We start from the raw sequence: 43,916 nt of genomic DNA, 5'->3' as shown, positions 1-43,916 counted from the left end.
TTGGGGAATTTAAAAATGGATAGGTGGAAAAGAAACTCTATTTCCACTGTATTGTCTAGGTTGTTGAAAAAACATTTTTTCTTTTTTGCTTTTCCTCCTTCTTTTCCTCAATCTAAAGGGACTTTATAGGTTGTTTTCCTCAGTCAGAAAATTAATTGACTTTTAGAATCCTATGGCTTTTGCTATTTCATCAGAATTAGGTTCTAAATTATTTTTAAAAGATGCATCATTATTATTAATTGCACAATCAGGATCTTTTAAACCATTACCTGTTAAAACACAAACAATTGTAGAATTTGGAGGAATTTCTTCTTTCAATTTTATTAATCCAGCTATAGATGCTGCACTTGCTGGTTCACAAAAAATACCTTCTTCTTTACCTAAAAGTTTATAAGCATCTATAATTTCTTTATCAGTAACAGCAGTAAATTTACCTTTACTTTTACCTTTTACAATAAATGCTTTTTCTTTATTAACAGGGTTTCCGATTCTTATTGCTGTTGCTATTGTTTCTGGATTTTCAATTGTTTTATTAAAAACTAAAGGTGCAGAGCCAATAGCTTGAAAACCCATCATTTTAGGTAACTTTTTACTTTTCCCAGCTTTATAATATTCTTCAAACCCCATCCAATATGCTGTAATATTTCCTGCATTTCCCATTGGAATACATAACCAGTCTGGTGCTTCACCAATTGAGTCTATAATTTCAAAAGCTGCAGTTTTTTGCCCTTGAATACGATAAGGATTAACGGAATTTACTAAAGTTATTGGGTATCTATTTGATAACTCTTGGACAATATTTAATGCTTTATCAAAGTTTCCTTTAATTGCTAAAACTTCAGCACCATAAACAAGTGCTTGAGCAAGCTTTCCTTGTGCTACATACCCATCTGGGATCAAAACAAAACTTTTCATTCCTCCTCTTTTTGCATAAGCTGCTGCAGAAGCAGATGTGTTTCCAGTGCTAGCGCAAATCACTGCTTCACAATTATCTTCTTTAGCTTTACTTATTGCCATTGTCATCCCTCTATCTTTAAAAGATCCAGTTGGGTTTAAACCGTCATACTTGACAAAAATCTTGACATTTTTACCAATTAATTCATTAATTGATTTCAAAGGTATTAATGGAGTTGCTCCCTCTTGAAGCGTGATTATAGGAGTTTTATCAGTGACTGGAAGCCATTTTTTATATGCTTTGATTAATCCTGGCCAATGTTTGTATTCATGGCTTCTGTCGAAAATCCTTGGGAGTCTTTTTAAAATGGACAAAATAGGTAAACTCTCACTTTTTTTAATTTAATCCTTTAAGGTCAATTTTTTAATTTTTCAAGCGGAGAATCTGCATAAAATTTCATTAAAGCTGACATAGTCTCCACTTTATTTAGAACTTTATAAAGCTCGGTTACATTTATTGTAAGGACGTCACTTGGATAAGCTTTTAAAAATCGAAGCAAACTAATTTTTTCATCACCTAAGTCTAAAGCTTTTATCGTTGCAGATCTGATTGCTAATATACTGATTGATTCATCGGGAATAGTGTAGGGATTAACTACTTTTGCAATTCTCAATAAAATAGCATTTCCAATTTTACTGTTTAAAAGTTTACTAGTTAGAACAATAGGAGCCTTATATTCCCTTGTTAAAACATTAATTGCTTTTTCTTTTTCTTTTTTCTTGATCACTTTTGAAAGAATACCTTTTCTAATACCAGTTTTAGTAAAATGCTCTAATTCTTTTATTGTTATACTTCTACTAAACATACCTTTTACAAAATTTACTTTTTCAGCAGCATTTGCTTTTGGTAAGCATTGAGTAAACAATAATAAACTTGTACAAGTTAAGTATATAAATTTCATTTTGATATATCTATTTTTCATTTATTGATTAACTCCTGCAGCTAATTTAATCATTCTGACCATGCTTTTTTCAGTTATTCCTTTTGCAATTTTAATTCCCATTTTTCTTGTATCTTTTTCTTTTAGTATCCTTGGAACTTTCTTTATAATTATTTCTCTATTAAAACCTGGTAAGCTTTCTAATATACTAACTAATTTTTTGATAGGCTCTATTTCTATCATGAAATCACTTTGATTACTATTTATAGAATTTGATCTGATTTGTATAGGAAGTTTTTTATTTATGCTTTGAACAGTATTCCATGTAATAGCATCAAACTTATTAATAATAGCCTCTACAAGTTCATTCCTTAAGACTCCCCCCTTCTCAGAAAATAGAAAATCTAAAACTTTATCTAATAAGTTTTCAATATCTATATCAGCTTGTTTTGAAGCACTAGAAATTAATTCATCTAATCTGTTCCATCTGAAAGTATTTCCATCAAAAAGCATTTCTTTTAAACTTTTTCTAAGTTGAGGATCTGGATCTTCCATAAGTCTACGAGCAAAGTATGGGTATGCTGCTCCAAGTATCTTAAAATCACCATCAACACTTAATGCTATTCCTTCAAGCGTAATTAATGATCTAATGATTAATGCGTAATAAGGCGGCAGTTGAAAAGGAAATTTATACATAACACCTGACAAGTCATCTGTAACACTTTTGAAATCCATTTTATTTACACCCATTTCTAATGCATTACTAAATACACTTTCAAATGCTGGCACTATTGGCTCTAAATCTACTTCTTCAGATAAGAATCCAAGCTCTACAAAATCTTTAGATAATTTGTCAAAATTCTTATTTACTAAATGTACAACAGCTTGTATAAGGCCTGTTCTAGATTTTCTAGTGACATCGCTCATCATACCAAAATCTAGATAACATAATCGCCCATCTTCTAAGGCTAGTAAATTACCTGGGTGAGGGTCAGCATGAAAGAAACCATGCTCTAAAAGCTGCTGAAGACTACAGTTAACTCCTATTTCAATCATTCTATCAGGATCTATTCCTAGTTTTTTAACAGCCGCTAGTTCCGTTAGTTTCACCCCATCTATCCATTCCATTGTTAAGATTCTTTTACTTGTTATCTCTTTGTATATTTTTGGTACAGCAATATTTCTATTATGAGAATGTAATTTTCTAAATTTTAGTGCATTTTCTGCTTCATTGATGTAATCCATTTCTTCAAATACTCTTCTTCCTAGCTCATCAATTAATGCAACTAAATCACTTCTAATTAATTTAATATTGTTTTTTAGCCATATAGCTATACTTCTTACTATGTATAAATCTAAAGTTATTTGCTCTCTTAAGCCTGGTCTTTGAACTTTAACAGCTACTTTATCTCCATTTAGTAAAGTACCTTTATGTACTTGCCCCAACGAAGCTGCAGAAATAGGTTCTTTTTCAATATTAGAAAAAATTTCTTCTTTTTTAATTCCTAGGTCTTCTTCAATACATGCCATAGCCAAATTTGATTCAAAACCAGGTAGTTGGTCCTGAAGCTGTGCTAGTTCTTCTAAAACTACTCGCGGAACAATATCCGGTCTTGTTGAGAGGGCTTGCCCTGCTTTAATAAAAGCTGGCCCTAGGTCTACCAATAGATCAGTAAATTCTTTTGCTCTTTTTCGAGCTTTTTCTTCATTTTTTAATAGTCCTATTAGTTTTTCCCAGCCAACACCTAATAAAAACAAGCTGATAGGTATCAAAGTTTCCCATAATCTTTTGATTAATCTAAATGGGTGTTTTTTATAAATTGCAGAAATTGCTTCTGGATCGTACTGTTGCAGTCCTTCTGCTTCTATGAAATCTGTTAGTTCTTTGTTCATTACATCAATGACTTCCTTAGACCCTTCTAATTCATTGAGGGCTTAGCTACCGTTGACTTGGTTACTTTAATTGCTGTGCTAGCTAAATTGCGCATTAAGAACATTGGTTTGATAGATAGTTTAGAACTTAGCTTTCAAAAGGGCTTTACTGTTTTTACAGGTGAGACAGGAGCCGGCAAATCAATTCTTTTAGATGCTATTGATTTGTTGCTTGGTGGTAACCCAGTAACAAATTCTTCTCGTATCCTTTCAGTTGACTCAGATTTTTGTTCAATTGAAGGTTTTTTTAAACCAAATTCATTGGTAAACAGTTGGCTCAAGAAAAATAATTTTAATTTTGAGAAAAATGAACTTTCTATTTCTCGGGAATGGAAGCTTACTGATGGCAAGTGGAAAAGCAGATTTCAATTAAACTGCCAAGTCGTCAGTCGTCAGTATATTTTAGGGTTACGGCCATTTTTAGCTGATCTCACTGCGCAAGGTAGTGCTAATAAATTGAGCTCTTTAACTAATCAACTCAAATGGATTGATAAATTAGGGGCTAATGAAATAGATAATGCATTATCTAAGGTAAAGCTTCATTGGAATGAATGGAAGTTACTATCAGATAAGCTAACTAGAGCAAGAAGTGAATATGAAAACATACAAAATAATTATCGAAAGATGCAGAATACTTTAGAAGAGCTTGAAATGGCTGGAATAAATGACCCTTCTGAAGATTTAAATCTCAAACAAGAAGAAGATAGACTCGTTCATGGAGTTAGGCTTCAAGAGAGTCTTTGTTTACTCTTTAATTCGTTAAAGGAATCTATGGATAACTCTCCTACTGCATTAGATTCTCTTTCTCTTTCTGTTCGTGAATTAAAATGCATTACTGAATTAGATAATTCTTTACGCCCTCAATTGGATCAAGTTCTAGATTTATATACTAACTTACAGGTGCTTATTAATGATCTTGATCAATATTATTCATTGCTTGAAAGTGATCCAAATCAATTAAATAAAATACAAGAGAGAAGGGTGTTTTTAAAAGACTTAAAATCTAAGTATAATCGAGATTTGCAACAATTAATTCTTTATAGAGAGCAATTAAGGGAATCTTTAAATAATGAAGCACCTGATATAGCATTGGAACTTTTAGAACAACATGAAAAAAATGCCAGAATTCAAAGAGATAAAAGTAATGCTGACTTATCTCAGCTGCGGAGAAAAGTAGCTAATAATTTTGAAATAACTTTAATAGAACATATGCAGCTTTTAGGTTTATCAACTGCGTCTTTTCAAGTGCAAATTAACTCTACTCTCCCATCAGATAATGGATCAGATCAGGTTAATTTTTTATTTTCTGCTAATCCGGGACAACCTTTGAGCCCTTTAGTTGAAATCGCTTCCGGAGGTGAAATTTCTCGCTTTCTTTTGGCTTTAAAAGCTATCCTTGCTCAGGTTGATGGATCAAGCATTCTAATTTTTGATGAAATTGATACTGGTGTTAGTGGTCGTGTAAGTTCAGCTGTGGCAAACCTTTTAAAGGAAATATCTCTTTGCCGTCAAGTTTTTTGTGTTACTCATCAACCATTAATTGCTGCAGTGGCTGATCATCATTTTTCGATATCTAAAGTTCTAATAAATGGATCTAATCGTTCTAAAGTACATCAGCTAAAGGCTTTTCAAGAACGTCAAGCGGAGCTAGCTGAACTTGCTGGGGGTGATTTTGCTGAGGCAAGTATTTACGCTGCAAGTTTATTAGAGAAAAAAGCTGCCTGAACGCACTTATCTCTCTAGAATTCTATGATCTGTTTTTTGGGGCATGAGTCCTTCATTGGATAAAAATAAAAGAAAATCTTTAACCATTGAATCGCATGAAGATGTAATACGAATTCGTGGTGCGCGTCAACATAATCTAAAGAACATTGATTTAACGATTCCAAGGAATAGTTTTATTGTTTTTACAGGTGTAAGCGGTAGTGGTAAAAGCTCCTTGGCCTTTGACACTATTTTTGCTGAGGGCCAACGCCGTTATGTTGAAAGTCTTTCTGCTTATGCACGTCAATTTTTAGGTCAAGTTGATAAACCTGATGTAGATGCCATAGAAGGCTTATCTCCAGCAATTTCAATCGATCAAAAATCAACCAGTCATAACCCACGTTCAACTGTTGGGACAGTTACTGAAATACAGGATTATTTACGTTTGTTGTTTGGTAGAGCAGGAGAGCCTCATTGCCCTGAATGTCATAGACCTATTAAGCCTCAAACCATAGATGAAATGGTTGATCAAATACTTTCTTTGCCTGAAGGCACTCGATATCAACTACTTTCTCCCGTTGTAAGAGGCAAAAAAGGCACTCATGCCAAATTATTGTCGGGATTAGCTTCAGAAGGCTTTGCTCGGGTACGAATTAATAAAGAGGTACGAGAATTGTCAGATAATATTGAACTTGATAAAAATCATTCTCATTCAATAGAAGTTGTTGTAGATCGTTTAATTGCCAGAGAAGGTATTCAAGAACGTTTAACAGACTCTTTACGAACGGCATTGAAGCGGGGAGAAGGTTTGGCTTTAATTGAGGTGGTGCCTAAAAAGAATGAGGAGCTACCCAAAAATTTAGAACGAGAAAGACTTTTTTCGGAAAATTTTGCGTGCCCTATTCATGGAGCTGTTATTGAAGAACTCTCTCCTCGATTATTTTCTTTTAATAGTCCTTATGGCGCATGCCCAGAATGTCATGGGATAGGGCATTTGAAAAAGTTTACTCTTGATCGAGTAGTACCTGACCCTTCTCTGCCTGTATATGCTGCAGTTGCTCCGTGGAGTGATAAGGATAACTCTTATTATTTTTCTTTGCTGTATTCAGTTGGTGAAGCATTTGGTTTTGAAATTAAAACGCCATGGAAAGAATTAACCCAAGAGCAGCAAGATGTTTTGCTTAATGGTTCTGAAAAACCAATTTTGATACAAGCTGATAGTAGATATAAGCAAAAAGGGGGGTTTAAACGTCCTTTTGAAGGCATTCTTCCTATTTTGGAAAGGCAATTAAGTGATGCAAATGGAGAATCAGTTCGACAGAAATTAGAAAAATATTTAGAGTTAGTACCTTGTTCTACTTGCTCGGGTAAAAGACTTCGACCAGAGGCTTTAGCTGTCAAGATAGGACCATATGCAATTAATGAATTTACAGAAACGAGCGTTTCGCAAACTCTTGAACGTATTGAACAATTAATGGGTGTAGGAGAGTCAACTGCAGCTTCTACTCCTTTGTTAACTCCTCGGCAAATTCAAATTGCAGATTTGGTTTTAAGAGAAATTCGCTTACGATTGAAGTTTCTTCTTGATGTTGGCCTTGATTATCTTTCTTTAGATAGACCTGCGATGACTTTATCTGGAGGAGAGGCTCAAAGGATTCGCTTAGCAACTCAGATTGGAGCTGGTTTGACAGGTGTTCTTTATGTATTGGATGAGCCGAGTATTGGATTGCATCAAAGAGATAATGATCGGCTATTGACTACTCTTCAGAGATTACGTGATTTGGGTAATACACTTATTGTTGTGGAGCATGATGAAGACACTATTCGTGCTGCTGATTATTTGGTTGATATTGGTCCTGGAGCTGGTGTTCATGGAGGTGAGATAATAGCTGAGGGATCAATAGATAACTTATTAGCTGCAAGTAAATCTTTGACTGGTGCATATTTAAGTGGCCGTTCGGCAATACCGACACCTAAAGAACGTCGAAAAAGTGGTAAGAAACATCTTCGTTTAATTAATTGTGACCGTAATAATTTACAGAATATATCAGTAGATTTTCCTTTAGGTCGTTTGGTAGCTGTTACAGGAGTGAGTGGAAGTGGTAAAAGCACTTTGGTTAATGAATTGTTGCATCCTGCTATTAATCATGAATTAGGTTTGAAAGTTCCTTTTCCGAAAGGTATGAAGGAGATCCGTGGAATTAATGCTATTGATAAAGTAATTGTGATTGATCAATCACCTATTGGTAGAACACCGCGATCTAATCCTGCTACCTATACAGGTGCTTTTGATCCAATTAGGCAAATTTTTGCAGCTGCCGTGGAGGCTAAAGCTAGAGGATATCAAGTTGGTCAATTTAGCTTTAATGTTAAAGGGGGTCGATGTGAAGCTTGCCGAGGTCAAGGTGTAAATGTAATTGAAATGAATTTTTTGCCAGATGTTTATGTTCAGTGTGATGTTTGTAAGGGTGCTCGATTTAATAGAGAAACTTTGCAAGTCAAGTATAAAGGCTACACAATTGCCGATGTATTAGAGATGACTGTAGAGCAATCAGTAGATGTATTCTCTGCAATTCCTCAAGCTGCTGATAGGTTAAGAACCTTAGTCGATGTTGGCCTTGGTTATATAAAGTTAGGCCAACCGGCACCAACACTTTCAGGAGGTGAAGCACAGCGAGTCAAACTTGCCACAGAATTATCTCGTAGGGCAACAGGCAAAACTGTGTATTTGATAGATGAGCCAACTACAGGACTTAGTTTTTATGACGTTCATAAATTAATGGATGTGATTCAACGGCTAGTAGATAAAGGGAATTCCATTATTGTTATTGAACATAATCTTGATGTTATTAGATGCTCGGATTGGATTATTGATTTGGGCCCTGATGGTGGTGATCGTGGAGGCAATGTCATTGCTACTGGGACTCCCGAAGAAGTGGCTGAACACTCAGATAGTTATACCGGCAGCTATTTGAAGAATGTTTTAGCAAAACATCCCCCTTAGGTTTTTAAGGGTCATGGATAAGTATTAGCTTTGCATTTCTCCACAAATATTTTTTTAATTATTTTTTGCCTTTTAAAAGCCCCAATTAGACTAGGTTTTTTATATTTCTTCAGGATTTTTAAAAATTTATAGACTTTCTTCATATTTATTTGCATCAAAATAAGTTATTTCTTTTTTACTTTTAGGAGTGTGAGATGGGCTTACAACTCCTTCATTTGCATCTTCATGGTTTAATTCGTTCTCATGACCTTGAGTTAGGCCGTGATCCAGATACAGGTGGACAAACTTTGTATGTTTTAGAACTTGTTAAGCAATTAGCTGCTTGCGAACAGGTAGATACAGTTCAACTAATTACTCGATTAATCCAAGATCGTCGGGTTTCAGCAGATTATTCTAAGCCGCGAGAATTTCTTGCAGAAGGTGCTGAAATTTCTAGGATTCCATTTGGGCCTAAACGATATATTAGGAAGGAATTGTTATGGCCTTTTTTAGATGGTTTGGCTGATCAATTGATTGCTCAGCTTAAAGAACAATCACGACTTCCCAATTGGATTCATGCGCATTATGCAGATGCTGGCTATGTAGGAGCTTTGATTAGTAGAGCTTTAGACATCCCTTTGGTGTTTACTGGACACTCTTTAGGACGAGAAAAGAAAAGAAGATTACTTCAAGCAGGAATTGATCATCAGCAAATTGACAATAATTATTCGATAACGCGGCGAATTGAGGCAGAAGAACTTGCTCTTGCTAATTCTAGTTTAATTATTACTAGCACAGCTCAAGAGTCTGATACCCAATATGCACGTTATAGAAATTATCTTGGAGTGAAAGCGAAGGTTATTCCACCAGGCGTTGATTTGAGTCGTTTTAATACATGTATCGATCCAGCTAGCCAATCAAATATTGACGATTTGTTTTCACCTTTTTTAAGGAATATTTCTTTACCGCCTTTACTGGCTATCTCTAGAGCAGTTAGAAGAAAAAATATCCCTGCTTTGATTGAAGTTTTTGGCCGGTCTCCAGTTTTAAGAAAGCGGCATAATCTTATTTTGATTCTTGGGAATAGAAATGATACTCGTCAGTTAGATAAACAACAGAGGGATGTATTTCAACAAATTTTTGAATTGGTAGATAAGTACAATTTATATGGACATATAGCTTTTCCAAAGCAACATAAACGTGATCAGATTGCTCAAATTTATAGATGGGCTGCTCAAAGAAAAGGTTTATTTGTTAACCCTGCTTTAACTGAACCTTTTGGCTTGACTTTATTGGAAGCTGCAGCTTCTGGCCTTCCCATTGTTGCTACAAATGATGGAGGCCCTACTGAGATTATGGCTAGATGTGGGAATGGAATGTTAGTAGATGTCTCAGATTTAGATTCATTTCAGAATACTTTAGAAAAAGCAGGATGTAATGATTATTTATGGAGTCAATGGAGTCAGAATGGAATTGATGGTGTTATAGATCATTTTAGTTGGAATGCTCACGTTACTAAATACCTTGCTTTAATGTCCAATGAATTAAAAACTATAGGTTTCAATAATCATCATTCATCTCAATTATTTCAGTTATCCTCTATCAAAGCGAGTTGACGAAATGGAGCTTCCTCGCTAATAAAACCCCAAGATTGAAATATTTTTGGATCATTGTGAGTTATTAATTGACCCCTACTTTCTTGTTTTAGCTTGAACCCTTCTTGGGCCATCTTCCGCATTAACCTTGCTGATTCTTCAAAACGCGCTGCCATTGATTCTAATGATGTGCAATCTTTAGTAAGACCAGTTTCTTTCCATGTGAAGTAACTCATAACTGTGAGATTATTTACGTTGATCTTAACAAGAATGATAAAATTACAAATATAATATTGATAAACCAAAAATTGCGGACTATTTCCACTTCTTTTACTCCATTAAGTTCAAAATGGTGATGCAATGGTGCCATTAATAATATTCTATGCCCTTGTCCATTTAATTGCTTTGTAATTTTGAAAATTCCTACTTGCATGATTACTGAAACTGATTCTATGAGAAAAATTATGCCCATGATGCAAAGACTCCATAATGTATTTGAAATTAATGCCACTCCTATTAATGCAGCACCCATCGAAAGTGATCCAGTATCACCCATAAAGATTTGTGCAGGGTGTTTATTCTTTACCAGAAATCCTAACCATGAACCTGCCATTGCGATGCAAAAACTTGCCAGCTTATAGCTATTTATATCATCTTGAAGAATCAATTCAATTGCCAGCCCTGTAAATACAATTGCGCCGCATCCGCTCGCTAAGCCATCCAGTCCATCAGTCAGATTAGTTGCATTACTTTCAGCAATTAAAAGAAATAATGCTATTACCCAAATCAATTCACCAAAATATATTGAATGATTCTTCAATATTGAAATATTTGAATGAATTAAACCTTGCGAATTTGCCCATAGAAGAAATAGAATTCCTGCTCCAGCCTGAAGTATTACTTTTCCTTTAGGCTTTAATCCTGAATTTGTATTTAATGAATAACTTCTCCAATCATCAATAATTCCTATAAACATATATGCTAGTGTTAATGTGCTTATTCCTAATACTTGATGATGAAATGTACCGTTAAATGTAAATAGATTTCCAATTATTATTCCAATCGGAACTATAATTATTCCACCCATAGTTGGCGTCCCGGACTTGGCTCGATGTTTTTTAGGTCCTTCGGCTCTAATGACTTGATTGAGCTTTAGTTGTTTTAGTTTTTTAATACCTAGGCTAGTAGAAATTGAACAAATAATTATTGCTGTAAATAGTATTAAAGTTAAAGAACCTTGTTTCTTTAAAGAATCTATTGTGATAGTTACAATAGAAATTAAGCTGATTAATGCAATAGATAAAAAACTGCTATTAGAAAAATATTGTTTTATCAATTTCACTAAAGAATTGTTTGTTATTAGCCTTCTTCCCAGTCATCTTCGTCTGATGAATCTTCTTCGGTCTTGAAATCTTCTTTTTCTCCCATTAATGCTGACAACTCTTCTTCTTCAACAGTGCTTACTTCTTGAATGGCGGATACTTCGTCGGCAATGAGCCTTCCACTAGATTCTAACCAGCTAAGGAGGTCTGGCTCTTCTCGTAGGGGCAAGACTGGTGCTGGTTCCTTTCTCCCATAACGGGTTAAGGCAGGATTTACGCTATCGGATGTTGTCATCTCAATCAAATTGGTCCAGTCTAATAACATAATGCATTATGCGATTCATTAGGAGTTTTGGCTTTTAAATTTCCATTAATCATGTTTGTTTGGACCTTTGCTTTTGTTTTGAGTTTGGGTTTAAGGTTTTGGGGCTTACATCATCCTGAACCATTTATTATTAGACCTTTCATAGTTTGGGGACTACTGTTTGCTCCATCCGCTTTACTATTGATTTATTTGACTTTTATTCGTTTTCGAAAGTTTGGGGTTTAAACCACATGGAAGTTAAAAAAGTTGTTCTTGCTTACTCTGGAGGCGTAGACACCAGTTCCTGTATACCTTATTTGATTAATGAATATGGTGTCGAGGAAGTAGTCGCTTTTGCTGCAGATCTTGGACAAGGTGATGAACTTGAGCCAATTCGAGAAAAAGCCCTTTCTGCAGGGGCTTCTGAATGTTTAGTCGATGATTTAGTAAAACCCTTTATTGAAGATTTTGCCTTTCCAGCAATTCGAGCTAATGCCCTTTACGAAGGGAAATACCCTCTTTCTACAGCTTTAGCAAGACCATTAATTTCTAAACGTTTGGTAGATATAGCAAAAGAGTTGGAAGCAGATGCTGTTGCTCATGGATGTACTGGCAAAGGTAATGATCAAGTTCGTTTTGATATCGCGATAGCTACACTTGCACCTGAATTAAAAGTTTTAACGCCAGCTAGACAATGGGGTATGAGCCGTGAGGAAGTTATTGCCTATGGAGAGAGGTATGGCATACCAGCTCCAGTCAGTAAGAAATCTCCTTATTCGATAGATTTAAATCTTTTAGGAAGAAGTGTTGAAGCTGGTCCTTTGGAAGATATTTCGTTGAGTCCTCCTGAAGAGGTTTATCAAATTACTTCTTCTATTGAAAATACGCCTGATCAATCCCAGGAAATCGAGATTATTTTTGAAGGTGGTAACCCTATTGCAATTGATGGGGTTGAACTAGATCCCCTTTCTCTTATTGTTCTTGCTAATCAATTGGCAGGAAAGCATGGATTTGGTCGCATCGATATGATTGAAAATAGAGTTGTTGGAATAAAAAGTAGAGAGATTTATGAAACTCCAGGCTTACTTTTATTAATTAAAGCGCATCAAGAACTGGAGAGTTTGACTTTGCCAGCGGATGTTTTACGCACAAAGTCTACCCTTGAAACACAATGGGCTGACTTGGTATATCAGGGATTATGGTTTAGTCCCTTAAAGAATGCATTAGATGGATTTATAGATCGTACTCAAGATGAGGTTAATGGCTCTGTAAAAGTCAAATTGCATAAAGGCAATGCAACTATTACGGGACGAAGCTCTTCTCAAAATAGTTTATACTTACCCGATTTTTCAACTTATGGGAGTCAAGATAAATTTAAACATGACAATGCTGAAGGTTTCATTTATATATGGGGTTTACCAAGTAGGTTATGGGCTCAATCTAAAAATAAATAATATCAATTACTTAGATTAATCTTCTTTTTTTTCGATTTCCTTGTTTTCAATTTCCTTAGCTTCTTTTATATCTTTTTGACCTTCAGCTTCTGTTACAGAGTCTTTATTTTCACTTTTCTTAGTTTCTTTTAAATCTCCTTTTTGGTCTTTATCCTCGGTTGTAGTCTCCTTGTTTTCAACTTCCTTATCTTCTTTGACATTTTTTTCACTTGTCTTAACAACTCTTTTTGCAGGCAAAGGCCCATCTTGCTTTACGGTTAAATAACGTATTACATCTTCCGTAAGTCGCATTGCTTTTTCTAATACAGCGATATGCTGTCCATCCCCTTGATGACTTAATTGAACATAAATTCCTTCTTTATGTTTTCCAATTGGGTAGGCTAGCCGCCTTTTCCCTCTCATTTGGCTATCTAGTACTTCTCCGCCTGCACTTTCTAGTATCTCAGTATATTTTTTGAGATGACTGTCAACTTCATCCTCCGGGATAGTAGGCCGGAGAATATACATGGTTTCGTAGTAAGGCTGATTTGTCATAATGTTTTCCGACAAGGACGTTTGGCCCAAAAAAGAGCGACGGAATTTCCACAATATACTTTGATGGCCTTTTATTCAAATTTGTATTCGGACAGCTTCACTGATTCCAGGAAGATCTGGTTCTTCCCCTTGTAAGCATTTGATAATTGAAAAAACTGTAATGGTTAGGATCACAATAAAAATCGTATTAGATGTGCTTCGTATTAACAATGAGTTGCCTAATGGCTTGATTAAAATTTCAAGACCATAATTAACGATAATAATAGCAATGTTGATCAGCAAAGCTTGGAGAGTATTAAATCTAAGAAAGTATGCAATATTTTGGTTTCTCACTACACCAATAAAGAGTATTAAAAAGATTAATAAACTACCTAAAAGAATATTTGCTTTTATAAATATTATTGGTAACGCAGGAATTAAGATAAAGTTTAATATTGGAAATTCAATAAATAAATTGCTTCCAAGTGGTAAGGCATCTGTAAAAGGCAATATATAAACGAAAAATCCAAGTACTCTTTGCCATATAGGGATTAGCATTTTTATTCATTATTTTCTATTAGTTTAATTTAGGAGGTGATCTTTAGCTGATTTCCTCATGATATCTATAGGAATTTCTTCGATACCGCTCCATAATCTTAAGGATGCAGCTCCCTGTTGGATTAACATTTCTAAGCCATCAATCGGTATACAGCCTTTTTCTTTTCCTATTTCTAGCCACTTTGTTGGTCTTGGATTGTAAATTAAGTCATAAAGAGTAGTTTTTGGTTTTAGGTTGTCCCAAATCTTTTCACCAAAAGGAATCTCAGAATCTATACAGCTTGTATTATTTGTTTGAAGCATCCCTATTGGAGTTGTGTTGATGATTAGATCGGCATTCTTTATATATTCATTTAATTGCAAACTATCTTGAGTCAAGCCTTTTATATTTCCATTAGGGCTAGTCAGGGAATTAATTAGATTAGTTATTGATGTTTCTTTTCGGCCAATGATAGCAATCTCTGCCAACTTTAACTTTTCAAGACCTAGTAAAACTGCTCTTGCACTTCCACCATTACCTAGTATTACTGCATTTCGGCTTTCCCAATTCTTTTCTAACCCAAGAGGTTTTAAAAACCCTTCAACATCAGTATTTGTTCCAATCCACCCATCATCATTGTCTGGAATTAAAGTATTGATTGCTCCAACTTTGGTTGCTATTTCACTTACATGATTACAAAACTTGAGAGCATTAGTTTTATGAGGAATTGTAATATTTAAACCTTTGCAATTGATCTTACTTAAGCATTTGATTATTGATTCTAGGTTGTCAGGCTTACATGGGATCGCGAGATAACACCAGTCCAGATTCATTTTGTGCAGTGCTGCATTTTGAATTACTGGTGAAAGAGAATGGGAAATGGGATCCCCAATAACCCCCACAAGGCTTGTTTTTCCAGTAATGGAGCTAAATTTTGTTTCTTTCATAGCCAAATGGATGCATTACCTGTTCGGGAACCACGCCTCGCCTCTATGTGGACTCACTACCGAGGATGACTCTATTAAATAAAGACATTCTTAGGAGCTGGTGACCAATGGGGAAGGTTGTTGGAATTGACCTTGGTACGACTAATAGCTGTGTAGCAGTTATGGAGGGAGGGAAGCCTACTGTAATTGCCAATGCGGAGGGTTTTCGTACAACTCCTTCAGTGGTTGCATATACAAAAAATCAAGATCAATTGGTTGGGCAAATTGCCAAACGGCAGGCTGTAATGAATCCGGAGAATACTTTCTATTCTTCAAAACGTTTTGTAGGAAGACGTGTCGACGAGGTTAATTCAGAATCTAAAGAAGTCAGTTATTCGGTAGAAAAGGCAGGTTCTAACGTGAAATTGAAATGTCCCATACTTGATAAGCAATTTTCACCTGAAGAAGTTAGTGCTCAGGTTTTGAGAAAACTGTCTGAAGATGCTGGAAAATATCTGGGTGAAAATGTTACTCAAGCAGTTATTACTGTCCCAGCTTATTTCAATGATTCACAAAGACAAGCAACTAAGGATGCTGGAAAGATAGCTGGCTTAGAGGTTCTTAGAATTATAAATGAGCCTACAGCGGCAGCTCTTGCTTATGGTTTAGACAAAAAAAGTAATGAAAGAATTTTAGTATTTGATCTTGGAGGAGGCACATTTGATGTTTCTGTTCTAGAAGTTGGAGATGGCGTTTTTGAAGTTTTATCTACCTCTGGTGATACACATCTTGGAGGAGATGATTTTGATAAGGTGATTGTTGATCATTTAGCAAGCACTTTTAAAAGCAATGAAGGAATTGATTTAAGACAGGATAAACAAGCCTTACAACGTTTAACCGAGTCTGCAGAAAAGGCAAAAATTGAACTTTCTAATGCAACTCAAAGCGAAATCAACCTTCCGTTTATTACAGCTACTCCAGAAGGGCCTAAGCATTTAGATTTAACTTTGACACGCGCAAAATTTGAAGAACTAGCCTCAAATTTGATTGATCGCTGTCGTGTACCAGTCGAACAGGCTCTTAAAGATGCAAAGTTGTCTACTGGAGAGATAGATGAAATCGTGATGGTTGGAGGTTCCACACGTATGCCAGCTGTTAAGGAATTGGTAAAAAGAGTGACTGGGAAAGACCCTAATCAAACTGTCAATCCTGATGAAGTTGTTGCCGTTGGTGCTGCTATTCAGGGAGGCGTTTTGGCTGGTGAAGTCAAAGATATTTTACTTCTTGATGTCACCCCGCTTTCTCTAGGTGTTGAGACGCTTGGTGGTGTAATGACAAAAATGATTACTAGAAATACGACTGTACCGACTAAAAAAGCAGAGACGTATTCAACAGCAGTTGATGGCCAGACAAATGTAGAGATTCATGTTCTCCAAGGTGAAAGAGAAATGGCCTCTGACAATAAAAGCCTAGGTACATTTCGCTTGGATGGAATACCTCCTGCACCTAGAGGAGTGCCTCAAATTGAGGTGACTTTTGATATAGATGCGAATGGAATTCTTAGTGTGACTGCTAAGGATAAAGGCAGTGGTAAAGAGCAAAGTATTTCTATTACTGGTGCTTCAACTCTTTCAGATAATGAAGTTGATAAAATGGTTAAAGATGCTGAAGTTAATGCAACAGCAGATAAAGATAAGCGTGAAAGGATTGATTTAAAAAACCAGGCAGAAACATTGGTTTATCAGACCGAAAAGCAACTTGGTGAGCTTGGAGATAAGGTTGAACCAGATGCAAAAGTAAAAGTTGAAGAAAAGCGTATGAAATTGAAAGAGGCTACTGATAAGGATGATTTTGAAACTATGAAAACTTTGGTTGAAGAACTACAACAAGAACTCTATTCTTTAGGGGCTTCTGTTTATCAACAAGCAAATGCAGCTTCTCAAGCAGCCGAGACTTCTGGAAATGATACCGGTAATTCTAATGGTGGGAATAATGATGATGTAATTGATGCTGAATTTACAGAATCTAAATAATAATTAAACAATCCATTTCAAGACCAGATTCTTATTGCATTTTATTTAATTAATTCATATCCAACCCATTCAGCACATGCTGGAGCAAGGAGAATACCATTACGATAGTGTGCAGTGTTAAGAATTAGCCCTTGCTCAAGGTTTTTGAGCAAGGGAGCAGGTTCGTTGCTAGGTTTTCCTCTGATCCCTGTCCATTTATTCTCAATCGAAGCAAATTGCATCCATTCAGGAGAGGACCCATGCATTTCTCTCATTGTTGTTAGAGCTGTATTACTTGTAGTTATTCCAGGTTCTAGGGTTGCACCTATTAAAAGCTGATTAGTATTTTCCGGTATTAAATTTACTCCATGATTAATTAATACAGCTGGCCATCCAGACCAATTTTTAAAGTCACTTTTGATTGTTAGCCTTATTGCTTGGCCCAAGACTGATTCAATAGGATAGTGATGACCTAATGGTTTTAGTAATGCTTCACTGCCTATAGCCGCACAAATAACAACACAATCTTTTTGAAGGATTCTTTTATTGTCTAATTGAAGTTGCCATCTTTTATTTTGACTAGAGGGTAATCTTTCAAGGCTAGATACTTTCCTATTGACTTTGCTTACTTTATATTTGTCCAAGGCTTTCATTAGACAAACCATTAAATTTAATGGATTAATGCGTCCATCATTATTTGAGATTAACCCACCATACTTTGCTTTAGGCCATAAACGACTAACTTTAGTAGGTGAATGATTGGTTAAGTGTTCTAAACCTAGGTGGCTTCGTTTAATGATTAGTTCATTCATTAGTGTTGCTTCATGTTCTGATCTCGCCAATTGAACTAGTGGTGTATAAAGCTTCAGAGGACTTGTTTGTGTACTTAGCTTGGAGATTAACTTTGGCCAAAGCTCCATACTTCTTTGCCTTAAAGCCCAGCTGCGCCCTGTATTTCTTCTAAATACATTTCCCATGAGCACTCCTAAGGAAGCTTGAGTACCTGTTAGCAGTTTGGAAAAGTTTGTTGATTGATTGAGTTCAGGATCAATAATTTCCACTTCATACCCTAGAGTTGCTAGCTGTAGTGCAGTTGTGCTTCCTATAACTCCTCCACCAATTACTGCAATATTTTTGAAATGATTATTTCGTTTAATACTTGGATTGCTGTTAGTCATGTTTTGTGATCTTTATTTTATTGTTGATATTGATTGGCATTTGCTTTGTTTCAAGTGAAAATAACTTATCGATTTAATTTTACTTGACTTCTATAACTGTAATATTGCAACTGATATGTCCTGATCGTCCAGGATTAGTAAGTGCAATAGCTGGGTGGGTCGCAAAAAATGATGGCAATATTCGGCATGCTGATCATCATACAGATGAGGGGGCAGGTCTTTTTTTGAGTCGAATTGAGTGGGATCTTCAAGGTTTTAGCATGCCTAGACAATCTATAGGGTCAGCAGTGAATAAATTGGCAGATCGATTGGGAGGTCAAGCACAATTAAACTTTTCGGATGAGTATCCAAGGGTTGCAATTTTTGTTAGTAAGCAGAGTCATTGCTTATTAGACCTTCTTTGGAGGGTCCGAAGTGGAGAAATTCAAATGAAAGTACCCTTGATCATTTCTAATCATCTTGATTTGAGTTATATAACTAGAGATTTTGATGTTGATTTCCAACATATTCCTGTTAACTCGCACAATAAATTGGAATCTGAAAAAATTATTTTAAATACGTTATTAGATCATCGTATTGAATTAATAGTTTTAGCTAAATATATGCAAGTTCTCAGCCCTGGATTTTTGAAAAAATTCCCATTAATTATCAATATCCATCATTCATTTTTGCCAGCTTTCAAAGGAGCGCAACCGTACCATCAAGCTTGGAATCGAGGAGTTAAATTGATAGGTGCAACTGCTCATTATGTTACTGAAGAACTAGATGATGGTCCGATTATTGAGCAAACGACTCTACAAGTGAGTCATAGAGATGAAGTAGATGATTTAATTCGAAAAGGTCGTGATACAGAAAGGATTGCGCTTGCGAGAGCATTGAGATTACATCTGCGTAGACAGGTAATGGTTTATTCCGGTCGGACCGCTGTTTTTGCATGAAATCTTTTGCTTGGTTACTAAAAAACCGACCTCCTATTGCTAGACAATCAGGATGGATTTGTTTTCAAATAGGCCTTTTTTTTCTTGCATCTAGCCCGTTTATCGCAGGGTTCTTGCTTTTGATTGCATCTGTTCAAGGCACTCTTTACCGGAGAGATGTTTATTGGCAAGACAAATGGAATTATCCATTGCTGATTGCTGCTTTTTTGATGGTAGCTGGATGTTTTCAGGCATTTTCAGGGTGGTTGGCTTGGGTTGGACTTGCGAATTGGTTGCCTTTTTTTTGGTGCTTTTGGGGTTTTCAACCTTATGTATTAACGGCTGTAGCAAGAAAACGAGCTGCTTTTTGGTTCGTTCTTGGTACTTTTCCCGTTCTTTTAACGGGTTTTGGTCAGCTCTGGTTTGGATGGCATGGCCCTTGGGAATTTTGGGACGGTGTAATTATTTGGTTTATTGATCCTGGAGGGAAGCCAGAAGGCCGTTTATCAGGTTTATTTAACTATGCCAATATTGCCGGCTCTTGGTTGGCATTAGTATGGCCGTTTTGCTTGGCGTTTCTAATACAGTCATCGACTAATCTTCGTAATCGTATCGTTAGCTTGGTATTTGCTGTTGCTGTTGCTGTTGCTTTGGCACTTACTAATTCTAGGAATGCTTGGTCGGGCATGTTCTTAGCGGTTCCTTTTGTTCTAGGACCTAGCACTTGGCTTGTTTTACTCCCTTTATTAAGTTTATTTCTATTAGTACTTAGTGTCGCTGTATTCCCGATAGGCCCCTTGGAACTTCAACTATGGGCAAGAAAGATTATCCCAGAGAGTATATGGTCTCGTTTGAGTGACCTGCCATATCTTCATGGAAGACCTTTAGAAGCAACACGTCTTTATCAATGGAAGGAAGCAATCAATTTATTTCTACAAAGACCATGGTTAGGGTATGGGGCCGCTGCTTTTTCGGTGTTGTACCCCTTACGTCAAGGCATTTGGCATGGTCATGCCCATAACTTGCCACTTGAGTTAACAGTTGCACATGGCTTACCTGTAGCCGTTCTAATAATATGTCTCGTCTTAGCACTGCTCATTAGCTCTTTTAAGGCTTGCTTTTATTTCGGCAAAATAAAGAACAAAGCTTCTAATAACGTATATTTATTTAACCGAGCATGGTGGACTGCAACTTTTATACTCACTTTTCTACATGCTACAGATATGCCCTTTTTTGATAGTCGAATTAATATAGCTGGTTGGATCCTTTTAGCAGGTTTGCGTTGTTTGATTATGTCTTCGGATTCATTGCGGAAGCTTCATCAATACTCTGTTGATGGTGCTGCATAAGAAGTTCAGGCTTGATTGCTCCTTGCAAATGCTCCCAAGGCAAAGCTTTCGAAAAATCCCAATCTTCATGAATCACTTCGTCCCATGAAGGAAGCATTGCCATATTGTTAGTGTTGTCATTGAGTTTATAGTGATCATTCTCACTAATTGACTTGTAGGCTTTTTTCCATCCCCCTAAAGTATTTTGTGAGCCTCTTACTAAAGCAATGACAGGAGCAAGGCGACGATCACTTCTGGAAATTAATGCTTGAATTACACTCCACCCATAGCTTTCGGGACGAAAGTTTATACCATTAGGCTTTAGTTTTTTTGCTAGCAGCTTCAGACGCTTATCAGCTTCTTTTCTCACTCCATACCATTGAAAAGGTGTATGGGCTTTAGGGACAAATGTACTGACACCAAGAGTTAGACGTAATCCAGGAGTTTTCCTTTTGAGACGAAGTAGTAAATCTGCTGTTGCTTCAACATCTTCTATTTCCTCTGTTGGTAGACCTACCATCCCATAAAGCTTTAGGTTTTTGAGACCTCCTTCTAGTGCATATTTAGCTGCCATAAAAATTTCTTCTTCAGTTAATTTTTTATTGACTACTTTTCGCATTCTTTCACTACCACTTTCAATAGCTATAGTTATTGATTTACATGCACGGTTAGATAATATTTTGGTCATTTCACCATTAACAGTACCTGCTCGAACAGAGCTAATACTTAAACGAATATCATCGAAACGGTCTTGACTTAACCAAGTTAATAGTTCCGAAAATTGTGGATGCTGAGTCACAGATGCACCAAGAAGTCCTATTCGTTGTGTGGCCATCAGGCCTTTTTCAATAGCAGGAATCAAGCCATCTTCTAAGGAAGCAGTTCTAAAAGGAAGAGTCAGGTAGCTTGCAAGACAAAAACGACAAAGTTCTGGACAACTGCGAACGGTTTCGACCATGTATATATTTGGCCAAGCTGCATCAGGAGTAATGACGGAGGAGTGACTTAGAGTATTTTGTTTCCATGTCTGTTTAATAATTGTATTTGGGATTTTATTATTCACAGGAGTAATAGCTTTTAGCTTTCCGTTATCGGTATATTGAGGTACGTATAGTTCAGGAATATATACACCTGGAATTTGAGCCAAGTTTTGTAGTTTTTCTTTTCTTGGTAGATCTTGAAACTCTTTGACTGCGTTAATGAAAGTAGGTAATAAGTTTTCACCATCACCCAATAGCACAACGTCTAAAAATGGTGCTAATGGCTCGGGATTGGCTGTCAGTACTGGGCCTCCTCCAAATACCAGGGGATCATTTTCTTGCCTTTGATTATTCCAAAGCGGAATACCTTGCTTTTCTAAAAGATCTAACAATATTGGCCCATCTAATTCCCAGCTGAGAGAAAGCCCGAAGAGATCGCAATTTTTATGAGAATTGTCTTTTTGATCAGTAAATATTCTTCGAACATCAACGTCGGATCTTTTGGCTAGAGTTGACCAGATCACTTGATATCCCAGACTTGTAATGCCAATTGAATAAGTACTTGGAAATCCAAGAATAATTTTTAGAGCACCTGGTAAAGGTGTTGTTGGAGTGAATAGGAGGGTTTCGTTCTTCAGTTTTATTTGTATGTAGTGATGATCTAGGAGGAAAGCAAGAATAACTAGAATACATATTTCTAGATTAATAATGCTTTTAACTCTTCAATAGATATTTTGACATGGTTTATTGACTAAGGTCTAACTCTATTTGTCGTTCATAGATCGAGTGCTCGTTAAATAATCTAGCGACTATAAAGCTTGTAAGACAAGCAATGAGTAGTGGTTTGAGCATAAGTAGGTTTTTAGTTAGTGCAAATGCAAGAAACATTGCTGTTATTGGTGTTCTTGAACATGCAGAAACAAATGCACCCATTCCTGCAAATATAAATGTACTTGGTACATGTCCAGTTAATATTTCTATCCAATGTCCGCAAACGCAGCCCATTGAACCACCTAAAATCAACATGGGATAAAACAATCCACCAGGTGCTCCCGAGGCAGTTGCTAGACCTGTCGTTATAAATAGGACAATAAAAATTGTTGATGCCATTGAGACATCAATACTCCCATTTGCAATTAATTTTTTGAGCTCAGTAATTTGATGAAATTCATTTGGAAGAAAAGCATATATTTCTCCTAGTAATGCTCCACATATCATCATTTTGAGTCTAATTTTGTTGCCAAACCAAGCACGTCCTTTATTTTGCATTGTTAGAACGTATCGTGAATAGAGTTCACCTAAGCATCCAATAATTATTCCTAGTGCAATTAAGTATCCAAGGTCAATGGGAAAAAAATTAATCAAAGGTGAATATTCACGTTGTACTTGAAAACCTAAGCTACTGTCAAAGCCTCCAGCAGAGGGATCTAATCCTATAGCTTGCAATATATCTGCCCATGTATCTGCCCAAAATGTAGTAACGACTACTAGAAGTAGTACAACTGGTCTGGCTGAATTGAGTAACTCTTCTATTGTATATATGAAGCCTCCTATAGGAGCACTAAAAATTGCTGCTAATCCTGCACCCCCTCCAGCAGCAACAATCACTCTTCGAAAAGCTATTGGAGCTTTAAGTAATTGGGCCATTTTCCAGGCAACTGAACCTCCCATTTGTACTGCGGGTCCTTCTGGTCCTAATGGGAAACCGCTGCCTATGGCTACAATTCCCGCTACTAGCTTTACCAGACCAACTCTTAGTCCCATAGGCACTGAACGATGTCGAAGAAAAGCCATGATGTGACTTACTCCTGAACCGCCTGCGGCAGGAGACAGTCTTGCAATTAAATGGCTAGAAATAAGTCCTCCACAAGCTCCTATTAGCGGTAAAAGTAACCACGGAGGGATGGTTGCTAGAAGATTTAATCGCCAATTATCTAGTATGGTTATACCTGTCTTAAAGAAGACTCCTGTAATTGCTGCACCTAAGCCTGTGAGCATTAATGCAAAAATAACTATTAACCACTTTTGTTGAAGTAGCTTCTTAATACTGTGGCTTGAATTCAATGAAAATTTATTTTGTTTAAATTCATCCATATTTTTCATTTAAGATGTTTCCATTAGTTTCCTTTCTTCGTCTTTACTAATTACTCGTCCTTGATTCTCAAAGTCATCAATTTCATGAAAATTAAGATAGCGATATAAGTCATTTGAAAGCGGTGTGATTTTTTGTGCAGCAATTGATTGATATTCTTCAGGTGTAGGAATATAGCCAAGAAGAGCACAAACGGCTGCTAATTCAGCACTACCTAAATATACTTGAGCACCATTGCCAAGTCGGTTGTTGAAATTCCTTGTACTAGTTGAAAAGACAGTTGTGTTATCTTCTACTCTGGCTTGATTACCCATACATAAAGAGCATCCTGGCATTTCCATACGGCTACCAGCTTCTTCATATATATGAAAATAACCTTCCTTTTTAAGCATTTCTTCGTCCATTCGTGTAGGTGGACACACCCATAGCCTTGCTTTATTTTTCCCTTCTCCTTTCAGGACGGTCGCTGCAGCTCGATAGTGACCAATATTAGTCATACAGGACCCAATGAAGACTTCTTGAATTGGTGTTCCAGAGACTTCGCTTAGGACCTTGACATTGTCTGGATCATTAGGACAGGCTAATACTGGCTCGGTGAGCTCGTTGAGATTAATATGTATTTCTTCAGCATAAACTGCATCTAGATCGGGGCTTATTAATTCAGGTTTGTGTAACCACTCTTCCATTGCTTTAATTCTTCTATGAATCGTACGAGGGTCTTTATATCCTCTAAGGATCATGTTTTTTAGCAAAGCAACATTACTTCGTAGATATTCGCTTATAGTTGTTTCAGATAATTGTATTGTGCAGCCAGCACATGAACGCTCTGCGCTGGCATCTGTTAATTCAAAAGCTTGTTCTAGCTTTAGATTAGGTAACCCTTCAATTTCCAGAATTCGTCCATTAAAAACATTCACTTTATTTGATTTCTCAACTGTGAGTAGTCCCTTTTGAATTGCTACTAAAGGAATTGCATTGACTACATCTCTTAGGGTAATTCCTTTTTGCAAGGATCCATGAAAACGAACTAATACTGATTCAGGCATATCTAATGGCATAGATCCAATAGCTGCTGCGAATGCAACTACACCAGATCCTCCTGGAAAAGAAATACCTAATGGAAACCGAGTATGGCTATCTCCACCAGTGCCTACTGTATCTGGCAGTAACATTCTGTTTAACCAGCTATGAATAATGCCATCACCAGGCTGAAGGGCTACACCCCCGCGTTCTGCAAAAAAATCAGGGAGATCTTTTTGTGTCTCTATATCTACTGGCTTTGGGTATGCAGCAGTATGACAAAAGCTTTGCATTACTAGATCTGCAGAAAAGCCTAAACAAGCAAGCTCTTTCATTTCATCTCTAGTCATTGGACCTGTTGTATCTTGACTACCTACAGTTGTGATTATTGGCTCGCAACTTGTTCCAGGATGTAAGCCTTCTAAACCACAGGCTTTCCCAACAATTTTTTGAGCTTGTGTGAATCCATGTTTGACTTCCTTTCTTTTCCCTGGTCTAGTAAAAACTTTGGATGAATTTAACTTTAGCTTTGTTCTTATTTTGTCAGTTAATGCTCTGCCAATCATTAGGGGTATCCTTCCTCCAGCCTGTATTTCATCAATAATTGTTGTTGGTTTTAATATGAAATGAGTCAATATTTCTCCAGTATTTTCTTCTCCAGAAGCTCTTGTGATTTTTCCTTCATATGGATGGATACAAATTACATCACCTGTCTTCAAAGAGTTGACATTACATTCAATTGGTAAAGCACCAGAATCTTCTGCTGTATTAAAAAAGATTGGTGCAATTTGTCCACCAAGAATTATTCCTCCTGAGCGTTTATTAGGTATATAAGGAATATCGTTGCCAATATGCCACAACAATGAGTTAATCGCTGATTTACGTGAACTTCCAGTACCTACAACATCACCTACATATGCTAGAGGATATCCTTTTTTCTTTAATTTAGAAATTTTTTCTAGCGCCTTTGGTACTCGACTTTCAAGCATGGAAAGTGCATGAAGCGGGATGTCAGGTCTTGTAGTGGCATGGATGGCAGGAGAAAGATCATCAGTATTAGTTTCACCATCTACTTTAAAAACCGTTACGGTTATTTCTTTTGGTAGCTTTGGCTTTTGTGTAAACCATTCTGCTTTTGCCCAGCTGTCTACAATTAGCTTTGCATAATTATTAGTTTTAGCTAATTCCATTACGTCATTCACAGCGTCATAAACTAGGATTGTCTTGCTAAGGCTTTGAGCTGCAGATTCTGCTATTAATTCATCCTCGCTTTTTAGTATTTCTACAAGAGCAGAAACGTTATACCCACCAACCATAGTGCCCAATAGTTGCGTAGCCTCTAAAGGAGTTAGCAATGGGCTTAAAACTGTTTTTTGCGCAACTGCACTTAACCATGTGGCTTTAACATATGAAGCAGGATCAACGCCTGGAGGCACTCGATTCTTCAAGAGATCTAATAAAAATTCTTTGCTTTCATTTTTTGGAGGTTTTTCCAGGAGGGATGTTAGTTCATGCGTTTGCTCAGCATTTAAGGCTAGAGGAGGGATTCCTTTTTCCAGCCTTTTTTCAGCTAATGTTCTGTAATTTTTCAGCATCCTGTTTACTCCAGTTTTTAAAATAAATTAGATTTTTGACCATTGTTATTACTTATAATCTAATTTTCAGTGGTGCCAGATTCCTAAATTTAAGTTAGGAATGTATTTATTTTGTAGTTTCTTGGCTTTTTACTGTTTAATCAGGATTAATGGTCATTTCTCCAGATCTTAATTTGTTCGATAAAACTTCTGATCTTCATATTGTTGAGACTAGACCTTTGGTCTCACCTTCTTTGTTGCATCATGACTTACCGCTGGATTTAAAAGCTGCAGAAATTGTTGCTCAAACTCGTAAACGGATTCAAGCAATCCTTGCTGGGGATGATTCACGTTTATTAGTGATAGTAGGACCTTGCTCAGTTCATGATGTAAGTGCAGCTAAGGAATACGCTAAGAAACTTATTCCTTTAAGAGAACGTTTTTCAGATGCACTGGAAATTGTGATGAGAGTTTATTTTGAAAAACCTAGAACAACTATTGGATGGAAAGGGCTTATAAATGATCCGCATTTAGATGGATCATACGATATCAATACAGGCTTAAGACGGGCAAGAGCCTTACTTTTAGATTTAGCCCGGTCTGGGATGCCAGCAGCAACAGAACTATTAGATCCCATAGTGCCTCAATATATTGCAGATTTGATTAGTTGGACTGCTATTGGTGCAAGAACTACAGAAAGTCAAACTCATAGAGAAATGGCTTCAGGTTTATCCATGCCTATAGGTTATAAGAATGGGACGGATGGAACTGTAGCTATTGCAATTAATGCAATGCAGGCAGCATCAAGGGCTCATCATTTTTTAGGCATTAATCACAAAGGTTTTGCTTCAATAATCAGCACAACAGGTAATCCTGATGGTCATCTTGTTTTGCGAGGTGGTAGTAGTGGCACTAATTATCACGTTGAATCTGTTTTGAATGCAGCGAAAGAGCTTTCTAAGGCATCTTTAGGTGACAAAGTAATGATTGATTGCAGTCATGGCAACTCTAATAAAGATTTTCGGCAACAATCACATGTTCTTCGAGAAGTATCTAAGCAGATTAAAGAAGGTTTCTCTCATGTAATGGGAGTTATGCTTGAAAGTCATCTTGTAGAAGGTAATCAAAAGTTAGTAGCAGATCTTTCACAATTGAAGTATGGCCAAAGTATTACTGATGCATGTATAGATATAAAGGCTACGGAAAGTCTTTTAGAAGAGCTTGCAGTTTCTATGAGGGCATAGCCTGCAGAGCGTGTGTCATCACATCCCATCCAACAGCCACGCTAATAGGAACAGTTAAGTTGTCTATTCCATAGGGGCTAATTTGTTCAAGCCCTACTGCTATAAGCGATATGGCTAGAATTTGTATTGGTTCTAAATGGATTTCTTGCATCATACTTATACTAAAAAGCACTATTAATCCTATACAACCCATAGTTAATGTTCCAATTAATGATTTTTGTTGATCGAGGACTCTCCACACTGGCGACTTAAATTGCTGACCTATTAAACCTGCAAGACCATCTCCAAAAGCCATAACCATAACGCCTGCACAAACGGCTGCAGGGTTTTTGGACCAAAATAAAATTAGTAAAATTGTTATACTCAATCCATAGGCTACTGTTCCATAGCTTTTGCGTTTTACATTTTCCAGGGTTGAGATCCAATTAGTTTGATAGTTAATCACAAGGGAAATCGTGATAAGACTTGCAAATAAAATCGCAACATTCGCAGGGATTTTTAGCCACCATGCTAATAGCACTACAGGACCTGTACCAATGTGAATAATCTTTCGACCCAACTCATTATTTTTAGAATTTACTTTCTTGGAAAGTAATGAACTTAGTAAGACCAGGCTTAACCATCCACCAATTATTAATAGAGGTATTAAAATGCTCAACTTTAAAAATTAAGCTGCTTGTTGATGCGTTGTCATTACTCTTAGCTTCAGAATCGCTTTTGCTTCCAGTTGCCTCACCCGTTCTCTAGATACATTAATTTGTCTACCAATTTCAGCCAAAGTTAAAGGCTCTTCACCATCAAGTCCAAATCGTAAACGCATAATCTTTTGCTCTCTTTCATTTAATTGAGACAACCATCCTCCTAAATGCTCTTTTTGCATCTTTCTATCCATCCCTGCCATTGGCTCATCATAATTAGGGTCTGGAATTAATTCGCCAAGGGTACTGCGATCTTCCTCCCCACGTGCATGAGAATCTAATGAAGCACAAGGAGCACTTTGGGCTACAAGATCTTCTAAATCTTGAGGTTCGATCCCCATGGCATTCGCAAGTTCTACTCTATTGGGTTGTCGTCCAAAGCGATGAGATAGTTCTCTCGAAATCCGACGCATTTTTGAGAGCTTTTCACTGATGTGAATAGGCAAGCGAATTGTTCTAGCACTATTGTCTATAGCTCTTGTCATTCCTTGACGTATCCACCAATAGGCATAGGTTGAAAACTTATATCCCATTGCAGGATCAAATTTATCAACAGCACGTTCTAAGCCAATTGCCCCTTCTTGAACCAAATCAAGAAGTTCCAGACCTTGATTCTGATATTTCTTAGCAACACTTACAACAAGTCGTAGGTTTGCAGCCATCATCCTATCTCGTGCTCTTTTCCCCATACGAATTTGATGACGTTGCCGAGCAGATAACTTTTCTTTCTCTATATCTAATAATTCCTTCATTTTTTGGACATGGTGCGCTAACTCGATCTCTTCGGCTGGCGTTAACAACGGCACTCTGCCAATACTACTTAGATAAAAACCAATTGAATCAGTTGCAAGTCTGCCACCTGTTCGGTTTCGAGAAGCTTGACTATTGCCAGCAGATTTTTCTTGCTGATTTTTTGAATTGCTTGATATAGCAAGATCTACAGATGATGACGAACCATCATTGGTAGATTCCAGAGGGATCCCCATCACCCTGGCCTCCTAAAAAAATGTTTGCTTTGAAGCTAGCACTTTTACGAGGGGTTAGTGCAAATTAAATAAAAAACTTTCAGTTCTTCTTTGCGTTGCAATGTAAAAACCGTTAGTTTTTAGGTATTAAGACTTAAGTAATTTTCTAATTGTATTTTCGTAGTTACTTTTTATTTGTATGGATTAAAAGGTTTTGAGCAGACTTCTCTTTATCTTGAGACTTTTGTTGAATGAATATTCCATCTTTATTCATTTCCCATGAATTGCAGTTGTCATTCAGATAAATATCTAGCAGTTGTGATAGTTCCTCTTTTAGATTTTTGTCCTCTATGGGAGTAACAGCCTCTACTCTTCTGTCTAAATTTCGACGCATCCAATCTGCACTACCTATAAAAACTTCTGAATTACCATCGTTATGGAACCAAAAAACTCTTGAATGTTCTAGATATCTTCCGATCACACTAATTACTTTTATGTTTTCACTCAACCCATTTCGCTGAGGATATAAACAACACATTCCTCGAATAATTAGTTCAATTTGGACTCCGGCTTCAGATGCTTCGTAGAGTAAATTAATAATGTTGGGATCGACAAGTGAATTCATTTTTGCACGTATTTTCCCTGTTTTACCATTCTTTGCAAATTTGATTTCTCGACGTATTAATGCTTCCATTCCTTTCCTCAGAGTAACTGGTGCAACTAATAATTTTCTAAAGGTTTGTTGTTTAGAGAAGCCAGTTAAATAGTTAAACAGTTCGATTAAATCTTGACCAAGCTCAGGATTTACCGAGAGCAGTCCTAAATCTGTATACAGTTTGGATGTTTTTGAATTGTAGTTACCTGTACCGATATGAAAGTAACTCCGTAAGCGCTCTTTTTCTTTTCTAATAACTAAGGCAATCTTTGTATGTGTTTTTAATCCCAGAACGCCATATACAACATGCACCCCAGATTTCTCCAGTTGTTTTGCCCATTGAATATTATTGTCTTCATCAAAACGGGCTTTAAGCTCAACCAATGCCATAACCTGCTTGCCATTTTCAGCTGCCCTAATTAGCGCTTCGATTATTTTTGAATCTTTTGATACTCGATAAAGAGTCATTTTAATCCCCATAACTTGAGGATCTTCAGCAGATTGATTAATAAACTCTTCTACAGAAGTGGAGAAGAGGTCGAATGGGTGGTGGAGTAGCAAATCCTGTTTTTTGATAATTGAAAAAATGCTCTTGAACTCCTCTTGCTTAATTGACCCATCTTCTAGTAATCCTCTTTGACTACTTTTGAGTAACTTATGTGTTTGCCCTCTTTGTTGCGGATATTTGAGAACTGGCATATCGATTTTTAGCAATGCCTGAAGATCATCAAGGCCTAGTAGTCCATCAATGTGATATAAATCTGCTTCCTCAACTGCCATGCCTTCCATCAGTAACTCTAATATCGTGACTGGTATATCTTTCGAGACTTCAAGCCGCACTACTTCTCCTCCTATTCGACGTTTGCGGAGTCCCTCTTCGAGCGCAATCATTAAATCATCAGCTTCTAAATCTCGTAGTTCTAAGTCAGCATCTCGTGTAACCCTAAAAAATGAGTGCTGCTCTACTTTCATGCCAGGAAAGAGCATGTGCAAATTAAAAGCAACTATTTGCTCTATTGGTATTGCGTTATAGATAGGGTTAGGGTCTATTCCACTTAAATCATTTGGAATAGTTATGAACCTATCCATGGTTCTTCCTGGCACCTTTACTCGTGCAAATTGTTCTTTACCAGTCTCTGGGTCTCTAATCAGTGCCGCAATGTTAAGGCTTAGATTACTTACGAACGGGAATGGATGTGCAGGGTCAACTGCTAATGGAGTAAGAACTGGGAAAATAGCTGTTTGGAAATAGTTATCAACCCAAGTTCTCTGGCGATCATTTAAGTCTTTATATTCAAGTAGAAAAATTTTTTCATTGATATAGGAACTGATTAAATTATTTTTGTAGTGACTTTGTTGTTTTTTTAAAAGAGGCTCTAGATGTTTTCTGATATTGATTAACTGTTCTTTAGGTGTTTGATTGTCTTCGCTTCGCTTGGTAATCCCAGCCTCAACTTGTGACTTAAGAGAAGCGACTCTTACCATGAAAAACTCATCTAGATTATTACTAAATATCGCACTAAATTTTGCTTGCTCTAGTAAAGGTGTTTTCTGGTTCAATGCTATCGCGAGAACACGTTCATTAAAACCAATCCAGCTCAACTCTCTATTAAGATAGTTATCCTTACTTAGCTTTGTTTTTGACATTAGGATCTTTTTTTGATCAGCCACTATGGCTGACCATCTAGGTGGTTAACTTGGTGTATGCACTTATTGATTCATATCACTTGTGCTTTCCTTTTGTCTAGTGGTATTCCTATTAACAATGCTATTACTATGACTAAAATTATTGCACCTCCAAAGAAAGGACTTTTTTGCCCTAATTGATCATATACAAAACCAGCAGTTATCCCTCCAACAAAAGTACCTAAACTTTGTAGTCCTTGTAGGCCACCTAAAACAGTACCTTGGCTAGAAATGTCTATACGTCTAGATATCAGACTGCGTAGACAAGGCGTAACTAAACCTGTTCCTGTTGCTAACAAGGCAGCTCCAGTAAATACTATTGGTATTGAGTTTTCCTGATTTGCCATAGGTATTAGTAAACATCCAATGGTTAGTAATCCGAGTCCTGTAATTGTCAGTTTTAATTCCCCGAATTGTTTTACTAAAGGTCCAATTAACCCTCCTTGGACAATCATTGCTATAAGCCCAACTAGTGCAAAAACCCATCCTGAAAGTGCACTAGTCCATGAGAATGCTTCTTTAAGGTAGAGAACCAAGATTGCAGTGAAACCATTAAATGCCATAAAAAAGAGAAAAAAACTAAGACATGGCTTTCTTACAGATGGATTTCTAAATAGTTTGGATAATTGACTAAATGGATTTAAGTTTCGCTTTTTTGGTAGACGATTTCTTGAATTGATAGGTAATGTTTCAGGTAGAAACCATGTAACTAATCCTAAATTGATTAGAGCAAATAATGCTGCTGGTATTACGGCTAATGTTGGGTTTACTTCAGCTAATCTTCCACCAAGTGGTGGACCAATTGCAAATCCAAGACCAAAAGCTAAGCCAATTAAACCAAATGTTTTTGCTCGATTCTCTGGGGTTGAGATATCTGCGAGAATTGCAGTTGCTGTAGCAGCTGTACCTCCACTAAGTCCATCGATAATTCTTGCTATAAATAGTAAAAGCAACGGTAAACCTGTCGCCCAGATTGGTAAAATGTTTGTCCAATTTAAACTAAGTGTAATACCAAATAGACTAATGGCTACTAGTGAACCCCCCACACAGATTTTTAGAATAGGCTTCCTACCAAAACGATCACTCAATGCCCCAATTAAAGGAGAGACAGTGAATTGTGCTAATGCATAACTTCCAGTAAGAAGAGTAAGGGTGACCCCACTACTGGTAAAACGCTCTAGGAGAAATGGTAGCAATGGGAAAACAAAACTTTCTCCTAACCGGTCATCTAGAAGAGTAAAAAAAGCACATAATTGGATAGGTATTAATCTATTTCTGCTCGCCATTTAATTAATTGTTGAAGGGTTGCTTTTGCGGAACCTGAGGTAAGACTAACTTCAGCTTTTTGGATCCCATCTGCAATACTATCGCTTATTTTTGCTAACCATAAGTAAATGCCTGCATTCCACACAACAGCTTTTGCTAATGGTCCTTCGCCATTTAGTGCTTGCATACTTATAAGTCTCCATCTATCTAGATCCTCCCAACGTATATCTTTCCCCTGACATGCATATTGAAGTGGGTCAAGGATTAAATGTTTCTCATGATTATTGTTGATATGTGTTGCTTTTGTAGTACGGCTAATTGGAATATCGGTTCCACCTTCAAGTCCTTTAATGGTAACGATATTTTGTTCACCTAGTATTTCTAGTGCTTTTGTATGTCTACCTTCAGTTGGAGGATGTACATATCCCGTGACTAGTAGATGTTTCCCTTGATGAGCTGTCCAGAGTAACTCCATGCTTGCAACAGGTGGGCGTTTTCCTATTTCTTCGCGATAACTAATTAGTGTTTCAGCTAGAGGAAAGTGATCTGGTTGATGAATGAGGGCTAGCCCATGTTTTACAAAACCATTTTGTACAGCATCCATACTTAACTTGGTCAGACAAAGACCAAGCGCATTAAACAATGCTTCAGTTGTCACTCCATATTTGACTGGCATAGGTCCAGCACCATGGAGGACAATTGGTTGACCTGCATCGAGTAGTACCAAGATTGCAAGAGGATAAATAGGTGCTGTTTTACTTCTTCCGTCAAATGGCATTCCGAAACAAATAGGTTGAGTAAGCTCTTGGTTTTGATGCAGTTTGGGACCTAGTTTGATATACGTATCAACCATACCCGCAAGTTCTTGAGGTTCGGGCCTTCGAATACGATGAGCAATGAAAAATGCTCCAATTTGAGCAGGCGTTGGACTCCCTTTCAGAATTAGCTCTAAAGCATCGGCTGATTCTTTTCGGGTCATCCCATGACTAGTGTGTTCTCCACTGCCTATCTTGCGTAAGTGGTTTTTAAAGCGTTCTTGACTAAAATTTTCATTCATGAATGATGACAAACCTGGCACTGTTTATTTAGTAGGCGCAGGCCCTGGTGATCCTGACTTACTAACTGTGAAGGCAAGGAGGCTCCTTAGTCAATGCAATGCCCTTGTATATGACGCTTTAATACCTGACGAGGTGCTTGGCTTTGTGCGAGATAAGTGTGAATGCATATTTGTTGGTAAACGCCGTGGTCATCATTCAACTTCTCAGGTAAAAACTAATTTAGTTTTATTGGAATTGGCTAAGCGTCATGAATGTGTTGTTCGTTTGAAGGGTGGAGACCCATTTGTGTTTGGTAGAGGTGGTGAAGAAGCAATTTTTTTAGAGAAAAATGGCATATCTGTTCAAGTGGTACCTGGAGTAACTGCTGGCATTGCTGTTCCTTCTTATTTTGGGATTCCTTTAACTCATCGCCTTGCAGGCAGTTCAGTCACTTTTGTGACAGGTCATGAGGGTATTAGTAAGACTCGTCCTTCAGTCAATTGGCAGGCTCTTGCACAATCAACAAATACCTTAGTGATTTATATGGGTGTGCATAACCTTGCTTATATTGTTAAAGAATTGTTGGCAGGGGGGTTGGATCTCAAAACCCCTTCAGCTGTAATACAACAAGGCACTGTTGTGGGCCAACGCCTCTTAAAGACTACTCTTGAAAACCTTGCCAAAGATGTAAAAGATCAGAATTTTATATCTCCTTCAATAGTCATTATTGGGGATGTTGTGGACTTTCAAGTTGAATCTTGCGCCCCGTTCCCAGCAAATGTAACTATGCCAATCATGCTGTAATTAATTTGCTAGTAATAATGATTTCCAGAGATCTCTTGGATTTGGAAATAATCTGGTAGAAGTTTGGTTGACTTTTGTGATTGGATGACAACCTAAACTATTAATCAGTAGCCATTCATCTTCTGCTTGGGGTTGAGGAGATAGCTTGGCTTCTTTAAAAATTCCTTTTTTCAACCCTTGGGCTCTCATTATTCCGGGTAAACAACCACTTTGGAGTCGAGGTGTTAATAGCTCCTTATTTCGCTTTACGATGATATTTGCAGTAGTGCCACAACAGATTTCATCAGTAGTGCTCATTAGTAATGCATCATCGAAGCCAGCAAGTTTTGCTTCTCGTCTGGCTTGTATTGATTGAATATAATTGAAAGTCTTACATTGACTTATTACACTTTCAGCATTTCTTTTTTCAGATTTACTAATTAAAGTTGCAATGGCTTGAAATGAAGGCTCAATATGAGAAATTTCTATCCAAAATATATATAGTGATTTTTCATCATTTGGCTGGCGTATATCTATACCTCTATTGATATTATGACCTCTACTCCAGTTTAGACGAATTGAGCCGCAACCCTTATCCAAGGCACACTTTTCAATGCCTTCGCTAAGAATTGGACTCAATATCTCAATGTTAGGAGGCAAAGTCATTCCTAATATTTCAGCATTTTTATGCCATCTCGTTAAATGAGCTATTAATAATTGAGGCTTCCCATTTTCCACAAAAATGGTTTCAAAGATTCCATCACTAAAATTTATTCCTCTATCGTGGATTGGTATTTTTAACTCTTTTGGTGATCCCCAATGGCCATCGATCCAGCCTAATTTTTGATTCATGTTAATTTCAATCCAATGCTTTTAATAAAGGCAATAATTTCCAGGTCAGTTCTTCCGCTTCATTGTTAGCATCTGAATCTGCAACGATCCCGCAACCTGCATTTACACGAAGATTCGATTTATTAATCATGAGAGATCGAATTAAAATATTGCTATCAAATTGACCATCCCAATCAACATGTATGAATGAGCCACAGTATGGACCTCGTGCAATAGGTTCAAGTTCATATAATCTTTGACATGCTCTTAGCTTAGGTGCACCACTGATTGAACCTCCTGGCCAGCATGATTCAAGGAGATCTACCCATGTTTTGCCGTCTCTAAGAGTTCCACTTATTACAGATGTTAGATGATGTACTTGAGAGTAGCTTTCTAGTCCAACTAATTTTGTGACTTGGATACTACCTGGTTGACAAACTTTACCTAGATCATTTCTTAGAAGGTCCACAATCATGACATTTTCGGCTCTATCTTTTTGACTACATATTAAATCAGCTGCCATATCAGCATCCCTCTGTGCATTGCTTTGACGGGGGCGAGTTCCTTTAATAGGACGTGTTTCTACTGTTCCATTAGGTAGTACTTTGAGAAATCGCTCAGGGGAGGTAGATATTACGCCTTCACCGCTTGCTTCTCCTGACGCAATAATAATTCCTGAGAATGGGGCGGGACAATGATGCCTCAATTTTTTGAATATATCAATGGCAAGCATATTTTGTGGCTTTTTACCTTTACAGCAAGCAGAGAGGCTTGCTTGAAAAATATCACCTTTTTTGATCCACTCTTGAATTATCTCAACCTTTTCGGCGTATTCTTTTTCATTGGTTAACCATTCCCAAGACCGAAGTGGAATACGTATGGGACTTTTTGATTGTACTGAGGTTTGCTTCGCCTCATTATTCTTAAGGTCTTTTATCCAGTTAAATAATTTTAATAATCGTTTGGGATCACAACCTTCTATCCAAAGTTTTTGCTCTTTCAGATCAAATTTTAATACAGGATCATGCCTTGCTATCCACAAAGTTGCCATCGAGTCTTCTTTCCAAGGATTATTTGGCTCTATCCATGCACCAGCTTCATAACTTAACCAGCCAGTCCAATGGCCAGGTTCTAAACTTCTTAAAGAATCAAAAGGATTAGCATTACAATATTGGCTAGGCAAGCCCCTAGAGCAAATTTGATCTATAGGCTCCGCTGCTAAAACAATCCACCTTCCTATTTTGCTTCCATCACTATCTAGCCAGATGAATCCATCTTCCCCAAAATTAGCAATTAAATTTTCAGCAACGTAAACAGGATCACACCACTCGCAAAGCTTTCTAATTGGAATAATCATATTTCTTCTCTAGTAGATAAATCGGAGCGTCCCGCTTTTTCCAAGGCTTCATTACGAATGCGACAGCTATCACATAGCCCACAAGGCTTTTCTAAGCCGTTATAGCAACTCCATGTTTTGTCAATTGGAATATTTAATCTGAGAGCTTCTTGAATAATTTCAACTTTATTCAAATGAATTAAAGGAGCCCATAGCTTTGGGGCATTACCTTCTCGACCTGCTTTACTTGCTAGGTTAGCGAGAGCTTGGAATGACTTTAGGTAGTCTGGTCTACAGTCTGGATAACCAGAGTAATCCATAGCATTAATGCCAAGAACTATTTGATTGGCTCCTTTTGCTTCGGCAAGACTTAGCCCAATGGCGATAAACACTGTATTGCGCCCAGGCACATAAGTGTTCGGTATTTTCCCTTTAATAATTCCTTGTGTTGGAACTGATTGTTGTAGATCAGTTAAGGAAGATCCTCCCCATTTTGCTAAGTTGACATTAATTATTTCATGTCCTAGTAGATTTAAATGAGCTGCTAGTTCAATGGCAGCCTCTAGCTCACGTTTGTGCCGTTGACCATAATCAAATGAAATCCCTATTACATTGTGTCCTGCTTCTAAGGCCATTGCTGTTGCTGTTGCAGAGTCTAGGCCACCTGAAAGTAATGCAATAGATATGGGTTTGTTATTTGCCAACATTCTTTCTTTGTTTAACGAGATTAATGCATTATTAATTATGAAACATTATATGAAAGCACTCTTTTAATTAATCTATTGCAAGCCATTTATGCGTTTGCAGACTCAGCCTCCATTGGGGATTCTTAATTACATATTCAATTGCTAATTTTTGACCCATGCTATGTCCCCATCCAGGTTGAAGAAAAAGAAGAGGTTTTATCAATGATTGTTTTGTACTTACTCTTGACTTATAGGCATTTTTTTTGGCATGTATTGAACGGTGTGCCATCTCTTCTGCAAACAAGATATCTTCTTTGCTATGAATGATCACTTTAATTTCTTGACATGCTTCTAAGAGTTCTTCTTTGGGTGGGAAATGTCTCTTTGGAGAAAGTGTAATCCAATCTGGTGCTCCACTCATATGATGCACACCACTGGTTTCCAAATGAATAGGTATAGCATTGTCTCCACAAGAATTGATATTATTTTTTATTGCATTGCATAGTGGATTCAAGTTGTGGTGTAAAGGCTCTCCTCCAGTAATGACAAGAAAGCTTGCTCCTTTAGATTTGGCGATTGTTGTTTCTTGAACAAGACTATCAATGGTCTTTTTAGGGTGAGAAATAGAAGACCAAGATTCTTTCGTGTCACACCATTCACACCCTACATTGCATTGAGCGAGTCGAATAAAAAATGCGCTCCGACCAGCATGGGCACCCTCCCCTTGGATTGAATGAAAACTTTCTACAACAGGCAAGGTGGTTGCCATTAAGGGTTGTTTTTTGATTGGTTCGGAGAATTAATTTGTGTTTGCTTTAAAGCTTCTTGAGGTGATCTCGGTAAACGTGATTGTGCAGCTGCTATCAAACCTTTAAAAAGGGGATGTGGTTTTCCAGGTCTAGATAAAAACTCAGGATGATATTGACAAGCAGTAAAGAATGGATGTCCTTTTAATTCAATTAATTCGACTAGGCGACCATCAGGTGAAGTGCCGCTAATGGTATACCCAGATTCGATAAATAGATTGCGATATGCGTTGTTAAACTCATATCGGTGTCGATGACGTTCATAAACTACTTGCTCGCCATATAATTTTTGGCCCATTGTTTCTGCTTGTAATCTGCATGGATATACTCCCAACCTCATTGTTCCTCCTAGATCTACAACATCTTGTTGTTCTGGAAGTAAGTGAATTACTGGATGAGGGGTACTTTGATCAAGTTCGAAACTAGTTGCTTCTTTAAGCCCAGCTAGATTTCTTGCCCATTCGATCACTGCACATTGCATACCAAGACAAAGCCCAAGGAAAGGAACACGCTGCTCTCTTGCCCATTGAATGGCTGCGATTTTTCCATCAACACCCCTACTTCCAAATCCTCCGGGTACTACTATGGCGTCCATCCCTGTTAAAAGATCATTAGATCCTTCTTCTTCTATCTTTTCAGCACAGATCCAATGAAGGTCTAAAGATGCGTCGTTCTCAATACAGGCATGTCGCAGTGCTTCAACTACTGATAGGTAGGCATCATTCAGTTGAACATATTTACCTACTACAGCTACTTTTACTGATGGCCCAGGGTTCCTTAATTTATGCACCAGCTCTTGCCACTTCTCAAGGTTACATTCGTGATCAGTTAAATCTAAGAACTCTAAAACCTCTTTACACAACCCTTCTGCTTTGAGAGCTAGAGGTACTGAATATATGCTGTCAGCATCTAGAGCTGGAATGACAGCTTCGTTATTGACCCCGCAAAAACCACTGATTTTATTTTTTAGATTGTCATTGATTGGCCTGTCACTTCTACAAATTAAAAGATCTGGTTGGATACCAATAGATCTCAACTCTTTCACTGAGTGTTGAGTAGGCTTTGTTTTAAGTTCTCCAGATGTGCCAATAAACGGTAAAAGCGTTACATGAATATAAGCAATATCTTTTTTCCCTACATCACCTTTAAATTCACGAATTGCTTCTAGGAAAGGAAGTGATTCAATGTCTCCAACAGTTCCTCCGATCTCTGTTATGACAACGTCTGCATTACTATTGGCACCGACTCGATGTATTCGCTCACGGATCTCTTGGGTTATATGTGGAATTACTTGCACTGTGCCTCCATCATAATCACCTCGCCGCTCTTTGTTTATGACTGATTGATATATAGACCCTGTAGTAACGCTGTTTAATCGTGATAAGGCTGTATCTGTAAATCTCTCATAATGCCCTAAATCCAAGTCTGTTTCTGCACCATCTTCTGTGACAAAGACCTCCCCATGCTGAAAAGGGCTCATGGTTCCAGGGTCTACATTTAAGTAGGGATCTAATTTTAAAATGGATACGTTGTAACCCCTCGATTTAAGTAGTCGTCCAAGACTTGCGGCAACTATGCCTTTGCCGATGCTTGATACAACTCCACCTGTGACGAAGACAAATTTTGGCATTTATTTTTTGGGTATTTTGTAAAATTACCTCGAGTCTTCATTAGACCAAGAAAATTTTAGATTGATTAGAGGTTTTCTTTTAAGTCGAGAAATCAATATGAATTTATTCATTATCTACCCAAGTGCTGGCAATGTGAAGTTCTTTTAATTGCCTTTTAGATACTTCATTAGGAGCTTGTGCCATTAAGCATCTTGCTTGCTGCGTTTTAGGGAAAGCGATTGTGTCTCTTATTGAATCTTCTTCTGATAAGAGCATTACTATTCTATCTAAGCCAAATGCAAGTCCTCCATGCGGTGGTGCGCCCATTTCTAGAGCATTCAGGAGAAATCCAAATTGCTCAGTAGCCTCATCTTTGGCGATACCAATTGTTTCCAGAACTTTTTGTTGAAGTTCAGGATTATGAATGCGTAGTGATCCTCCACCGAGTTCTAAGCCATTTAATACAAGATCGTAGGCTTGAGCACGTGCTTTAGGTAGATTTTCTTCCCATAAGCCTGGATCGCCACCTATATCTTTTGCATTGGGCGCGCAGAATGGATGGTGCATTGCTTCGTGACGCTTTTCGTCTTTATTAAAATTAAACATTGGAAAATCTATTACCCAAAGAAAATTCCATTGATCTTTTGACTTTCCTGTGGAAATTAGCCTTAATTCTTTAGCTAAGAATTGCCTAACCTTATCAAGTGTTTTATGCACTATTTCAGTGTCTCCAGCGGCGAAAAGAATAAGATCTCCAGGTTTGGCTTTGGTCTTTAGAAGTAATTCATTCTTTTGTTGATTATTTAAATTGTCTTTTATTGCTCCGATAGTATCAATTTCATTATTTACGCGAACTCTTATAAAGGCTAGGCCTTTTGCACCTGCTTTTTGGGCTTCATTAAATACATCCCCACCTGGTTTAATTCTTACATTGCTAATCGATTGGTTACCTTCTTCTACTTTGATGCATTTCACTGATCCACCTGCTTGAATTGCACCTGAAAATACTTTGAATCCAATATCTTTAACTATTGAGCTGACATCAACTAATTCCATTCCATATCTGGTATCGGGTCTATCTGTTCCATAGCGATCCATAGATTCTTGCCATGACAATCTAGGGAAGGGGACTTTGATATCCTTCCCTTTGATTTTTTTCCAAATGCATGCAATAAGCCTTTCATTAAGGCAAAGGATCTCTTCTTGACTCATAAAGCTCATTTCCATATCTAACTGAGTAAATTCAGGCTGTCTGTCTGATCTCAAGTCTTCATCACGAAAACATCTTGCGACTTGGTAGTAGCGTTCAATTCCTCCTACCATTAATAGTTGCTTAAAAATTTGAGGCGATTGTGGTAAGGCAAACCATTCGCCTTCGCATACTCTTGAAGGAACAAGATAATCTCTCGCTCCTTCAGGCGTTGAACGAGTCAGGATTGGTGTTTCTACTTCAATAAACCCTTCTTCTTCAAGGAAATTTCGAGCTGTTTGAATTGTGGCATGTCTTAAATGAAGATTTTTTTTCATTCGCTCTCGTCTTAGATCCAGATATCGATGCTTAAGCCTTATTTCTTCTTTTAATGGTTCATCATCATGAACTGAGACGGCAAAAGGTAAGTTGCCATATACAGGATTTAAAACTTTTAAAACATCAGCTAATACTTCTATCTGTCCAGTTTCTAGTTTCTTATTGATTGATTCTTCTGGCCTAGACCTAACTTTTCCTGTGACTTGAATAACGGTTTCGTTCTTCAGACTCTCAGCAATATTAAATAAATCGGTCCCTTGATCAGGATCGACTGTAATTTGCATTGTTCCGCTGCTGTCTCTTAGGTCTATGAAAATGACACCACCATGGTCTCTGCAACGGTCTACCCAGCCGCAGAGCTGCACTTTGGAGTTGATGTGCTCATTGCGCAGGGCTCCACAGTAATTACTGCGCATCGGATTTTTTTTGTACAAATAATGAGTTTCCCATAGTGGTTGTGTAGAGCTCTATAAAAGTAAGTATTTTTCAGGAAATCCTGCGATAAAACGGTTTCTTTACAACTTTAGCGGGATGTAGCTTGTTTCTGATTTTCACATACACCTCGGTTCCTATTTGGGCCATTTGTTTGGGTATATATGCTAGTGCAATAGCTTTTTCAAGAGTAGGAGACCAACTTCCGCTGGTTATCTTACCGATAGGTTTATTTTCATAAATTACCTCATAGCCTTTACGAGCAATAGCGCGTTCATCTTGAATTACTAATCCAACTAAAAGTTTGGATACTCCTTTCTCAATTTGTTTTTCTAGGGCCTCTCTACCAATAAATGTTTTGGGCATTTCTAGATGAACTAACCATCCTAGACCTGCTTCAAAGGGGGTAGTTTCTTCGTTTAAATCATTTCCATATAAATGCATTGCAGCTTCCAGTCTCAGCGTATCTCTTGCGCCCAGTCCGCAAGGAGTGACACCTGATTTTACTAATTCTTCCCAAAGAGTTATACCCATCTCCTTCTCTAGGAGGAGTTCATAGCCTTCTTCTCCTGTGTAGCCAGTTTTTGCAATAAATACCGGGCACGGTTTTTTAGTTCTTTGAAATTGTAATTTCAACTTTCTATGTCCAAACCGAGGCAGATTACTGATTGATTCTTCAAAGGTTGAACCAAAAATTTTGTTAAGGCTTTTTTCTGAATCAGGACCTTGTACAGCTAATAAAACGCCATCTTTTTTTGCATCGTTAATTGAAATGGATTGATTCTGAAGATTAGCTTTTATCCAATTAGTATCTGAATCACTACAGGAAGCGTTGATCACAAGCATCAGAGATTCTATGTTTTGATCATTTACGCCCAAATCGTAAATAATTAAATCATCAATGATTCCTCCATGCTTGTTGAGTAGGACTGTGTAGCATGCTTCTCCAGAGCCAATTTGATAAAGATCGGATGGCACCAACTTTTGTAAATTATCTTTGACGCTTTTTCCTTGAATAAGTAGAACACCCATATGAGAAATGTCGAATATTCCAGCTTTTTTTCTTACTGCATGATGCTCAAGTACTAGTCCAGAGAAATGAATAGGCATTTCCCATCCTGCGAAAGAAACCATGTGAGCACCTTCTTTCCGAAAGTTTTCATATAGAGGAGTTCGTTTGCTGACCATTGGTTTGTTATTGAATCGATAAGTGAATTAAGTGATTGCTGCTTTATAAATGGATGAAGGAGAATTTAACGGTTCATGGCCTGATTTGAAAACTGTACCTAACCTGTGAGTCTGGGAGGTTAGAAATGTCTTTAAAGGAATGCTGTCAAACTTGTAAACACTGTATCTGTGGCCAGAACAGTAGTTCATATGGTTGGTGCTTACTTAGAAAAATAAAAGTTCATCCTGACATTGCTCAACTTGCCTTTTGCCATCATTGGTCAACTAAAGAGCCTATCTTGCCAAATCTTGCAGAAAGAGAAAGAGATCTCCAATCAGATACCCAGCTAGATTTTAGTCAAGCCTTTTCAATTTTGAACAATTAAATACTTAGGTTCTTTAAGATAATGAACTCAATAATTACAATTAATATTGCTCTTCGGTTGTTTTTTATTATTTAGGAGTGGCTGAATGAGTATTTAGAAACCATAGCTTTATTTTTCTAGCGATAGTAACATGATTAGACTTCGAGCAATTTTTGCGGCAAGAATACTACTAATTTCAGAATGATCTAACTTAGGAGCTAATTCAACTATATCTGCAGCAATTAAATTATGTTTTTTAATTACCTCTATTACAGCTGCAAAGTCTTGCCATAAAAATCCACCGGGTTCTGGTGTTCCCGTCCCAGGCATCACACTTGGGTCGAACCAATCGAGATCTAATGTTAAATAAATAGGCATGCCTAGATAAGGCTGCATTGCCTTATCTAGACTCTTGGCAACCTGCCCACTTTGATGAGAAATTAATCTTTTCTTTTCTTTAAGCTCTTTAAATTCCTTACTAGTTCCGCTTCGAATACCCATTTGAAAGATTTTTTTGCTTGGTAAAATTTCTATGCATCTACGCATTACGCAAGCATGATTATGCTTTGAACCTAACCATTCATCTCGAAGATCAGCATGGGCATCTAATTGAA

36 protein-coding genes (1 of these 36 running past the window's edge) are annotated in these 43,916 nt (G+C 37.3%); 10 read left to right on the top strand and 26 right to left on the bottom strand.

Annotation, left to right across the window (positions count from 1 at the left end; genetic code table 11):
* Positions 1-162 precede the first annotated feature (162 nt).
* Genes thrC through P9211_RS09020 form a run of 3 tightly spaced genes read right to left on the bottom strand, consistent with a single transcriptional unit; the run spans position 163 to position 3,728 of the window.
* Entirely contained in the window at positions 163-1,269 is a 1,107-nt protein-coding gene (thrC, locus tag P9211_RS09030; protein WP_012196405.1) for a threonine synthase, read from the bottom strand.
* Positions 1,270-1,310: 41 nt separating this feature from the next.
* The gene (locus P9211_RS09025) at positions 1,311-1,877 is read right to left on the bottom strand and encodes an alpha/beta hydrolase (RefSeq protein WP_012196404.1); all 567 of its coding nucleotides are present in this window, start codon (positions 1,875-1,877) and stop codon (positions 1,311-1,313) included.
* A complete protein-coding gene (locus tag P9211_RS09020) occupies positions 1,878-3,728 on the bottom strand; it encodes an ABC1 kinase family protein (protein WP_012196403.1) in 1,851 nt (616 codons plus the stop codon).
* Positions 3,729-3,803: 75 nt separating this feature from the next.
* Between P9211_RS09020 and recN the strand changes: the two genes are divergently transcribed.
* The 3 genes from recN to P9211_RS09005 all read left to right on the top strand — a co-directional run bounded on the left by recN (position 3,804) and on the right by P9211_RS09005 (position 10,070).
* Positions 3,804-5,492: a DNA repair protein RecN gene (gene recN, locus P9211_RS09015; RefSeq protein ID WP_041391651.1), complete on the top strand. Its 1,689-nt coding sequence runs from the start codon at positions 3,804-3,806 to the stop codon at positions 5,490-5,492.
* A gap of 43 nt (positions 5,493-5,535) precedes the next feature.
* On the top strand, positions 5,536-8,475 hold the full coding sequence (gene uvrA, locus P9211_RS09010; RefSeq protein WP_012196401.1) for an excinuclease ABC subunit UvrA: 2,940 nt from the start codon (positions 5,536-5,538) through the stop codon (positions 8,473-8,475).
* Positions 8,476-8,669: 194 nt separating this feature from the next.
* Positions 8,670-10,070, top strand: a complete 1,401-nt coding sequence (locus P9211_RS09005) for a glycosyltransferase (RefSeq protein ID WP_012196400.1) — start codon at positions 8,670-8,672, stop codon at positions 10,068-10,070.
* Here the strand turns inward: P9211_RS09005 and P9211_RS09000 are convergent.
* The 3 genes from P9211_RS09000 to P9211_RS08990 are packed head-to-tail and all read right to left on the bottom strand — an operon-like array spanning position 10,043 to position 11,696.
* Entirely contained in the window at positions 10,043-10,285 is a 243-nt protein-coding gene (locus P9211_RS09000; RefSeq protein ID WP_012196399.1) for a hypothetical protein, read from the bottom strand. The genes P9211_RS09005 and P9211_RS09000 overlap by 28 nt on opposite strands.
* A gap of 14 nt (positions 10,286-10,299) precedes the next feature.
* Entirely contained in the window at positions 10,300-11,391 is a 1,092-nt protein-coding gene (gene mraY / locus P9211_RS08995) for a phospho-N-acetylmuramoyl-pentapeptide-transferase (RefSeq protein WP_012196398.1), read from the bottom strand.
* Positions 11,392-11,408: 17 nt separating this feature from the next.
* On the bottom strand, positions 11,409-11,696 hold the full coding sequence (locus tag P9211_RS08990; protein ID WP_012196397.1) for a DUF3134 domain-containing protein: 288 nt from the start codon (positions 11,694-11,696) through the stop codon (positions 11,409-11,411).
* Positions 11,697-11,926: 230 nt separating this feature from the next.
* Here P9211_RS08990 and P9211_RS08980 point away from each other — a divergent pair, with 230 nt between their 5' ends.
* The gene (locus P9211_RS08980; protein WP_012196395.1) at positions 11,927-13,129 is read left to right on the top strand and encodes an argininosuccinate synthase; all 1,203 of its coding nucleotides are present in this window, start codon (positions 11,927-11,929) and stop codon (positions 13,127-13,129) included.
* Positions 13,130-13,144: 15 nt separating this feature from the next.
* On the opposite strand, the gene rpsF is transcribed toward P9211_RS08980, so the two are convergent.
* The 3 genes from rpsF to P9211_RS08965 all read right to left on the bottom strand — a co-directional run bounded on the left by rpsF (position 13,145) and on the right by P9211_RS08965 (position 15,127).
* Positions 13,145-13,663: a 30S ribosomal protein S6 gene (rpsF, locus tag P9211_RS08975; protein WP_012196394.1), complete on the bottom strand. Its 519-nt coding sequence runs from the start codon at positions 13,661-13,663 to the stop codon at positions 13,145-13,147.
* Positions 13,664-13,738: 75 nt separating this feature from the next.
* A complete protein-coding gene (locus P9211_RS08970; RefSeq protein WP_012196393.1) occupies positions 13,739-14,200 on the bottom strand; it encodes a Tic20 family protein in 462 nt (153 codons plus the stop codon).
* Positions 14,201-14,224: 24 nt separating this feature from the next.
* A complete protein-coding gene (locus tag P9211_RS08965; RefSeq protein WP_012196392.1) occupies positions 14,225-15,127 on the bottom strand; it encodes a shikimate dehydrogenase in 903 nt (300 codons plus the stop codon).
* A 107-nt stretch (positions 15,128-15,234) separates the two neighbouring features.
* On the opposite strand from P9211_RS08965, the gene dnaK reads away from it, so the two are divergent.
* On the top strand, positions 15,235-17,139 hold the full coding sequence (dnaK, locus tag P9211_RS08960) for a molecular chaperone DnaK (RefSeq protein ID WP_012196391.1): 1,905 nt from the start codon (positions 15,235-15,237) through the stop codon (positions 17,137-17,139).
* Between the two features lie 41 nt (positions 17,140-17,180).
* Here the strand turns inward: dnaK and P9211_RS08955 are convergent, their stop codons facing one another.
* Positions 17,181-18,296 (bottom strand): FAD-dependent oxidoreductase, encoded by a 1,116-nt coding sequence (locus tag P9211_RS08955; protein WP_012196390.1) that lies wholly within the window; start codon positions 18,294-18,296, stop codon positions 17,181-17,183.
* An 83-nt stretch (positions 18,297-18,379) separates the two neighbouring features.
* On the opposite strand from P9211_RS08955, the gene purU reads away from it, so the two are divergent.
* Entirely contained in the window at positions 18,380-19,234 is an 855-nt protein-coding gene (gene purU / locus P9211_RS08950) for a formyltetrahydrofolate deformylase (protein WP_012196389.1), read from the top strand.
* Positions 19,231-20,562, top strand: coding sequence for an O-antigen ligase family protein (locus tag P9211_RS08945; protein ID WP_012196388.1), 1,332 nt, complete (start codon positions 19,231-19,233; stop codon positions 20,560-20,562). The genes purU and P9211_RS08945 overlap by 4 nt, the downstream gene beginning before the upstream one ends.
* On the opposite strand, the gene P9211_RS08940 is transcribed toward P9211_RS08945, so the two are convergent.
* From P9211_RS08940 to acnB, 3 genes are all read right to left on the bottom strand, one after another.
* Entirely contained in the window at positions 20,504-22,099 is a 1,596-nt protein-coding gene (locus P9211_RS08940; protein WP_041391283.1) for a B12-binding domain-containing radical SAM protein, read from the bottom strand. The genes P9211_RS08945 and P9211_RS08940 overlap by 59 nt on opposite strands.
* A gap of 166 nt (positions 22,100-22,265) precedes the next feature.
* Positions 22,266-23,624, bottom strand: coding sequence for a ClC family H(+)/Cl(-) exchange transporter (locus P9211_RS08935; protein ID WP_012196386.1), 1,359 nt, complete (start codon positions 23,622-23,624; stop codon positions 22,266-22,268).
* The gene (gene acnB / locus P9211_RS08930; protein WP_012196385.1) at positions 23,625-26,228 is read right to left on the bottom strand and encodes a bifunctional aconitate hydratase 2/2-methylisocitrate dehydratase; all 2,604 of its coding nucleotides are present in this window, start codon (positions 26,226-26,228) and stop codon (positions 23,625-23,627) included.
* Positions 26,229-26,377: 149 nt separating this feature from the next.
* Here acnB and P9211_RS08925 point away from each other — a divergent pair, with 149 nt between their 5' ends.
* Positions 26,378-27,451 carry a 3-deoxy-7-phosphoheptulonate synthase gene (locus P9211_RS08925; RefSeq protein WP_012196384.1) on the top strand — a complete coding sequence of 358 codons (1,074 nt, stop codon included), beginning with the start codon at positions 26,378-26,380 and terminating at the stop codon, positions 27,449-27,451.
* On the opposite strand, the gene P9211_RS08920 is transcribed toward P9211_RS08925, so the two are convergent.
* The 5 genes from P9211_RS08920 to P9211_RS08900 all read right to left on the bottom strand — a co-directional run bounded on the left by P9211_RS08920 (position 27,438) and on the right by P9211_RS08900 (position 33,778).
* Positions 27,438-28,109: a diacylglycerol/polyprenol kinase family protein gene (locus tag P9211_RS08920; RefSeq protein WP_012196383.1), complete on the bottom strand. Its 672-nt coding sequence runs from the start codon at positions 28,107-28,109 to the stop codon at positions 27,438-27,440. The two genes, P9211_RS08925 and P9211_RS08920, sit on opposite strands and share 14 nt — an antisense overlap.
* Before the next feature lie 9 nt (positions 28,110-28,118).
* Positions 28,119-29,135: an RpoD/SigA family RNA polymerase sigma factor gene (locus P9211_RS08915; protein ID WP_012196382.1), complete on the bottom strand. Its 1,017-nt coding sequence runs from the start codon at positions 29,133-29,135 to the stop codon at positions 28,119-28,121.
* 163 nt (positions 29,136-29,298) lie between these two features.
* Positions 29,299-31,416, bottom strand: a complete 2,118-nt coding sequence (ppk1, locus tag P9211_RS08910) for a polyphosphate kinase 1 (RefSeq protein ID WP_012196381.1) — start codon at positions 31,414-31,416, stop codon at positions 29,299-29,301.
* A 71-nt stretch (positions 31,417-31,487) separates the two neighbouring features.
* Positions 31,488-32,741 (bottom strand): MFS transporter, encoded by a 1,254-nt coding sequence (locus P9211_RS08905; RefSeq protein ID WP_012196380.1) that lies wholly within the window; start codon positions 32,739-32,741, stop codon positions 31,488-31,490.
* Positions 32,720-33,778 (bottom strand): anthranilate phosphoribosyltransferase family protein, encoded by a 1,059-nt coding sequence (locus tag P9211_RS08900; protein WP_012196379.1) that lies wholly within the window; start codon positions 33,776-33,778, stop codon positions 32,720-32,722. The genes P9211_RS08905 and P9211_RS08900 overlap by 22 nt, the downstream gene beginning before the upstream one ends.
* Between P9211_RS08900 and cobA the strand changes: the two genes are divergently transcribed.
* Positions 33,777-34,562: a uroporphyrinogen-III C-methyltransferase gene (cobA, locus tag P9211_RS08895; protein WP_012196378.1), complete on the top strand. Its 786-nt coding sequence runs from the start codon at positions 33,777-33,779 to the stop codon at positions 34,560-34,562. The genes P9211_RS08900 and cobA overlap by 2 nt on opposite strands.
* Here the strand turns inward: cobA and P9211_RS08890 are convergent, their stop codons facing one another.
* The 7 genes from P9211_RS08890 to gcvT form a co-directional block, all read right to left on the bottom strand.
* Positions 34,563-35,393 (bottom strand): aminotransferase class IV, encoded by an 831-nt coding sequence (locus tag P9211_RS08890; RefSeq protein WP_012196377.1) that lies wholly within the window; start codon positions 35,391-35,393, stop codon positions 34,563-34,565. It abuts the gene before it with no gap.
* 7 nt (positions 35,394-35,400) lie between these two features.
* Positions 35,401-36,729: an anthranilate synthase component I family protein gene (locus tag P9211_RS08885; protein ID WP_012196376.1), complete on the bottom strand. Its 1,329-nt coding sequence runs from the start codon at positions 36,727-36,729 to the stop codon at positions 35,401-35,403.
* Positions 36,726-37,415, bottom strand: a complete 690-nt coding sequence (gene queC / locus P9211_RS08880; protein ID WP_012196375.1) for a 7-cyano-7-deazaguanine synthase QueC — start codon at positions 37,413-37,415, stop codon at positions 36,726-36,728. Before queC ends, P9211_RS08885 begins: the two co-directional genes overlap by 4 nt.
* A gap of 67 nt (positions 37,416-37,482) precedes the next feature.
* Positions 37,483-38,163, bottom strand: coding sequence for a 7-carboxy-7-deazaguanine synthase QueE (locus P9211_RS08875; RefSeq protein ID WP_012196373.1), 681 nt, complete (start codon positions 38,161-38,163; stop codon positions 37,483-37,485).
* Positions 38,163-39,830 carry a CTP synthase gene (locus tag P9211_RS08870; protein WP_012196372.1) on the bottom strand — a complete coding sequence of 556 codons (1,668 nt, stop codon included), beginning with the start codon at positions 39,828-39,830 and terminating at the stop codon, positions 38,163-38,165. Before P9211_RS08870 ends, P9211_RS08875 begins: the two co-directional genes overlap by 1 nt.
* Positions 39,831-39,933: 103 nt before the next feature.
* Positions 39,934-41,754 carry an aspartate--tRNA ligase gene (gene aspS, locus P9211_RS08865; RefSeq protein ID WP_012196371.1) on the bottom strand — a complete coding sequence of 607 codons (1,821 nt, stop codon included), beginning with the start codon at positions 41,752-41,754 and terminating at the stop codon, positions 39,934-39,936.
* Between the two features lie 70 nt (positions 41,755-41,824).
* On the bottom strand, positions 41,825-42,958 hold the full coding sequence (gene gcvT / locus P9211_RS08860) for a glycine cleavage system aminomethyltransferase GcvT (protein WP_041391279.1): 1,134 nt from the start codon (positions 42,956-42,958) through the stop codon (positions 41,825-41,827).
* 125 nt (positions 42,959-43,083) lie between these two features.
* Here gcvT and P9211_RS08855 point away from each other — a divergent pair, with 125 nt between their 5' ends.
* Positions 43,084-43,323: a hypothetical protein gene (locus P9211_RS08855; protein WP_012196369.1), complete on the top strand. Its 240-nt coding sequence runs from the start codon at positions 43,084-43,086 to the stop codon at positions 43,321-43,323.
* 108 nt (positions 43,324-43,431) lie between these two features.
* On the opposite strand, the gene speB is transcribed toward P9211_RS08855, so the two are convergent.
* On the bottom strand, positions 43,432-43,916 hold the 3' portion of the coding sequence (gene speB / locus P9211_RS08850; RefSeq protein WP_012196368.1) for an agmatinase. It continues 406 nt past the right edge of the window; 485 of the gene's 891 nt are visible here — the last part of the coding sequence; its start codon lies off the right edge, out of view — the gene reads right to left on this strand; its stop codon occupies positions 43,432-43,434.

This window comes from Prochlorococcus marinus str. MIT 9211 (assembly GCF_000018585.1).
GTDB classification, from domain to species: domain Bacteria; phylum Cyanobacteriota; class Cyanobacteriia; order PCC-6307; family Cyanobiaceae; genus Prochlorococcus_D; species Prochlorococcus_D marinus_B.
The sequence above is the reverse complement of the archived record's forward strand: the minus strand, read 5'-3'. Positions and strand labels throughout refer to the sequence as shown.

Bases quoted from the DNA above. Each gene is read 5' to 3' on its own strand.
- ppk1 (WP_012196381.1), bottom strand. From the start codon at position 31,416: ATGTCAAAAACAAAGCTAAGTAAGGATAACTATCTTAATAGAGAGTTG.
- P9211_RS08875 (WP_012196373.1), bottom strand. From the start codon at position 38,163: ATGGCAACCACCTTGCCTGTTGTAGAAAGTTTTCATTCAATCCAAGGG.
- P9211_RS08905 (WP_012196380.1), bottom strand. From the start codon at position 32,741: ATGGCGAGCAGAAATAGATTAATACCTATCCAATTATGTGCTTTTTTT.
- P9211_RS08885 (WP_012196376.1), bottom strand. From the start codon at position 36,729: ATGATTATTCCAATTAGAAAGCTTTGCGAGTGGTGTGATCCTGTTTAC.
- P9211_RS09020 (WP_012196403.1), bottom strand. From the start codon at position 3,728: ATGAACAAAGAACTAACAGATTTCATAGAAGCAGAAGGACTGCAACAG.
- P9211_RS08925 (WP_012196384.1), top strand. From the start codon at position 26,378: ATGGTCATTTCTCCAGATCTTAATTTGTTCGATAAAACTTCTGATCTT.
- aspS (WP_012196371.1), bottom strand. From the start codon at position 41,754: ATGCGCAGTAATTACTGTGGAGCCCTGCGCAATGAGCACATCAACTCC.
- P9211_RS09005 (WP_012196400.1), top strand. From the start codon at position 8,670: ATGGGCTTACAACTCCTTCATTTGCATCTTCATGGTTTAATTCGTTCT.
- P9211_RS08990 (WP_012196397.1), bottom strand. From the start codon at position 11,696: ATGTTATTAGACTGGACCAATTTGATTGAGATGACAACATCCGATAGC.
- cobA (WP_012196378.1), top strand. From the start codon at position 33,777: ATGAATGATGACAAACCTGGCACTGTTTATTTAGTAGGCGCAGGCCCT.
- queC (WP_012196375.1), bottom strand. From the start codon at position 37,415: ATGTTGGCAAATAACAAACCCATATCTATTGCATTACTTTCAGGTGGC.
- P9211_RS08980 (WP_012196395.1), top strand. From the start codon at position 11,927: ATGGAAGTTAAAAAAGTTGTTCTTGCTTACTCTGGAGGCGTAGACACC.
- P9211_RS08900 (WP_012196379.1), bottom strand. From the start codon at position 33,778: ATGAATGAAAATTTTAGTCAAGAACGCTTTAAAAACCACTTACGCAAG.
- acnB (WP_012196385.1), bottom strand. From the start codon at position 26,228: ATGCTGAAAAATTACAGAACATTAGCTGAAAAAAGGCTGGAAAAAGGA.
- P9211_RS08935 (WP_012196386.1), bottom strand. From the start codon at position 23,624: ATGAAAAATATGGATGAATTTAAACAAAATAAATTTTCATTGAATTCA.
- P9211_RS08855 (WP_012196369.1), top strand. From the start codon at position 43,084: ATGTCTTTAAAGGAATGCTGTCAAACTTGTAAACACTGTATCTGTGGC.
- P9211_RS08965 (WP_012196392.1), bottom strand. From the start codon at position 15,127: ATGAAAGAAACAAAATTTAGCTCCATTACTGGAAAAACAAGCCTTGTG.
- P9211_RS08915 (WP_012196382.1), bottom strand. From the start codon at position 29,135: ATGGGGATCCCTCTGGAATCTACCAATGATGGTTCGTCATCATCTGTA.
- P9211_RS08955 (WP_012196390.1), bottom strand. From the start codon at position 18,296: ATGACTAACAGCAATCCAAGTATTAAACGAAATAATCATTTCAAAAAT.
- P9211_RS08945 (WP_012196388.1), top strand. From the start codon at position 19,231: ATGAAATCTTTTGCTTGGTTACTAAAAAACCGACCTCCTATTGCTAGA.
- rpsF (WP_012196394.1), bottom strand. From the start codon at position 13,663: ATGACAAATCAGCCTTACTACGAAACCATGTATATTCTCCGGCCTACT.
- P9211_RS09025 (WP_012196404.1), bottom strand. From the start codon at position 1,877: ATGAAAAATAGATATATCAAAATGAAATTTATATACTTAACTTGTACA.
- uvrA (WP_012196401.1), top strand. From the start codon at position 5,536: ATGAGTCCTTCATTGGATAAAAATAAAAGAAAATCTTTAACCATTGAA.
- P9211_RS09000 (WP_012196399.1), bottom strand. From the start codon at position 10,285: ATGAGTTACTTCACATGGAAAGAAACTGGTCTTACTAAAGATTGCACA.
- P9211_RS08970 (WP_012196393.1), bottom strand. From the start codon at position 14,200: ATGCTAATCCCTATATGGCAAAGAGTACTTGGATTTTTCGTTTATATA.
- gcvT (WP_041391279.1), bottom strand. From the start codon at position 42,958: ATGGTCAGCAAACGAACTCCTCTATATGAAAACTTTCGGAAAGAAGGT.
- P9211_RS08870 (WP_012196372.1), bottom strand. From the start codon at position 39,830: ATGCCAAAATTTGTCTTCGTCACAGGTGGAGTTGTATCAAGCATCGGC.
- dnaK (WP_012196391.1), top strand. From the start codon at position 15,235: ATGGGGAAGGTTGTTGGAATTGACCTTGGTACGACTAATAGCTGTGTA.
- P9211_RS08890 (WP_012196377.1), bottom strand. From the start codon at position 35,393: ATGAATCAAAAATTAGGCTGGATCGATGGCCATTGGGGATCACCAAAA.